The organism is Cupriavidus sp. CER-90, from assembly GCF_057652055.1.
The window spans coordinates 1,475,971-1,533,641 of the sequence record NZ_JBYGYM010000001.1; the positions used below are offsets into that span (position 1 = coordinate 1,475,971).

Annotated in this window: 43 protein-coding genes (2 of these 43 only partly in view); 27 read left to right on the forward strand and 16 right to left on the reverse strand. The window is 64.9% G+C overall.

The genetic code is table 11. The features are described from left to right. The 4 genes from AC24R4_RS06675 to AC24R4_RS06690 all read right to left on the reverse strand — a co-directional run. Positions 1-232: the beginning of a phosphatase PAP2 family protein gene (locus AC24R4_RS06675; protein ID WP_487522547.1), read on the reverse strand. The gene continues 428 nt to the left of window position 1, outside the view; only the first 232 of its 660 coding nucleotides appear in the window; its start codon is at positions 230-232; the stop codon falls past the left edge of the window. A 429-nt stretch (positions 233-661) separates the two neighbouring features. Further along, on the reverse strand, positions 662-925 hold the full coding sequence (locus AC24R4_RS06680) for a hypothetical protein (RefSeq protein ID WP_153948710.1): 264 nt from the start codon (positions 923-925) through the stop codon (positions 662-664). A 95-nt stretch (positions 926-1,020) separates the two neighbouring features. Further along, entirely contained in the window at positions 1,021-1,569 is a 549-nt protein-coding gene (locus AC24R4_RS06685; protein WP_400396157.1) for a DNA-binding response regulator, read from the reverse strand. A 270-nt stretch (positions 1,570-1,839) separates the two neighbouring features. Then, on the reverse strand, positions 1,840-2,658 hold the full coding sequence (locus AC24R4_RS06690) for a helix-turn-helix transcriptional regulator (RefSeq protein WP_400396159.1): 819 nt from the start codon (positions 2,656-2,658) through the stop codon (positions 1,840-1,842). 509 nt (positions 2,659-3,167) lie between these two features. Between AC24R4_RS06690 and AC24R4_RS06695 the strand changes: the two genes are divergently transcribed. The 3 genes from AC24R4_RS06695 to AC24R4_RS06705 all read left to right on the forward strand — a co-directional run bounded on the left by AC24R4_RS06695 (position 3,168) and on the right by AC24R4_RS06705 (position 8,832). Continuing rightward, on the forward strand, positions 3,168-4,967 hold the full coding sequence (locus AC24R4_RS06695) for a methyl-accepting chemotaxis protein (protein WP_487522548.1): 1,800 nt from the start codon (positions 3,168-3,170) through the stop codon (positions 4,965-4,967). A gap of 408 nt (positions 4,968-5,375) precedes the next feature. After that, the gene (locus AC24R4_RS06700) at positions 5,376-6,074 is read left to right on the forward strand and encodes a hydrolase (protein WP_487522549.1); all 699 of its coding nucleotides are present in this window, start codon (positions 5,376-5,378) and stop codon (positions 6,072-6,074) included. A 1,120-nt stretch (positions 6,075-7,194) separates the two neighbouring features. After that, complete coding sequence (locus tag AC24R4_RS06705) at positions 7,195-8,832, forward strand: phage integrase family protein (RefSeq protein WP_487522550.1); 1,638 nt, start codon at positions 7,195-7,197, stop codon at positions 8,830-8,832. Here AC24R4_RS06705 and AC24R4_RS06710 read toward each other — a convergent pair. Next, the gene (locus AC24R4_RS06710; RefSeq protein WP_487522551.1) at positions 8,824-9,840 is read right to left on the reverse strand and encodes a ParB/RepB/Spo0J family partition protein; all 1,017 of its coding nucleotides are present in this window, start codon (positions 9,838-9,840) and stop codon (positions 8,824-8,826) included. The two genes, AC24R4_RS06705 and AC24R4_RS06710, sit on opposite strands and share 9 nt — an antisense overlap. A 5-nt stretch (positions 9,841-9,845) precedes the next feature. Further along, positions 9,846-10,502: an AAA family ATPase gene (locus AC24R4_RS06715; protein ID WP_066737651.1), complete on the reverse strand. Its 657-nt coding sequence runs from the start codon at positions 10,500-10,502 to the stop codon at positions 9,846-9,848. A 417-nt stretch (positions 10,503-10,919) separates the two neighbouring features. Between AC24R4_RS06715 and AC24R4_RS06720 the strand changes: the two genes are divergently transcribed. Continuing rightward, positions 10,920-11,123: a cold-shock protein gene (locus AC24R4_RS06720; protein ID WP_006159056.1), complete on the forward strand. Its 204-nt coding sequence runs from the start codon at positions 10,920-10,922 to the stop codon at positions 11,121-11,123. A gap of 142 nt (positions 11,124-11,265) precedes the next feature. Here AC24R4_RS06720 and AC24R4_RS06725 read toward each other — a convergent pair whose 3' ends face one another. Together AC24R4_RS06725 and AC24R4_RS06730 are read right to left on the reverse strand one after the other, a co-directional pair. Next, the gene (locus AC24R4_RS06725) at positions 11,266-12,360 is read right to left on the reverse strand and encodes a replication protein RepA (protein WP_400395360.1); all 1,095 of its coding nucleotides are present in this window, start codon (positions 12,358-12,360) and stop codon (positions 11,266-11,268) included. 1,595 nt (positions 12,361-13,955) lie between these two features. Then, entirely contained in the window at positions 13,956-14,159 is a 204-nt protein-coding gene (locus AC24R4_RS06730) for a cold-shock protein (protein WP_029051093.1), read from the reverse strand. A gap of 312 nt (positions 14,160-14,471) precedes the next feature. Here AC24R4_RS06730 and AC24R4_RS06735 point away from each other — a divergent pair, with 312 nt between their 5' ends. The 3 genes from AC24R4_RS06735 (at position 14,472) to AC24R4_RS06745 (ending at position 18,420) form a co-directional block, all read left to right on the forward strand. Beyond that, on the forward strand, positions 14,472-15,830 hold the full coding sequence (locus AC24R4_RS06735) for an NCS2 family permease (RefSeq protein ID WP_487522552.1): 1,359 nt from the start codon (positions 14,472-14,474) through the stop codon (positions 15,828-15,830). Positions 15,831-16,444: 614 nt separating this feature from the next. Further along, the gene (locus tag AC24R4_RS06740) at positions 16,445-16,918 is read left to right on the forward strand and encodes a hypothetical protein (RefSeq protein ID WP_400394998.1); all 474 of its coding nucleotides are present in this window, start codon (positions 16,445-16,447) and stop codon (positions 16,916-16,918) included. A 128-nt stretch (positions 16,919-17,046) separates the two neighbouring features. Then, a complete protein-coding gene (locus AC24R4_RS06745) occupies positions 17,047-18,420 on the forward strand; it encodes a sigma 54-interacting transcriptional regulator (RefSeq protein ID WP_400394996.1) in 1,374 nt (457 codons plus the stop codon). 162 nt (positions 18,421-18,582) lie between these two features. On the opposite strand, the gene AC24R4_RS06750 is transcribed toward AC24R4_RS06745, so the two are convergent. Beyond that, on the reverse strand, positions 18,583-18,918 hold the full coding sequence (locus tag AC24R4_RS06750) for a hypothetical protein (RefSeq protein ID WP_400394994.1): 336 nt from the start codon (positions 18,916-18,918) through the stop codon (positions 18,583-18,585). A gap of 932 nt (positions 18,919-19,850) precedes the next feature. Further along, the gene (locus tag AC24R4_RS06755) at positions 19,851-20,084 is read right to left on the reverse strand and encodes a hypothetical protein (RefSeq protein WP_487522553.1); all 234 of its coding nucleotides are present in this window, start codon (positions 20,082-20,084) and stop codon (positions 19,851-19,853) included. Positions 20,085-20,355: 271 nt separating this feature from the next. Here AC24R4_RS06755 and AC24R4_RS06760 point away from each other — a divergent pair, with 271 nt between their 5' ends. From AC24R4_RS06760 to AC24R4_RS06780, 5 genes are all read left to right on the forward strand, one after another. Then, positions 20,356-21,357: a YihY/virulence factor BrkB family protein gene (locus tag AC24R4_RS06760; protein WP_400393452.1), complete on the forward strand. Its 1,002-nt coding sequence runs from the start codon at positions 20,356-20,358 to the stop codon at positions 21,355-21,357. A gap of 133 nt (positions 21,358-21,490) precedes the next feature. Next, entirely contained in the window at positions 21,491-23,083 is a 1,593-nt protein-coding gene (locus tag AC24R4_RS06765; RefSeq protein WP_400393454.1) for a peptide chain release factor 3, read from the forward strand. A gap of 199 nt (positions 23,084-23,282) precedes the next feature. Then, on the forward strand, positions 23,283-24,578 hold the full coding sequence (locus AC24R4_RS06770; RefSeq protein WP_400393456.1) for an MFS transporter: 1,296 nt from the start codon (positions 23,283-23,285) through the stop codon (positions 24,576-24,578). A 134-nt stretch (positions 24,579-24,712) separates the two neighbouring features. Next, positions 24,713-25,609, forward strand: a complete 897-nt coding sequence (locus AC24R4_RS06775) for a helix-turn-helix domain-containing protein (protein WP_487522554.1) — start codon at positions 24,713-24,715, stop codon at positions 25,607-25,609. A 184-nt stretch (positions 25,610-25,793) separates the two neighbouring features. Further along, the gene (locus tag AC24R4_RS06780) at positions 25,794-26,741 is read left to right on the forward strand and encodes a mechanosensitive ion channel family protein (protein ID WP_400393599.1); all 948 of its coding nucleotides are present in this window, start codon (positions 25,794-25,796) and stop codon (positions 26,739-26,741) included. Positions 26,742-26,884: 143 nt separating this feature from the next. On the opposite strand, the gene edd is transcribed toward AC24R4_RS06780, so the two are convergent. Then, positions 26,885-28,711, reverse strand: coding sequence for a phosphogluconate dehydratase (edd, locus tag AC24R4_RS06785; protein ID WP_400393600.1), 1,827 nt, complete (start codon positions 28,709-28,711; stop codon positions 26,885-26,887). Between the two features lie 326 nt (positions 28,712-29,037). Between edd and zwf the strand changes: the two genes are divergently transcribed. Genes zwf through AC24R4_RS06810 form a run of 5 tightly spaced genes read left to right on the forward strand, consistent with a single transcriptional unit; the run spans position 29,038 to position 34,325 of the window. Further along, on the forward strand, positions 29,038-30,486 hold the full coding sequence (gene zwf / locus AC24R4_RS06790; protein ID WP_400393610.1) for a glucose-6-phosphate dehydrogenase: 1,449 nt from the start codon (positions 29,038-29,040) through the stop codon (positions 30,484-30,486). 53 nt (positions 30,487-30,539) lie between these two features. Beyond that, positions 30,540-31,229, forward strand: a complete 690-nt coding sequence (gene pgl, locus AC24R4_RS06795) for a 6-phosphogluconolactonase (protein ID WP_400393601.1) — start codon at positions 30,540-30,542, stop codon at positions 31,227-31,229. 28 nt (positions 31,230-31,257) lie between these two features. Further along, complete coding sequence (locus AC24R4_RS06800) at positions 31,258-32,247, forward strand: glucokinase (protein WP_400393603.1); 990 nt, start codon at positions 31,258-31,260, stop codon at positions 32,245-32,247. Positions 32,248-32,259: 12 nt separating this feature from the next. Continuing rightward, on the forward strand, positions 32,260-32,991 hold the full coding sequence (locus tag AC24R4_RS06805; RefSeq protein WP_400393605.1) for a response regulator transcription factor: 732 nt from the start codon (positions 32,260-32,262) through the stop codon (positions 32,989-32,991). Continuing rightward, entirely contained in the window at positions 32,991-34,325 is a 1,335-nt protein-coding gene (locus AC24R4_RS06810) for a sensor histidine kinase (RefSeq protein ID WP_400393606.1), read from the forward strand. The genes AC24R4_RS06805 and AC24R4_RS06810 overlap by 1 nt, the downstream gene beginning before the upstream one ends. Here the strand turns inward: AC24R4_RS06810 and AC24R4_RS06815 are convergent. Further along, entirely contained in the window at positions 34,322-35,257 is a 936-nt protein-coding gene (locus AC24R4_RS06815; RefSeq protein ID WP_400393608.1) for a 2-hydroxyacid dehydrogenase, read from the reverse strand. The genes AC24R4_RS06810 and AC24R4_RS06815 overlap by 4 nt on opposite strands. A 472-nt stretch (positions 35,258-35,729) precedes the next feature. On the opposite strand from AC24R4_RS06815, the gene AC24R4_RS06820 reads away from it, so the two are divergent. The 3 genes from AC24R4_RS06820 to AC24R4_RS06830 all read left to right on the forward strand — a co-directional run bounded on the left by AC24R4_RS06820 (position 35,730) and on the right by AC24R4_RS06830 (position 38,190). Next, positions 35,730-37,484, forward strand: coding sequence for an OPT/YSL family transporter (locus AC24R4_RS06820; RefSeq protein ID WP_487522555.1), 1,755 nt, complete (start codon positions 35,730-35,732; stop codon positions 37,482-37,484). A 222-nt stretch (positions 37,485-37,706) separates the two neighbouring features. Next, positions 37,707-37,856 carry a hypothetical protein gene (locus AC24R4_RS06825; protein ID WP_487522556.1) on the forward strand — a complete coding sequence of 50 codons (150 nt, stop codon included), beginning with the start codon at positions 37,707-37,709 and terminating at the stop codon, positions 37,854-37,856. A 58-nt stretch (positions 37,857-37,914) separates the two neighbouring features. Continuing rightward, positions 37,915-38,190, forward strand: coding sequence for a hypothetical protein (locus AC24R4_RS06830; protein WP_487522557.1), 276 nt, complete (start codon positions 37,915-37,917; stop codon positions 38,188-38,190). A gap of 27 nt (positions 38,191-38,217) precedes the next feature. On the opposite strand, the gene AC24R4_RS06835 is transcribed toward AC24R4_RS06830, so the two are convergent. Further along, the gene (locus AC24R4_RS06835; protein WP_400394890.1) at positions 38,218-39,606 is read right to left on the reverse strand and encodes an aminotransferase-like domain-containing protein; all 1,389 of its coding nucleotides are present in this window, start codon (positions 39,604-39,606) and stop codon (positions 38,218-38,220) included. 145 nt (positions 39,607-39,751) lie between these two features. Here AC24R4_RS06835 and cyoA point away from each other — a divergent pair, with 145 nt between their 5' ends. The 4 genes from cyoA to cyoD are packed head-to-tail and all read left to right on the forward strand — an operon-like array spanning position 39,752 to position 43,792. Beyond that, on the forward strand, positions 39,752-40,732 hold the full coding sequence (cyoA, locus tag AC24R4_RS06840; RefSeq protein WP_400394891.1) for a ubiquinol oxidase subunit II: 981 nt from the start codon (positions 39,752-39,754) through the stop codon (positions 40,730-40,732). Positions 40,733-40,737: 5 nt separating this feature from the next. After that, positions 40,738-42,738, forward strand: coding sequence for a cytochrome o ubiquinol oxidase subunit I (gene cyoB / locus AC24R4_RS06845; RefSeq protein ID WP_400394893.1), 2,001 nt, complete (start codon positions 40,738-40,740; stop codon positions 42,736-42,738). 2 nt (positions 42,739-42,740) lie between these two features. Then, on the forward strand, positions 42,741-43,430 hold the full coding sequence (gene cyoC, locus AC24R4_RS06850; RefSeq protein WP_400394894.1) for a cytochrome o ubiquinol oxidase subunit III: 690 nt from the start codon (positions 42,741-42,743) through the stop codon (positions 43,428-43,430). Then, a complete protein-coding gene (gene cyoD / locus AC24R4_RS06855) occupies positions 43,430-43,792 on the forward strand; it encodes a cytochrome o ubiquinol oxidase subunit IV (protein ID WP_400394896.1) in 363 nt (120 codons plus the stop codon). The genes cyoC and cyoD overlap by 1 nt, the downstream gene beginning before the upstream one ends. A gap of 117 nt (positions 43,793-43,909) precedes the next feature. Here the strand turns inward: cyoD and AC24R4_RS06860 are convergent, their stop codons facing one another. Beyond that, positions 43,910-44,104 carry a DUF1059 domain-containing protein gene (locus AC24R4_RS06860; protein ID WP_101683622.1) on the reverse strand — a complete coding sequence of 65 codons (195 nt, stop codon included), beginning with the start codon at positions 44,102-44,104 and terminating at the stop codon, positions 43,910-43,912. A gap of 146 nt (positions 44,105-44,250) precedes the next feature. Here AC24R4_RS06860 and AC24R4_RS06865 point away from each other — a divergent pair, with 146 nt between their 5' ends. Beyond that, positions 44,251-44,925, forward strand: a complete 675-nt coding sequence (locus AC24R4_RS06865; protein ID WP_400396692.1) for a DsbA family oxidoreductase — start codon at positions 44,251-44,253, stop codon at positions 44,923-44,925. Between the two features lie 9 nt (positions 44,926-44,934). Here the strand turns inward: AC24R4_RS06865 and AC24R4_RS06870 are convergent, their stop codons facing one another. Next, entirely contained in the window at positions 44,935-46,011 is a 1,077-nt protein-coding gene (locus AC24R4_RS06870) for a porin (RefSeq protein WP_400396694.1), read from the reverse strand. 627 nt (positions 46,012-46,638) lie between these two features. Beyond that, positions 46,639-47,286 carry a response regulator gene (locus AC24R4_RS06875; protein WP_487522558.1) on the reverse strand — a complete coding sequence of 216 codons (648 nt, stop codon included), beginning with the start codon at positions 47,284-47,286 and terminating at the stop codon, positions 46,639-46,641. A 732-nt stretch (positions 47,287-48,018) separates the two neighbouring features. On the opposite strand from AC24R4_RS06875, the gene AC24R4_RS06880 reads away from it, so the two are divergent. Both AC24R4_RS06880 and AC24R4_RS06885 read left to right on the forward strand, forming a co-directional pair. After that, complete coding sequence (locus tag AC24R4_RS06880) at positions 48,019-57,102, forward strand: ESPR-type extended signal peptide-containing protein (RefSeq protein ID WP_487522559.1); 9,084 nt, start codon at positions 48,019-48,021, stop codon at positions 57,100-57,102. After that, on the forward strand, positions 57,086-57,671 hold the 5' portion of the coding sequence (locus tag AC24R4_RS06885) for a beta strand repeat-containing protein (protein ID WP_487522560.1). It continues 3,479 nt past the right edge of the window; only the first 586 of its 4,065 coding nucleotides appear in the window; its start codon is at positions 57,086-57,088; its stop codon lies beyond the right edge, outside the window. Before AC24R4_RS06880 ends, AC24R4_RS06885 begins: the two co-directional genes overlap by 17 nt.

Here is a 57,671-nt window from a genome sequence, read left to right on the forward strand (position 1 = left end):
TCATCGCGTGGCCGGAGAACCCCGTGAAGTTGAGCGATGCACTGCCGATGCCCCAGCCCATGAAAGCGAGCTTGGAAGCCAGCACCACGAGCGCCGTGGCGGTGAACGCGAGCATCCATTGCCGCGCCACGCCGGTGGCGCCGTGCCAGCGCATCCACGCGTAGAGAAAGCACGCGCAGGGCAGCAGGAAGGCGGATTCGCCAAAGTGGGTGATCAGTTGCCAGCGGTTCATCGGGTCTGCGGCGGTGCCGCGAAATTGCGGTGGAAAGGTGCGTGGCGGCAGCGTAGCACCCCTGCGGCCGGTGCGTACGCCAAATCATTTGATGGATCATCCCCCGCTGTCCATCCCGAAGCATGAGGGCCGCACGCGGGTACCGGACGCCCCGCGCCGACGGCCGGGGTCCGCACTGGCGCGCCAGCACTGGAGCCGCCGTCGCGTGCCGCCCGCAAACCCAGGGATGAGATGCCGGGTTGCCATGCGTCTTCTGGTTGATACTGTCCCGCACGACGATTCGATATGTTCCATGCAATGGTCGCGCACCACGTGTGCGGCCATTTCAAAGCCCGCATGGTCCCCCGGTCGGCGGGCTTCTTTTTTGGAGCCGTCGGATCGACAGGACGCGCATCGCACAGGGTCGCTGTCACGGGGCGGGGACGGGTGTCAGGTGGGCGGCGGCGTGCGTGTCAGCGCGACGAACAGCGCGCGGGCGGTGTCCAGGTGACGGCTTGCTTCGCGCTCGCCGATTTCACGCGCGGCGACGATGGCGGCATCCTCGGTGGCAAAGCATCGGCCATGCAGTTCGCCCCGATACAACAACGGCCCGCCAATGATGGCGAGCCGTATCTCATAGCAGCATGCCCACTTGCCCCGGCCTTCGCGCACGGCGAACCCGCGGACAATCAGGATATCCAGACTGTGTTCCATACGACCCCCTGCTCCCCGCGGCGGCCGGCCTCTCCGAGGCGCCGGCTTCTGGCCGTGGGCAAATCCAGCATAGTCGTATCAACGCGCGGACGCCCTCATCCGATGGCAGTAGTCCCATCGGGACTTACCCGCGCCGCAGGGATGAAGCGAGTGGCCGGCGTGGACGCTGCCTGCGTGCCGTGCGGCGGCAGCGATCTCAGCAGCGTCAGCGCGCTGCGCGGAAAACACTGTCCGCCTGCCCACACCAGCGTGGCGGCAGCACACACCAGTTCCACCGGCGCCGGCACCGCCAGGCATCCGTTGGCACCAAGCAGCGCGGCATGCGCCATCAGCCTGGCATCCAGCGCATCGGACAGCACCAGCCAGCGCCGGGGCGCGAGCCGGTCGCGCACACGGTCCAGCAGCGCGCGCGGGTCGCCCGGCACGCCGCTGCAGTCCACGAGCGCCATTTCCACGGGCTCGTCCGGCAGCGGTTCGGAGGCATCGGGATTGTCGATCGACGGCATGCGCATCGTGACGGGATCGTCGTCGAGCAGCCATTCGGGGCCGTGCCAGCGCACCGGTGTCGGAATATCCTGGCCCTCCATCCGGCGCGCGAGGATACGGCACATCATTTCGTTGCTGGCGATGAGATAGGTCGTCATCTATTTGCCATCCGCGCATTGTTGCGCGCGTGTATCCGCGGGGTGTGGTGCCCCCGCGGGACGCCCTGGAGGGACGCATCGTATTCTTGTGGAATGATGGCGAAGAGGAGTGCGTGCCGGAGATTTCGATGATCTCCGCGGCAGCCCCCGGCGCCGCGCCTGCTTACAACCTAGCAATCGCGGCAGCCCGCCGCCTCATGCTTTTGGATGAGGGGCGGGCCGGCGAATGGTGGAAGCGTGCCGTTGGCCGGCAACGCGCAGTGACTTCCCTTATGCGGCCTCACAGGCCTCCCGTGCGCTCAATGATGACATCGGGATATGCGTGGGCCTGGCCGGCGTCGGGCCGGGCCAGTTCAGGGTGGCCCCGCGTTGCAGCGCCACGTACACCGCCTCGCCCTTGTTGCGCACATGCAGGCGCTGGTAGAGCGTGCAGGCGTGGGTCTTGGCGGTGGCCACCGAAATGTTCAGCAGCCGGCTGACCGTCTTGACCGGATAGCCGCGCGCCAGCAGGGCCAGCACTTCGTACTGGCGTTCGGTGATATTGAGCAGATGCGCGCCGGCGGCTGGCGTTTCCAGCGGCACCGGCTGAGCATGCGCGGTGGCATCGCCCAGGTGAGCCGGCACACCATGCAACGGCACCACGATCGGCGCGGCATCATGGCGCGCTTCGGCGGCGCCGGGTTCGGCGTGACGCGTCGGGGGCAACTGGGACGGAAAGCACTCGCCACCGGCCAGCACCAGCCGGATGGCGGCTTCCAGCGCATCGGCCGAACAGGTCTTGGCCAGCAGACCGCGCACGGCCTCGGGCATGCCGGCCTCGGGCAGTGGCACCGGGAGCTGGTCGGCCAGCACCAGCACGCGCAACGGGGTCAGGCGTCGGCACAGTTCGGCCAGCGTGTGCCAGCCCTGTTCCGCATCGGCCGGCAGGCCAAAGACGAGCAGATCGGCGTGGTGGATCCACGGATCGGGGTCGTGCAGGACGGCGGGATCGAGATCGACGAGATCGCCCGGAACATGCGCCTGCGCCAAAAGGTGGCGCAAACCGAGACGCAACAATGGATGTGGCTCGAGCAAAAGAATGGTGGCCATGGCCGCTCACTTCTTATTGGCGCGTCGCTGCGTGGTTGGCTGTCCGCATGGCGCGCTGTTGGAGGCGCTCCGCTTATTGGCGCGGTTGCACTTCCATACGGTCTGCATCACCTCCTGAGCCTTCGCAGCGTTTCCCGTCCTGGCTTGCTGCCGACTGCTTCGGGCCCTCCCTCGGAGGATGTCAGACCGCCCCGTTTGCGTATGTAACGCGTTAGATGCTTCTCAACTCAGATACAAATTAAATCTAATTCTGGTGTTCAGCATAGGCAGCACGCCCTGCGATTGCAAGCCGATGCTGCAGTGCAACGGGTTTTCCCTCGGTTGTATGCCAGGTGTCTGGTATCGATATGGCAAGCGCCCCACAGGCCTCGAACGATCGTTCGGGGGCCCGGAAAGTGACGCCGGAACCGCTATGTTGCGCCGCACTAAAGTCGGCCCCGCGCGCGCCGTCAATGCGATGGCAATGCAATCGCCCGGACCCGGGCCAACCTGAGAGAAGAGTCCATCACATGCTTTCCTCGCTTCGCGCGCGAATCGTGGCCCTATCGGTGGCCATCGTCATCGTGGCGCTGGCAGCCAATGCCATCGTCAACCAGTTTGTCGCCCGTGCCTATAACAACGAGGCCATCGACAACAACCTAGCCGCCGTGCAAACCGGCCACGTGGACGCCATTGCGGAATGGGTGTCCAGTCACACGCAGATGATCGCGTCGCTGCAGGATGCCGCGCTGCAGGACGATCCCATTCCCGCACTGCGGCTGGTTTCAGGCGCTGGCGGCTTTATCAAGACCTACGTCGGCTATCCCGACAAGAGCCACCGCTTTTCTGACGCGGCCGGCCTGAAGCCCGACTACGACCCCACCGCGCGGCCCTGGTACAAGCAGGCCGTGGCGGCGGGCAAGCCCATCGTCACGCCGCCCTACATCGCGGCCAGCAGCGGCAAGCTGGTGGTGACGTTTGCCGTGCCGGTGATCCGCGACGGCGGCGTCAAGGCCGTGATTGGCGGCGACGTGGCCATGGATGCCGTGGTGGCCAACGTCCGGTCGATCCATCCCACCCCCGCCAGCTTTGGCATCCTGGTGGCGCGCGACGGCAAGATCGTCGCGCATCAGGACGACAAGCTGACGCTGAAGCCGATTGCCGATCTGATACCGGCGCTGGACGGTGACAAGCTTGGCGCGCTGGTATCGGCCACCGTGCCGCTGGACGTGAGCGTGAACGGCACCAGCAAACTGCTGCGCGGCCGCGAGATCGCCGGCACTGACTGGGTGGCCGTGATCGCGCTGGACAAGGCCGAGGCCACGGCCGGCATGCGGTCAGTGCTGATCGCATCGCTCATCTCGCTGGTCATCGTGGCCTGCGCGGCCGCGCTGATCGTGGCAGGCGTGACAGCGGTCTCGTTCCGGCGGCTGTCCGGGATTCGCGATGCCATGGTGGCGATCGGTTCCGGCGATGGCGATCTCACGCGCCGTTTGCCCGCCGACGGTACCGACGAGGTGGCGCAGATCGCGCGGGCCTTCAATGCGTTTGCCGACAAGCTCGTGCACGTGATGCGCCAGATCCGGGACGCGAGCGAATCGGTACACGTCGCCGCCAACGAGATTGCGGAAGGCAATGCCGATCTGTCGCGCCGTACCGAATCGGCCGCCGCCAGCCTGGAACAGACCGCGGCGTCGATGGAGGAAATCACCGCGACGGTCGGCCAGTCGGAAAGCGCGGCCCGCCAGGCCGACGATACGGCCACGCAGGCGCAGCAGGTGGCCACCCAGGGCGGCAGCGCCATCGCCGGGGCCATCGACACGATGGGCGACATCGAGCGCGCGGCCGTGAAGGTTTCGGACATCATCGGCGTGATCGAGGGCATCGCGTTCCAGACCAATATCCTGGCGCTGAACGCTGCCGTGGAAGCGGCCCGCGCCGGCGAGCAGGGCCGCGGCTTTGCCGTGGTGGCGGGAGAGGTGCGCGCGCTGGCCCAGCGCAGTTCGCAGGCCGCCAAGGAAATCAAGACGCTGATCGAATCGACGGTGGGCAGCGTCAATGCCGGTTCCGGCCAGGTGCGGCTGAGCGGCGAAACGATGCACGAGATCGTCGGCAACGTGGGCCGCGTCACGCAGATCATTTCCGAGATCACCAGCGCCGCGCGCGAACAGACGCGCGGCATTCAGGAAGTGAACGTGGCGGTCAGCCAGCTCGACCAGATGGTGCAGCAGAACGCCGCTCTGGTGGAACAGTCCACCGCCGCCGCTGCGGCGCTCCAGGGCCAGGCGGCCACGCTTGCGGACGTCGTGCGGACCTTCCGCCTGGACTGACGGCCGCCAACGCAGCCCGGCTCACGGCCGGGCCCCCCATCCTCGCGCGGCCCGATGCGTCCCTGCCTTGGGGCGCGCCATCGGGTTCCTCCGCGTGACGCCTGGCACCTCGCGCGCCAGAGTGATCTCCCCTCGGTACTGAACGCCCGGACTTGCGGCCTGCCACGGCGCGCAAGCGGGAGGCGGTCGGCCGCTGCAAAGGTGGTTTTCAGGTATGGAGAGGCGACGACTGTTCGATTCAATAATTTTGAATAACTATGGCGACGATAGCCCACTTTCGCGGCGGGGGCGGTCGCTATAGTTCTGCACATGGACAGCGCAGCCACACAGCGAACCCCGCCAAGCGAAGCCAGCGCCGCCCGATCACCTCTAAAACTCGTTGAATCATTTTTAATACCGGAGCCCATCATGTCGAACGCCAAACTGCAAGTCCTGACCCCGCGCAACAGCCAGCTGATCATCATCGACCATCAGCCCCAGATGGCCTTTGGCGTGCAGTCGATGGACCGCCAGACCATGAAGAACAACGTCGTCGGCCTGGCCAAGGCCGCCAGGATCTTCGACGTGCCGACCACCATCACCACCGTCGAGAGCGAATCGTTCTCCGGCTACACCTACCCCGAACTGCTCGACGTCTTCCCGGGCAAGGAAACGCTCGAACGCACCTCGATGAACTCGTGGGACGACCAGAAGGTGCGCGATTCGCTGGCCGCCAACGGCCGCAAGAAGATCGTCGTGGCGGGCCTGTGGACCGAAGTCTGCAACACGACCTTCGCGCTGAGCGCCATGCTCGAAGGGGATTACGAGATCTACATGGTGGCCGACGCCTCGGGTGGCACCACCAAGGAAGCGCACGACTACGCCATGCAGCGCATGATCCAGGCCGGCGTGGTGCCGGTGACGTGGCAGCAGGTCCTGCTGGAATGGCAGCGTGACTGGAAGAACAAGGAAACGTACGACGCGGTGACGGGCCTGGCGAAGGAACACTCGGGCGCCTACGGCATGGGCATCGACTACGCCTACACGATGGTGCACAAGGCCGCCCAGCGCACGCAGAGCGCCCATCCGTCGATCGCCCCGGTGCATGCCCCGGTGATCGCGTACTGATAGAAGACGGCCAACACCTCCCCCAAAACGCGGGCACGCGAGCGCCATCACCCACGCGGTGGCGCTTCGCGTGCCCGTGTTCGTTCGGCGCAATTTATTCGGTGGATTAGTGATGTGGCGGATCTTGAGCCGGTGAAAAATCATTCGAACGAATGATGCGTATTTTGCGGTTTTTTCCGCTGGGTGCATCGTCGCGGAACCAGGACGCAAGCCGGTAGCGGAATGCGTATACGCGTATACGTATACGCCCGTTGCGTTGCGAGAGACGCGCGCACCCTGCACTTCCATGCGTCGATCAACACGTCGCCGGACACAAAGCGTACTCACTGCTGCGTATGAAATTCCTTTTAAATCAACGCTGCGGAATGACACGTGCAACGACGCGTTTTTCTCGCTGGAGGGCACTGCGGCCACCCGTGATCCACGACCGAAAAGCGGCGGCTGCGCACTCCCCGTTGCCGCAACGACGCGTTGGCCCGCTGTCGGCGACGCGCTTGGAGCGGCGCATGTCTTGCCCCGGTCCTCGCCACGTTCGCAGGCGGCACGAATGACGGGCGCCGCTGAAAGCGGGCTCACATTCGTTAGCTGGATTTGAGGTGCACGTCCGGCATGCAGAGAATGTCGCGCCGGGGCAGTGGGCATGCCGCAGGCATCTTTCCCGGCATGCTGCTTGGCCGACCCATGAAGATGTTGGCTTGTTTTCGCGGCGGCGATCGGCCTCCTTGGCGCTCTCGCGCCCAACGCAGCTGCTAAGGCGCCATGAGGCCGCCTGGCTTCTGGTATCGTCCACCAGGCTGGGTCTTTGGCCATATGAGCCCCTCAGACCTTTCAAAATCCGCCGCCGTGCTGCTGTCACCGTGTCTCCGCTGAAATTTCCCCATGTGCGTCAGCTTGCATTAAAATAATTTGCATTGCACTTTGATGTGCAGAATGGGCCGGTCGGGATTGGGGATGAAAACTTTTGGTTGCAAATCAGTCACTTACGTCACGTGGCCCATATGCGGCGGGTTCAGCGCTCCGCAGCGCCACGGGGCGGCTTCGGAAGCCGTTGGAAGTCGACAACAGCCAGCTTTTTCACGCTTCAATGTGCCCCTGACAACACAACAGCTGGAGCCCGAGCGTGTCCGCTGATCACGACACTCTGGCGGCGACAAAGCTGACCCGCACCGAATTCGCGGTGGTGCGTGCGTATGCGCAGGGCATGCGCCCGATCGATATCGCCAACCGCTATCTGCTGGACCCCGATGACGATGATGACCTGACCGAGCATCAGGCGATCCAACGCATTCTGTCGCTGCGCGATCGGTTGGTGCAGTTTGCCCTCCAGCACGACCGCCCGGATATCGCCGAGATGTTCGAGGCGCTGCGCGGCCGGTCGGACACGGGGATGTCCCGCCGGGTCGAGGCGCTGTCGTCGATCGAACAGCTAGGCCAAGGGCGTCCCCTGCCGTCCCACCGCGTAACGCTGTGGTTCGGGCCTAGCCTGGCCCGGCGGCTGATGGCCGCGGACATCCATACCATCGCCGACCTCGTGGCCTTGGCCAATCGGCGCGGTAGTAGTTGGTGGCGGCACGTCCCCCGGATCGGTAGGAGATCCTGCGAAACGGTGGTGCGCTGGCTGGCCGGTCAGCAGGTGACGTCCGATATCAAGCTGCGGGATTTTGTGCTCCTCCCCGATGATTTTGTGGCGCGAAAGGCTCTTTTGCCCGCCCCGTTATCTCCGACCATGCGCGTGCCCATCCCCTTGGAATGGATGCGCATGGACGGCGGACGCACTGCCGTGGAAAGGGAACTGGCCGAAGATCTGCGCTTGGTACGGCATTGGCTGAAGGCAAAGGAATCATCGCCGAACACCTGGAAGAGCTATCGTCGCGAGGCCGAACGCTTGCTGCTATGGGCCGCGCGACAGGGCCGTTCACTGCGCGCGCTATCCGCCGCAGACCTGGCGGCGTACCAGTCGTTTCTCGCCGACCCCCAGCCGGCTGACTTCTGGTGCGGCCCCGCCAGCGCACGCGACAAGGTGCATTGGCGGCCATTCGAAGGGCCCTTGCGTACCAGTTCCTGCGAAGCTGCCCTGCGGGTAGTCCGGTCGCTACTTGGCGCACTTCACAACGAAGTGCCGCGCAAACGCGGCCGGCAGGCGCGCGAGTCAGTTCCTTTGCAGCGGTACGATGCGCGCATCCCGCCGCACTCCCGGTCGGCAGACTCGTCGTTGGTGAAGGTGCCGCCGACTTCGCCCGACACGCCGCGCGCGGTGTCGACGATTCCGGTCGATCGCTTTCTGGACTGGCTGGCCAACGACATGCCGTCGCCGCAGCAGCGCGCAGCGCGGGCCGCCGCCTTGCTGATCGCACGGCACGGACTGCGCGTGATCGAACTGTCGGCGCTTCGCATCGCGCATTTGGCGCCCGGTGTCGCCGGCGCCCATCTGGCATTGGAGGCAAAGAGTGCCTCAAGGGCGGGAGATATCTCGCTGGACGCCGACGTGTGGCACGCGCTGCGGATGCACTGGGGCGATCGCGAGCTGGAATGGGACGGCAGTTTTTCGGGCGAGCGTCCCGATACCGCGTTGCTCGCACCGGTTGATTTTCCCGACACCGAACGGGGCCGCGCGAAGCGGTCGCAGACGGCGGCGGGCTATTCTTCCAGCGGGCTGGAGCGGCTGTTGCGCGTCAGCTGGCGGCGCTTCGCCGCCGCGCATGACGATGTGCCGGCGGCGTTCACACCCCGCCAGCTCAGGCTCCCGAGATCAGAGTAGCGTCTTGTCCAGGCCGAAGCGGGCCTTCAGGACTTCCAGCAGATCTTCCCGGGCATTGCGATCGGTCAGCTGGACATCGAGCATGATGCGTCCGGAATCCCATTCCTTGATCGTCCCCAGCAATTGACCCGCCTCGGTGCGAATCTTGTACTGGCGGCTGATTTCCTTGACCTTGCGAGACTTGCCTTCCTGCGCGTGTTTCCGGATCGATTCCACTTCGCGGCTCGACAGCCCGTCGTTCATGATCCGCGTGGCCAGCTCGCGCGTGCGATCCTCGCCAGCGATCTTGCAATAGAGGGTCAACTCGTAGCCGGCCGAAATGCCGATGGCGCTGGGCCGCTCGCGCATGACAGCGAGCACCGATTCAGGCAACTTCAGTAGCGCCAGCGTCTTGTTGACCGTGCCGGCGGACATCCCGGTCAGTTCACAGATCTCTTCTTCCTTCTGAACCTTGCCTTCGTCCAGCAACTGGCGCCACGCAATGGCGTTGTCCAGCGCAGACTGGTCCGATCGCTGCTCGTTAAGCAGGAACGAGAGCCGGTAGAAATCGAGGTCGCTGAGATCGTCCTCGATAAAGCATTCCATCTCCAGCTTGCCGGCCGATGCCAGGGCGCGCTTTCGATAGTGACCGTCGATCAGGATGTATTGCCCCGGCCGCGCGGGATCGGGGGCAGCCAGACCCGGCGTCTTCTGGCCATGCGTGGCGATCGACGCCGCGCGCTCCTGCACCACGGCAGGATCGTAAATGCGTCGCGCGTTGAAGGGGTTGTCGTGCAGGTTCGCGATGGGCACGCGAATCAGCAGGCGCCCTTCCGCATTGGCGACCGCACTTTCAGCGCTGAAAGTCGCCGACGCCTGCGGGGGGCGCTGGTTCTGCAACAGGCCGTTCGGATGCTCGGACAGCGCGGCTTCCGCACGTGCGAACCGGTCGATCGCATCGCTGCGGGTCTTTTCCGCGGCCATGCCGGCGAGCATGCCGGCCTTCAGGCTTTTCAATTTCGTTGCCATTCGTATTACTCAATCAAGGACAGGATCTCGTCCACCATCATGTCGACTTCCTGGATCGCCTCCCGCGCACCCGGCACGCCATGGACCGTGCAGCCGATCGCCTGGCACTCGCGAAACGCCGAGCGCGAGCCGATCATTGAATTCAGCAGGGGCACGTCGCCGTCGTCGCCAAGAATTTCGATCGCTTGCCGCGCGATGGAAACGCGCCGTTGGACCATGTTCGCCATGACGCGAATTTGCAGGGTCTCGTTCTGTACCTGCGCATGCTGCGCCAGGGTCTTGGCCGCGACGGCGGCCCACAAATCGGGCGGCGACGGGACCACGGGAATAATGGCCAGGTCGGAAATCAGCAGCGCGCTGGACGGCGCCGCCGAATGTACCGCCGGCGGGCAGTCCACAAGAATGTAGTCGTAGTCATGCACAAACTTGCGCACTTCCCGGTGCATGGCGCCGCCCGACGGCGCGAGCCCGATGACAGACGCCGGGAAGGGCCGTTCATCGCTGGCCTGCGCTGCCCATCTGGTGGCGGTGCCCTGCTCGTCCATGTCGACGAGCATCGAGCGCGCGCCACGGAGTCCCAATGTGCCAGCGAGATGCATGCTGACGGTGGTCTTGCCGCAGCCGCCCTTCTGGTTAAAAACGGTGATGATCTTTGCTGCCACTTGGGGCCTCACTTTCAGCGCTGAAAGCGCGAATGATGGGTGTTCAATCAAGGCGAAACTTTAGCTAATCCCACAGTGCGCTACAACCCATTTTCGAAAATTTAAATAAATTGGAAGTGTTCGGAAAAGCGGCAGCGGGGCCGCGTCAGCGCGCCGGCAGGGCCCGGGTGGGCGAAAACCGCCTATATCAACTTTGGGGATTCTTCTTCTTGAAAAGCGGTACAGAATCCGCCTAAAGTAAAGGTAGTGCGCATTACCGCGCACATGACACCGCAACACAATGTGGTTATGATGCCCGTTACAGTCGAGTCAAGTCGTGTCAACTCGTTGACTTCCGTTCGGTATCTACGAGACCCCAGCGTGCTTGAACGGTTGTTTGCGTTGTGTAAAACGAACTTGCTTCGAAAGGACTTTCTTATGGCAACCGGTACGGTCAAGTGGTTCAACGAGACCAAGGGTTTCGGCTTCATTACTCCCGACGATGGCGGCGCAGACCTGTTTGCCCACTTCTCGGAGATTCAGGGCTCGGGTTTCAAGACCCTGAAGGATGGTCAGCGCGTGACGTTTGAAGTCAAGCAAGGTCCGAAGGGCCTGCAGGCTTCTGCGATCAAGCCGGCCTGAAGCGAACCACTGCAGTTTCCCGGCGGTCGTCGAGATGACTGACCGGTAAGCAAGAAGGGCAAGCGCATGCTTGCCCTTCTTGCATTTCAGCCGGCCGGACCCGCCTGGGCGCCACCGCCGCGCTGGCCCCTGCTGCAAGCCCTTATCCGAGCTTGCGCACGCTCGTACGCGACGGCTGGAGGATCAGCGCCTTGGACGAGTCCGCATCAACCTTCGCGCCGGGATAGACAACGAGCACGTCCTTGAGCGCCTTGCGGAACAGCGCCCGGAACTTGCGTTCGCTCTCCGTTTCAGTCCCGAACTGCATCTGCAACGCTTCCCACGGGATTTCCGTCCGGCGCTGGATCGTGAAGAACCGATAGGTAAGCCAGGAATACACGTCGAGCGCGAACGGCGACTGCTTCAGCGCCTTGAGGGCCCGCATGTCGACCGGAACAGGCCGGTTGACCAGTTCATTGAAGAACGGCTCCGACAGCACGACAAAGCTCTCGAACATCGAGCCCTGCCCAGGCTGCATCGGATCCCACCAGGTCGACAGCTGATCGGCCAGCAAATAACCGACCCGATCGATCGACAGTGGCTCATGATTCGGTGCCTGATTCGGCACTGGTACCGACTTGTTCTGGACGATGGCGATCGTGGCCGAAAACAGCCGGATCATCTGCTGGCGAACCAGCGTCATCGTGCCGCGCTTGCCCCCCGTGGCCATCGGAATGCCAAGGTTGTACATGAACTCCGACAGCGAGTTGCCAAGCGAAATACGACGGTCTTCCACCGTACCGGTGAATTCGCCGCGCTTCTTCTTGGCCATGATCTCCTTGCCGATCCAGGCAAGCATCAGGCGCGGGTAGGAGCCGTACGGATAGCCCAGCGACACGGTTTCGGAGACGAGCTTCTGCCGGCCATTCGACGCGCGCTCGGAGCGTTGCTGCGTGAAGTAGCCAGGCTGGATCATCAGCGAGATATTGCCGCTGGTGCGTGTCCAGACGGGCGGCGCGCCCTTCGGTGCTCGATACGGCAGGGTGACCTGCACGCTTGCACGGCTCAGGAAGCCTACTTCGCCACTTTGCCACGCGTCTTCGCGCTCCATGGCCTGGGCTTCGTCGAAAAGACGCTGGAATTTCTCGGACGGCGCGAGGGCGTTCTCGTTCCCGGGAGTGATGATGCGGGACGGTTCCGCGTCCGCTTCCAGGACGGCACGTTCTCCCTCGGAGGCCATAGAGCGTTTGATCGACATATTGATGGGCTTCGGATTACCCGCCTTTTTACGCGATCACGTATACGTTGTCACGCAGAAACGGGTACGTATACGTGTTTATCTGGCGAGGATGCCGTTTGCCCTCTCCAGCGCGTCGGACGGGACGTCGGTCGGGCAACGCAAGGCCTGTCCTGCAAGCTGTTTGTGTTGACTGGCCAGGTATCTGGCGATTGGTGAGATGGCGGCCGCACGGTGGGCAACCCGGCAGGGTTGTCCACGGTTGGCTGCTCATCCACTACAAGTAAACGATACCGATACGGGTTAACTACTTGTAAACCGTATACGGAGCGCCAAGCCCATTGATTGCAAAGCGTTTTTCGAGCCCCTCTGTACCCGTTTCTGCGGCCATCCGTACTCGTTTCTGCGTAGCCCCGAACCCGAATCTGCGGCCAGGCGAACCCGTTTCAGCGAAATCGGCGAACCGAAATCTGCGGGGATAAGTCACTGATCCCACAGGCTTTTCCACAGAACACCGGGCACAAAGCGTACCCGTTTCTGCGCGGCATGGGCCGAACCGCCAGTCACCGCGGCTTGCCCGGGGTGATTGAGGGCCTTATCCCCGCAGAATCAGGTACGCCTTGGCGGCCTCGCGCCGCGTTCTGGGTGCCTTGCGTACCCGTTTCTGCGTCTGGATGGCCGGAAAACGAACCCGATTCTGCGTATACAGGGTTGGAGGCCTCCAAGATGCCCTCTCGAACCTGTTTCTGCGGCGTACCCAAATCTGCGGACGCGAGCTTCCAGGCGCCCCATCCACCAAGGCGTACCCGTTTCTGCGTCCTGAAAAGCGGACCGTGTCTTGCCGGCGTACCCATTTCTGCGGGCTGCCCGGGCGGTGATACGCCGACCGCGGGTATACGCCGCTGCTGTATCAACGCGTATACGCGGAGCCAGTCCACACTTAGCACACCGCGAATCCAGCATCCTCAGGCAGTCTGCGTACCTGTTTCTGCGTAGCTGGCGGCCATCGAGGGAACGCGGACGGGCAGTCGGCAGTGCCTGCAAATCCGGTGCGTACCCATTTCTGCGGCCGCCGGTGGCCGTAAACCGTACCCGTTTCTGCGCAGCGCCTGCGTCGCAGCCCTGTATACATGGGCGTCCGATCATGCGAACCCGATTCTGCGGGGAAAACTGCCTTGCCTAAACATTAGGCGGGATAACTGCCCGCGCAAGGTGCTGCAAAAGCCATACGAAGCGAAAAAGCGTACCTGTTTCTGCGTTGCACAAACCTGTTGTAATCCCGTCACAAGGAAGTCGCGGCGGTGCGGTCCGTACCCATGTCTGCGCAGACGCCGACGACGGGCGTACCCGTTTCTGCGGCGATAGCCAGGCGGCCTTTGGGGTGCGTACCCGTTTCTGCGAGGTGCAGCCGACGGTAGCGTGCAAGGAAAGGGGGATGAGCGGAGACGGACGGTGAAGCCGGCGTTCTAGGCGAGAAGGCGATAGCGGCCGCGTGTCGCGAATACGCCGCATCGGCAACAGCTGCCTGAGCTGTCCGCCGAGGATGGACGAAAAAAAACCCGCCAATGGCGGGCTTTTGGACGCGACGCACGCCGAAGCGTGCGTGCAGCCTGGACTTACATCGGGGTGATGTTAGCCGCTTGCAGGCCCTTCGGGCCGTTCTTGACTTCGAACGACACGCGTTGGTTTTCTTGCAGCGACTTGAAGCCCTCGGCGCGAACTTCCGAGAAGTGCGCGAACAGATCGTCACCGCCGGCGTCCGGCTTGATGAAACCGAAGCCCTTGGCGTCGTTGAACCACTTTACGATACCGGTTTGCATGGTATTGCTTTCCAAAAAAAATAAAAAAGAAACCGATGGTGCGCACACCACCGTATTGCCAACTCAAGGAAAGGACACCATGGACAACCGAAGTACCAAGACGTTGGCTAACGAATGAACTGTTGCCTCGTCGCTTGAATCTGGCGGAGATTTATACGGGGGATTGCCGGTCTCGTCAAGGCAGGGATTCCCCGGCCGGGGCTGGAAGCCCCCGGCGGCTTGTGGGATGATCCGGCCTTTTCCGCATTGTCGAGTCAACACGGCACCCGGCGACGCGTGTCGCACGCGCCGCCCGAGCACCCCGGAGACACCATGTCCACCCCTGAACAGGCCCCCCGGCCAAGCCATCCATCCGCCGCATCCGCCGCATCGAGCCTGGTGGAGCGCCTCTTCAAGCTGCGCGAACACAACACCGACGTGCGCACCGAAGTGCTGGCCGGCGTCACAACGTTCCTGACGATGGCCTACATCATCTTCGTGAACCCGAGCATCCTGGGCGATGCCGGCGTGCCGAAGGATGCCGTCTTCGTGGCCACGTGCCTGGCTGCCGCCATCGGCACGCTGATCATGGGCTTCTATGCCAATTACCCGATTGCCATGGCGCCTGGCATGGGGCTGAACGCCTACTTTGCCTATACCGTGGTCAAAGGCATGGGCCTGCCGTGGCAGGCTGCGCTGGGGGCCGTGTTCATCTCGGGCTGCCTGTTCCTCGTGGTGACGCTGTTCCGCGTACGCGAAGCCATCGTCAAGGGCATTCCCGTCGCGATTCGCGGCGCCATCACCGCCGGTATCGGTCTGTTCCTTGCCATCATCGCGTTGCACAGTGCGGGCATCATTACCGGCAATCCCGCCACGCTGGTCACCATCGGCGACCTCCACCAGCCGCAGGCCGTGCTGGCCATCATTGGCTTCCTGGCGATCGTGGCGCTGGACCGGCTCAAGGTGAAAGGCGCCATCCTGATCGGCATTCTGCTGACGACGGTGCTCAGCTTCATTTTCGCGGGCAACCAGTTCCACGGCGTGGTGTCGGCGCCGCCGTCGATCTCGCCCACGCTGTTCAAGCTCGATATCTCCGGCGCGCTGTCGATCGGCATCGTCAACGTGGTGCTGGTGTTCTTCCTGGTGGAGCTGTTTGACGCCACGGGCACGCTGATGGGGGTGGCCAACCGCGCGGGGCTGCTCAAGGCCGGCAAGATGGACCGCCTGAACAAGGCCCTTATGGCTGACAGCACCGCGATCATGGCCGGTTCGCTGCTCGGTACGTCTTCCACCACTGCCTATATCGAAAGCGCGTCGGGCGTGCAGGCGGGCGGCCGCACGGGCCTGACCGCCGTCACTGTGGCCGTGCTGTTCCTGGCCTGCCTGTTTATCGCGCCGCTGGCCGGCACGGTCCCGGCCTATGCCACCGCGCCGGCGTTGCTGTATGTGTCGTGCCTGATGTTGCGCGAGCTCGTCGACATCGACTGGAGCGATGTCACCGAAGTGGTGCCCGCCGTCCTGACCGCGCTGGCCATGCCGTTCACCTACTCGGTGGCCAATGGCGTGGCCTTCGGCTTTATCTCGTATGCCGCGCTGAAGCTGCTGACGGGCCGCGCCAGGGACGTGCCCGTGATGGCATGGATCATCGCCGCGGTGTTCCTGTTCAAGTTCTACTACTTGCCTGGGCATTGACCGGCGCGCAGCACGCGAAGGTTTCATGAAACAAGTGGGGATGGCCGAAACGCCATCCCCTTTGCATTGGCGGGTGCGGTTTGACACATTCAAAATGACAACGATGACATCCGGCACGGCCGCTGCATGTACGCGTACCTATTTCTGCGTATCAAACGGATGTGCGGCAGCGCGACGGCGTACCCGTTTCTGCGACGAATGTAAGTGCTCATTAACCTAGCAAGCGCAGTCGAAAGCCGCTTCCAAGTCTCATACAAAAGTATGAGACTTGGCTGACAGCCAACATTCCCGGCTGGACAAAAGGGGGGAAATGCACTGAACTAGAGGCGTGGCAAAAATTTGAGGGCGCGCAAGAGCGCCCTTTGTTGACTCCGGGATCCGGGCGCCGTCGACGTGCATCGACCGCACTCGACAGCCAATTGGCGAGGCCCGCCGGTAGGACCAGAACGGGGCCAGCCGATCATGAGACCGTCCTCGCAGGACGGCTTCGCCACCACGAAAGAAAGAGTGCGCGGCATCCATGCGCACCGGACAAAGACAGCTCAAATCCAGAACAGAAAGTGGTAAACGCGAACGTGTAGTGCCGGGGGATGTTGTTCAACGGGGAACAGATCATGACCGCAGGAGAAATCCGGCGTCCCGCCATCGGGCCCATCAGCCAGCCTGGCAGCCAGCCGGCGCAGGGCCAATGGAAAGCCCTGGGAGAAGCCTCCGCAGACATCGCGCTGCATGAAGGGAGCGATGCAGGGCACGAGGACTACGCCATTACCGACGTTGCCGCCGTGCTTGCCGAAGACCACGAACTCTCGCCGCGCACGCGCGCCGCAGTCGAGGGCCTGTTGCAGCGCCATCGCCTGCTGGCCAACGAACTGTGCCGCCAGCGCCTGCTGCTGCAGGAATGGATCCTGAGCCAGCTGACGTACAAGGCGCTGTACTACCAGTATTCGGGCCAGAAACCGGAGTCGCCCAGCATCGAGCTCATGCGCGAGAAAGACATGGTGCGCCGACGTATCCGCGACGAACTGTGCGCGGCCGGCGATCGTGCCAGCGTGCTCGAAGACCCATCACGCAGTTTGTCCACGCCGTGATCCCCCAGACGTTGCGCGCGGGCCAGCCCGCGCAGCCGGCGGAACCGGGCCGGGCCGAATGGCCCTCGGCCGCGCGTGCCGCCGGTTCCGTTGCGACCAACAAGAAGCCCAACGTCAGGGAGAACGTCATGGACCGACTGTGCAAGGCGCCCGCACGCACCGCACAGATCGTGCTCGTGTCGCGCTATGAGGATTTTGGTTTCAGTGCATCCCAGTTCGGATCGGGCTGGGAAATCCGGCGTGTGCAACAGGTGCGAGACCTGGAGCGCACGGTGCGCGGCAGCGCGCCGATGGCCGGCATCATTGACCTGCAGGCGCCGTACACCGACGCCGAGCTGACCCAGCTCGAGCAGGGGCTGCAGCATCTGCATGTCATGTGGGTGGCCATCACGTCGACGGCCATGCTCGAGGACGAACGCGTACGCCGGCTGATCCGCGACTATTGCGTGGATTACGTGCGCACGCCGTTCTCGTTCGACGAACTGCTCTACACGCTCAAGCACGCCCACGGCATGGCCAGCCTGCACGGCGCGCGCATTCCCGAGCAGAACACGCGCGGACCCATGATCGGCGAATGCCAGCCGATGCGTGCCATGTTCCGGTCGCTGGCCAAGGTGGCGCACAACGATGCCCCGGTGTTTATCTCCGGCGAATCGGGCACCGGCAAGGAACTGGCCGCTCAGGCCATCCACGAAGCGTCGAGCCGGCGCAAGGGGCCGTTCGTGGCCATCAACTGCGGCGCCATTCCGTCGCACCTGGTGCAGTCCGAACTGTTCGGCTACGAGAAGGGCGCTTTCACCGGCGCCAACCAGCGCAAGATCGGCTGGATCGAGCAGGCGCAGGGCGGCACGCTGTTTCTGGACGAAATTGGCGACCTGCCGCTGGAAAGCCAGGTGGCGCTGCTGCGGTTCCTGCAGCAGGGCACCATCACGCGCCTGGGCGGCCACCAGTCGATTCCGCTGGACCTGCGCATCATCTCGGCCACGCACGTGGACCTGGTGGCGGCGCAGGGCGACGGCCGCTTCCGTTCCGACCTGTTCCACCGGCTCTGCGTGCTGACGCTCACCATTCCGCCGCTGCGCGAGCGCGGCGAAGACATCCTGCTGCTGGCCAACGCCGTGCTGGCCGAACATGGGCACGAGGCGCATCGCCGCATCCGCGGGTTCTCCACGTGTGCGACGCAGGCCATGATGCAATACAGCTGGCCCGGCAATGTGCGCGAACTGATCAACCGCGTGCGGCGTGCGATCGTGATGACCGACAACCGCAAAATCACGGCCGAGGACCTGCAACTGCATGGCGGGGTGGAAGTCCCGCGCAAGACGCTCGACGCCATTCGCGAAGAAGCCGAGCGCGAAGCCATCCGCACGGTGATGGCCAGCCATGGCTTCCACGTGGTGCCGGCGGCGCGCGAACTGAACGTGTCGCGCGTGACGCTTTATCGGCTGATGCACAAGCACAATATCCGCGTGGATCTGCAGCCAGGCGCGTCGGGAGACTAGCGGGAAGGTCGCCGAAGACCGGCAAGGGAAACGCGCCACGAACTGGGTGGCGCCAAGGGGGATCCGGCGACGTCCGCTCGCCGGATCCCCTTCGTCCTTTCGCCCGGACAGCGGCGGAAGGCTGGCGCGGCTTGGCCCGCGCAAACTGGCCGGCCAGCGGCCCTAGCTCATGCTGACCTTGCCACGGCGCCCGCGAGGCGGCGCGCTGTCGTCATGCTGCAGGCGTCCCGGCGACACGTCGTGGGGATCGGTGATGTAGTCGCGCGCCTGCCGTTCGGCCGGTTGCGCGGCGTGTGCCGGCGTCTGATCGGGCTTGAAGCGCACGTCGCCCCAGGCCCAGCCGAATGCCCGCACGTAGATATCGTTGCTGACTGCCGCGTGACTGTTCAGGTCTGCATCCTCCGGCCGGTCGAAATAGGCGTAGTTGCCCGCCAGTGCGGGCGCGGCCGCGGTCGAGAGCAATGCCACTGCGATGGTGGCTAACACTCTGGCGTACATGGGTGGCTCCCTCCCTTCCTGGAAAAAGGTGCCCGCCGGGGGACGGAGCACGTAAACCTGTTTAGGTGCAGGCGCGCCAAAAAGCAACGGGCGCGTGCCCGAAAGCCTGTTTCACGTCATCTGCCAGGCCAAATGCATCGGTCAGGCGCCTGTCAGCAGCCAGGATGCCCGTTGCGCAGCCGGCTGGCGGGCGCGGCCGAACTGCGCTGGGCGGTGGCGCAAAACGACGTGACCGGCCGCGTGGCTTGCCGTGGAGACGGAAGCAGGGGCGGCGAGAGCAATTCCCTGACGGACGGGGGCGGGCCTGCAAGCCGATAGGCGCGGCGGCGCGCCGTCATTCGGGCGGGTGGATGACGCATGGCAGTGTCTTCTCCTGCGTTCTGACGTTCTTTGTTATTTGACTCGGACTTCTCCCATGCGTAACAGAGCGACAAGCGTGCCAATCGGGTGCAAACGCTTGTTTTACAAGGCTTGCCGGCAGGCGCCGCGCTGGATGTCGCGCGCCATGACGCCGCCGCGGCGGCAATCGGTTACGCCGGTGTTACGACAAGCGGACGCCAGGTCGCGTGGACCCGTCACGCGTGACACGCGGCTTGCCGGATGCAAGGCGCCGGCCGCGAACGCGGCAGCGAACGCGCGGGTGCCAAGGGGGCGCGGACGGGTGCCAAGGTGGGACAGAGGCAACCTGGCAGCCGCCAAACCTGCCGGCGTGTCTGCTTTTCGGGGCAGAACTGCCGCACGCCGATAGAAATGCCGCAGGTCCGGTCGCGCCGGAAATTGGGCGCGGGCGAGGCGTGCATCCGGTTGCATCCCTGATACCGGCGAGGGTCCGCAGAAATGGGTACGGAAATGGGTACGCAGGGGGCGCGGCGGATACGCAACGGCAGCCCGCCGCCGGGGTGCCGCAGTGCACGCCGGCAGCGGTGGGCGCGTCAGCGCGGCGCGGCCGGCGCGCCCGAGGCGCCGTTCGTGGCGGGCGCGGGGGGCGCGGAGGGCGTTGTCGCGGCGCTGCCCGATATCGGCTTGGGGCCCGGCCCCGGCGGCTGGTTGCGTTCGCAGCCCGACAACATCGCGAGGCAAAGCATCAGGCACGGCACCAGCCGGGACGGAACGCGGCCCGCGTGAGCGGTGACGGGCTGGGGCTGGCCGTTCTTGGTCAAGATCACGTATGGCTCCTGTTCTGGCCGCACTCGCGGCGTGCCCGGCGGATATACCGGGCGCGGGCGGTACGGCATGTGTGCCTTGATCAACTGTAGCAGGCAGACGTGTCGGCCGCGGCCCGAGCGCACTATGATGAACGCACGCATCAGACTTCGGCTGACAGACAGGATGCGTCACAGGGGCGATGGTTGGGGCCAGGGTCCAGGGCGCCAGGCCCGCCCCGTTTCCGGTCGGCCCGAACCTGCCCGACGCCAGCCCACTCCAGGACACCCAGGCATGCCTTCAGAACACGTGCCCGAGAAGCCCGACCGCTCGCCGCCCAGCCCCCGGCGCGGCCGCTGGCTGCCCGACCGCCATACCGGCAGCCGCACCGTGCGCGTGGTATCGGCCGCCATCATGGCGTGGTTCGATCACCGCGCGGCCAGCAAGGGCGCGGCGCTGTCGTTCTATATGCTGTTCTCGATGGCGCCGATCCTGGTGCTGGTCATCTCCATTGCCGGCCTGTTCTTCGGGGCCGAAGCCGCGCGCGGCGAAATCTTCTCGCAGCTCAATGGACTGGTGGGCGAACAGGGCGCGGCCGCCATCCAGAGCATCCTGGCGGCGACGCACCGCGCTGGCGGCAGCGGCATCGCGGCGACGATCGCGTTCGGCATCCTGATCGTCGGCGCCACGAGCGCGTTCGCGGAGCTCAAGAGCAGCCTCGACGATATCTGGCAGGCACCCCCGCCCCTCGGCGCTGGATGGAAAAAGCTGCTGCGCGCACGGATGCTGTCGTTCAGCATCGTGCTGGCGCTGGCGTTCATGCTGCTGGTGTCGCTGGTGATCAACGCGGCCCTGGCCGTGGTCAACCGATTCTGGGGCCAGCTCTGGACGGCCTCGTGGTTCGCGCCCGTGGCCGACGCGATTTCCACCGCCTTCTCGTTCGCCGTGGTCACCGCGCTGTTCGCCACGATTTTCAAGATGCTGCCAAACGTGCGGATCGCGTGGCGGGACGTGCTGATGGGCGCCATCATCACCGCGCTGCTGTTCTCGGTGGGCAAGCGGCTGATCGGGCTGTATCTGGGCAACAGCGCCGTGGCGTCTTCGTATGGCGCGGCGGGATCGGTCGTGGCGCTGATGCTGTGGGTGTATTATTCGGCACAAATTTTCTTCTTCGGCGCCGAACTGACGCGGCAGTACGCGTTGCAGTTTGGCAGCCTGCGTGGGCATGATCCAGCGCGCGAAAACCGCCCGCCGGCAACGCACGCCCCCGGCCGGCACCGCGAACCGGTAAAATAGCGCCCCAATCCGATCCCCGGGACACGTCCCGGGTGCTCCCAGGCCGCTGGCGCCCGCCCGAACGCACGCCAGCGGCGCCAGCGCCCAGCCCGGGCGCCTTTCGACCATCGCCCCTTACCCGATTCCTGAAGCCGTGAGTTCGCTCGTTTCCGAAATTGCGCGTCGCCGCACGTTTGCCATCATTTCCCACCCGGATGCGGGTAAGACCACGCTGACCGAGAAGCTGCTCTGGTTCGGCGGCGCCATCCAGGTGGCCGGCGAAGTGCGCGCGCGCAAGGCCGACCGTCACGCCACGTCCGACTGGATGGAGCTGGAAAAGCAGCGCGGCATCTCGGTGACGTCGTCGGTGATGCAGTTCCCGTACCAGTCGCGCCCGGACGCCCCGGAGAACATCGTGAACCTGCTCGACACGCCGGGCCACGAGGATTTTTCCGAAGACACGTACCGGACGCTGACGGCCGTGGACTCGGCCGTGATGGTGATCGACTCCGTCAACGGCGTGGAAGCCCAGACCATCAAGCTGCTGAACGTCTGCCGCCTGCGCGACACCCCGATCCTCACGTTCATCAACAAGCTCGACCGCGAAGGCCGTTCGCCGATCGAGCTGCTCGACGAAATCGAGGACGTGCTCAAGATCCAGTGCGCGCCGATGACCTGGCCGATCGGCATGGGCAAGGCCTTCCGCGGCGTGTATCACATGATCGACGACAAGGTGCAGCTGTTCGATCCGAAGGGCGAAAAGGGGACCGCCGCCATGCTCGACGGGCTGGACAACCCCGAACTCGACCGCATCCTCGGTTCGCAGGCCGACGAACTGCGCATGGAGATCGAACTGGTGCGCGGCGCGTCGCACACGTTCGACCGCGAGGCCTTCCTGGCCGGCAGGCAGACGCCCGTGTACTTCGGTTCGGCGATCAACAACTTCGGCGTGCAGTCGCTGCTGGACGCCTTGTGCGAACTGTCGCCGCCGCCGCTGGCGCGTGCGACCGAATCGCGTACGGTCGAACCGCAGGAAGGCAAGTTCAGCGGCTTCGTGTTCAAGATCCAGGCCAACATGGACCCGCGCCACCGCGACCGCATCGCGTTCGTGCGCGTGTGCTCGGGGCGCTTTGACCGCGGCATGAAGCTGCTGCACGTGGCGCAGGGCAAGACCGTGGCCATCAACAACGCCATCACGTTCATGGCGCAGGACCGCAACACGACCGAGGAAGCCTACGCCGGCGACATCATCGGCGTGCCGAACCACGGCACCATCCGCCTGGGCGACGTGTTCACGGAAGGCGAGCCGCTGCGCTTCACGGGTATCCCGTCGTTCGCGCCCGAATTCTTCCGCCGCGCGCGCCTGAACAACCCGCTCAAGGTCAAGCAGTTGCAGAAGGGCCTGCAGCAGCTGGCCGAAGAGGGCGCCACGCAGATGTTCCGCCCGCTGATGTCGAACGAGCTGGTGCTGGGCGCCGTCGGCATGCTGCAGTTCGACGTCGTGGCGCACCGCCTGGAGCACGAATATGGCGTCGATGCGATCTTCGAGTCGCATGAATGCGCCACGGCGCGCTGGCTCAAGGGCGATCCGGCAGAGATCGAGAAACTGATCGACAAGAACGGCCACAACGTGGCCATCGACGGTGCCGGCGATCACGTCTACCTGGCACCGAGCATGGTCAACCTGCGCCTGACGCAGGAGCGTTTCCCGAATATCCGCTTCCTGGAAACGCGCGAAATCGCCTGATCCGGCTACGGCTGGCTCATGGCGGGCCCGATTCCGCGAGGGCGTCGGGCCCGTCTTGGTGTGCTGTGCTGATCACTTTGTGTCGGCAACGATACAACACCGGCGCGGCGCAATGCCGGCGTCTGGGCTAGAATCCTGAGCTTTGTACGCGACTGCGTACATTGCCTGCCTCCTGCGCCCTCAGGGCGCTTCCAGCCCCATGTCCAACGCCTCCGCGCTGCCGGCCGACGAGCCGGATTCCGTCTTTCATGACCCCGCCTTCCGGCATTTCTGGTTTGCCCGGCTCTGCACCACCATCGGTTATCAGATCTTCACGGTCGCCGTGGGCTGGCAGATGTACGACCTGACGCGCGATCCGTTCATGCTCGGCATGGTGGGGCTGGTGCAGTTCCTGCCATCGATCGCGCTGATCTTGATGTCCGGCCATGTGGCCGACCGTTTCGACCGCCGCATCATCGTGCGGACCTGCCAGATGCTCGAAGCGGTGATCGCGGCGTCGATGGCCGTGGCCAGCTTCTCGGGCTGGGTCACCAGCGAGCACATCTTCTTCTTCGTGGCGGCCATTGGCGGCTGCCGGGCCTTCGAGACCCCCACGCTGCAGGCGCTGCTGCCCAGCGTGGTCACGCCCCGCCAGTTGCCGCGCGCCGTGGCGCTGGCCAGCTCGGCTGCGCAGACCGCCATCATCATCGGCCCCGCGCTGGGCGGGTTTGCCTATGTGGCGGGCGCGGGGGTGGTCTACACGATCAGCGCCATGCTGTTCGCCATCGCCGCGGGGCTGGTGTTCACGCTGAAGCTGCGCCAGGCCGCGCAGCGCCTGACCGCGCCGGTCAGCATCAAGACGCTGTTCGCCGGCTTTGCCTATATCCGCAGCCACCAGGTGCTGCTGGGCGCGGTGTCGCTGGACCTGTTCGCGGTGCTGCTGGGCGGCGCCACGGCGCTGTTGCCGATCTATGCGCGCGACATCCTGCATACCGGCCCGTGGGGCCTGGGCCTGCTGCGGTCGTCGCCAGCCATCGGGGCGCTGGCGACGGCGCTGTGGCTGGCCCGGCATCCGCTGAACCGCCGCGTGGGCCGCGTGATGTTTGGCGCAGTGGCTATTTTTGGCGTGGCGACGATGGTGTTCGGCGTGTCGACGTGGCTGCCGCTGTCGATGGCCGCACTGGTGGTGCTGGGCGCGTCGGACATGATCAGCGTGGTGGTGCGCCAGACGCTGGTGCAGCTCGATACCCCCGACGACATGCGCGGCCGCGTGGGCGCGGTCAACTCGGTGTTCATCGGCGCATCGAACCAGCTTGGCGAGTTCGAGTCGGGCGTGACGGCGGCGCTGCTCGGGCCGGTGGGCGCGGTGCTGCTGGGCGGCGCCGGCACGATCCTGGTGGTGGCGGCATGGATGAAGCTGTTCCCGATGCTGACCCACCGCGACCGCCTGCACGACCATCCGACCGGCCCGCAGGGTGCGGACGCGTCCGGCAACAAGGCGGCGCCGGCACGCTGATGCGGCCCGGCGCGAGCCTTCGAAAGGGTGGCCTGGCCACCCTTTTTCCATGTCGGCGCGCACGCACAGGCGTACCCGTTTCTGCGTGGCCGCGATCCGTCCGCAGGCCAGCCGGATTGGATTAGAGTCACGCCATGGCAGACACCTCCCGGCCCCTCACCGACAACGCCGTGTTTTCCGCGCTCACGCAATCGCGTGCGTCGCTGGAGCGCGCCTGCGTGCTGGGCGATGGCCTGGGGCTGGCGCTCTGGCGCAACCGCCACGACGACACCGCCTACGCCCGGCCTGGGCACCACACGATGTCGATGTACCTGGAAGGCGGCTATTCGACCTATCGCCGGGATGCCCCCGACCGCAAGGGCGGCCCGGACCGCCTTTGCCTGCTGCCGGCCGGACACGAATCGGCCTGGCATGTGGGCGGCACGCAGCGATTCCTGCATCTCTACTTCCAGCCGGAACACCTGGCCTGGCACTGTGTGCGCGTGCTCGACACCGAGCCTCGCGCGCTGCAGCTGCAGGACCGGCTGTTCGTCGAGGATGCCGGGCTGGCGGCGCTGTCGCGCCAACTGGTGGCGCTGGACTGGCAGGACCCTGACAGCCGCATGGTCGGCAACGCCATGGCGCACCGGGCCGTGACCCATCTGCTGCTGTCCCATGGCGCGCGCCAGCCTGCGGCCAACTGGCGCGGCGGGCTGTCGGCGCAGGCCAGACGCCGCGTGGCCGACTGGATCCACGCCCATCCCGCCGAAAATCCGACCCTAGGCGAGCTTGCCGCACTGGCCGGCCTGTCGGAATTCCACTTCGCGCGCATGTTCCGGGTGTCGTTCGGCATGGCGCCGCACGCCTGGGTCATGCGGGCGCGGCTCGACCGCGCGCGTGCGCTGCTGGACGACGGGCGGCTGTCCCTGCAGCAGGTGGCCAGCCGCGCCGGCTTTGCCTCGGCCAGCCACTTCAACAACCGTTTTCGCGCGGCCTACGGCGTCACGCCGGGCCAATGGCGCACGGCGGCAGGAATTTCAGGCGAGTTGTAAATCCTGCACATGGACGGCCCCGGGCGGGACCGTTGTGATGTCGGAGGCCCGCCCGGAGCCGCACGTCGGCAGCCATTGCGCCGTCGGGGATCACGCAGAAACGGGTACGCTTTTGCCGCCGGCTGTGGTGCGGCTGGCACGTCCTTCGCAAGTCTGGCGGGGTTTGACACCCGGAGCCTGACGCATGGACCTGAACCTCATCGATCACGCCAAGCTGGAAGCCACCTGGGCCTACCTGACCCAGTTCGCCGTCAGCCAGGGCCTGAATTGCCTGGCCGCCCTGACCATCCTGATCATCGGATGGTGGCTATCCGCGCGGGCCGCCCGGGCGTTGCGGCAGACCCTGCAGCACACGCATGTGGACGATACGCTGCGGCCGATGCTGGCCAGCATCGTGCAATGGGTGATCCGCGTGCTGACCGTGGTGCTGGTGCTGTCGCAGTTCGGCGTGCAGACGGCCAGCATCATCGCCATGCTCGGCGCGGCCGGGCTGGCCATCGGCCTGGCACTGCAGGGCACGCTGCAAAACATCGCCGCGGGCATCATGCTGGTGCTGCTGCGGCCGTTTCGCGTGGGCCAGTACATCGACGCGCAGGGCGTGGCCGGCACGGTCCGCGAAACAGGGCTCTTCATGACCGAACTGCAGACGTTCGACGGCGTCTGCCTGCGCGTGCCCAACGGCAAGATCTGGGGCAGTCCGATCATGAACTACAGCGAGAACCCCACGCGCCGGATGGACATGGAGGTCACGGTGACCTTCGACAGCCCGATCCAGGCCGGACTGGACGCACTGGCGGCCATGCTCGACAGCGAAAAGCGCCTGCTGCCCCAGCCGAAGCGCGAAGTCATGGTGGTGCGCTACACCGAGCGTGGCGTCACGCTGAATGCGCGCTACTGGACGTCGAACGACGATTTCTGGAGCGTGCAGTTCGCGTTGTACGCGAAGCTGAAGGCCACGGTGGAGGCGGCCGGCTGCCGCATTGCCGTGCCCGTGCAGGAGGTGCGCGTGCCGGCCGCCGACGAGGCGGAGGCGGCTGAAGCGGGGCGAGGCGATGGGCGTGGCGACGGGCGTGGCGACGGGCGTGGCGACGCCTATCGGGCCCCGCTGACCCGTTCAGGCAAGCCGAACTAGCGCCTGCGAGGGGTACGCAGAAACGGGTACGCTTTTTGATGGATCCCGGTGGGTGTCTCCCCTTTCCCACCTGCAGAAGCGGGGAGCCACCACCCCGGCGGAACCGGCAAGGCCCTCCGCCCCCATTCCTCAGCCCTCATCCCTCAGCCCTCGTCCGCGAACAACGAACAGGCCCCGGTTTCGGCCGTCCCCACATGCTTGCGGAAGCCGGCGAACAGGTCGCGGCCCACACCATGGCGGTTGGCGGTCAGGTCGGGCACTTCGTGCGGGCGGGCCGCCCAATCGGCATCGCTGACCTTCACGGTGAGCACGCCGGCCGGCGCATCCACCCGCACGATGTCGCCGGTGCGGACCCTGCCAATGGCACCGCCCGACAGCGCCTCGGGGCACACGTGGATGGCGGCGGGCACCTTGCCCGAAGCGCCGGACATGCGTCCGTCGGTGACCAGCGCCACATGGAACCCGCGATCCTGCAGCAGCGTCAGCGTGGGCGTGAGCTTGTGCAGTTCGGGCATGCCGCAGGCGGCGGGCCCCTGCCACGGCAGCACGGCCACGAAGTCGCGTTCCAGTTCGCCGCGCTTGAAGGCCTCCAGCACGTCGTCCTGATGATGGAACACGATGGCCGGCGCCTCCACCACCTGGTGCTCGGGCTGGACGGCGGACGTCTTGATCACGCACCGGCCCAGCTTTCCGTCCAGCAGCTTGATGCCGCCATCGGGCGCGAACGGCGCATCGGCGGTGCGCACGATGGTGTCGTCGAGCGATGCTTCGGGGCCGTCGACCCATGTCAGCTTGCCATCGCGCAGGGCGGGCTCCCGCATGTAGTGGGCCAGCCCGGGGCCGGCCACCGTGTTCACGTCGTCATGCAGCAACCCCAGCGACAGCAGGCCGCGGATCACCAGCGACAGACCGCCGGCGGCCTGGAACTGGTTCACGTCGGCCTTGCCGTTCGGGTACACGCGCGCCAGCAGCGGCACGGTGGCCGACAGCTCGTGGAAGTCGTCCCACGTTAGCTGGATGCCGGCCACGCGGGCCATCGCGATCAGGTGCAGGGTATGGTTGGTGGACCCGCCCGTGGCCACCAGCCCGACGATGCCGTTCACGAACGCGCGTTCGTCCAGCACCTCGGCAATCGGCGTGTAGCGTTCGCCGCCATGCACCAGGCGCAGCGCCTGGCGGGCCGATTCGCGCGTCAGCGCCTCGCGCAGCGGCGTGTTCGGATTGATGAATGCCGTGCCGGGCAGGTGCAGGCCCATGATTTCCATGAGCATCTGGTTCGAGTTGGCCGTGCCGTAGAAGGTGCACGTGCCGGGGCCGTGATAGGACCGGGTCTCGGCTTCCAGCAGCCCCGCGCGGTCGATCTTGCCTTCGGCATAAAGTTGGCGGATATGGGCTTTCTCGTCGTTGCTCAGGCCCGTGGTCATCGGGCCACCGGGTACGAACACGGCGGGCAGGTGCCCGAACGACAGCGCGCCCATCACCAGGCCGGGCACGATCTTGTCGCAGACGCCCAGGCACAGCACGCCGTCGAACATCTGGTGCGACAGCGCCACGGCGGTGGCCATGGCGATCACGTCGCGCGAGAACAGCGACAGGTCCATGCCGTCCTGGCCCTGCGTCACCCCGTCGCACATGGCGGGCGTGCCGCCCGCGAACTGCGCGGTGCCGCCCGCTTCCAGGGCGGCTTCCTTGAGCCACTGCGGATAGGCCTGCAGCGGCTGGTGGGCCGACAGCATGTCGTTGTAGGCCGAGACGATGGCCAGGTTGGGCCGCTCCTGCGCCTTGAGCCGGATCTTGGCTTCGTCGGGCATGGCGGCCACGCCGTGCGCCAGGTTGGTACACGAAATGTTGGCGCGCTCGACCCGCTGGCCGGCCATGGCACGCGTGCGGTCCAGATAGGCCTGGCGGGTGGGGGCGCTGCGGGCCACGATGCGGGCCGTGACTTTCTCCAGTACGGGGTGGCGGGGCATGGGGATATCTCCTGTAGGGCGCTTTTCAGCGTAGCCGAAAAATCCGGACGCCACCGTCATTGCGGTGTCATCGCCGTGGGCTATCAGCAGATGGGATCGATGATCGGCCAGGATGTTCCGCATCGGCTTTCCGTCACACCGGCGGCACGCAGAAACGGGTACGCCCGTGCTGCCTGGCGGCGCCCCCGCCTGTCCAAGCGGCCATGAGTGACGTAACATCACTGGAACCAATGCGCCGCCCGGCGGCACTCAGTAGATGCCGGGGCGCATTGCCCCACGCATTCCGCACGCAATCCGCGATACCCCGCAAGGAGCCCAGGGTGAGCATGCCCGATTTCGACATGGTGCTGTTTGGAGGCACCGGCGACCTGGCGCGGCGCAAGCTGCTGCCGTCCCTTTTTGACGCCCATCGCTGTGGCGTGCTGCATCCGTCGGCGCGCATCCTGGCCACCGGCAGCCATCCGCAGACCACCGAGCAGTACAAGGCCATGCTGGAAGACACCGTGCGCCCCGGCCTGGAACACGCGCCGCCCGAGGCCTGGGCATCGTTCCTGGACCGCATCTGCTACGTGCAGGCCGACGCGCGCCAGCCGGCCCACTTCGACGCGCTGGCCGAGAAAGTGCTGGCCCGCAAGCCCGAAGTGGTGGTCTGCTACCTGGCCACCGCGCCGCACATCTTCGTCCCCATCTGCGAGCAACTGGCCCGTACCGGGCTGAACACGCCCAACGTGCGCGTGGTGCTGGAGAAGCCGCTCGGCCATGACCTGGAGTCGTCCGAGGCGATCAACGCGGCCGTGGCGCAGTACTTTGCCGAGGACCAGATCTACCGGATCGATCACTACCTGGGCAAGGAATCGGTCCAGAACCTGATGGCCATCCGTTTCGGCAACGCGCTGTTCGAGCCGCTGTGGCGCCGCGAATGGGTGCAGGACGTGCAGATCACCATCGCCGAGGAACTGGGCGTGGAAACGCGCGGCGACTTCTACGACCGCACCGGCGCGCTGCGCGACATGGTGCAGAACCACCTGCTGCAGCTGCTGTGCATGGTGGCGATGGAGCCGCCGGCCAGCCTCAGCGAGGACGCCATCCGCGACGAGAAGATCAAGATCCTGAAGGCGCTCAAGCCGATCCAGCCGGCCGACGTGGCCGAGAAGACCGTGCGCGGCCAGTACCGCTCGGGCGCCATCGCCGGCAAGCCGGTGGTGGGCTATCTGGAAGAGCAGGGCATTGCCCCGGACAGCCACACCGAGACCTTCGTCGCCATCAAGGCCGAGATCGCCAACTGGCGCTGGGAAGGGGTGCCGTTCTACCTGCGCACGGGCAAGCGCATGCAGTCGCGCGTGGCCGAGATCGTGGTGCACTTCCGCGACGTGCCGCACGCCATCTTCCCCAAGCCGCTGGGTTTGTCGCCGCAGAACCGGCTGGTGATCCGGCTGCAGCCCGAGGAAAGCATCCGCCTGTATTTCCTGGTCAAGCAGGCCGGCGACACGCTGGAACTGACGCCTACCTCGCTCGATCTGGACTTTGCCAATTCGTTCAAGGCGCGCCGCGCGGGCGCCTACGAGCGCCTGCTGCTAGACGTGATCCGCGGCCGGCTGGGTTTGTTCGTGCGGCGCGACGAGCAGGTGCAGGCGTGGCGCTGGGTCGAGCCGATCATCGATACCTGGGAAGCCAGCACCGTGCCGCCCAAGCAGTACACGGCCGGCACCTGGGGCCCGGCGGCGTCCACCGCGCTGATGTCGCGCGACGGCGCGCTTTGGCACGAGGAAGTCTGACGCCCGCCCGGCCCAGGCCCGATCCACCCGTTGACCGACAAGGAGCCCGCGCCATGCGCCAGTTCGAACATGCCACGCTGATGGACCAGGCCGAGTCGCTGGCGATCTCGGTCAGCCATGCACTGGACCTCGTCATCAAGGCCCGGGGCTGGGCCGTGCTGGCGGTGTCGGGCGGAACATCGCCGGTGCCGATGTTCGAACGGCTGCGCTATCGCCCGATCCGCTGGGAAGCCGTGACGGTCACGCTGGTGGACGAACGCGCGGTGCCGCCCGACCATCCCGACAGCAACGGCGCGCTGGTGCGCCGCCACCTGCTGCGCGAAGGGGCGGGCGTGGCGGGCTGGGTGCCGCTGATCCGCGACGAGGCGGAGGCTGCCGCGCCGCTGCAGGCGGTGCAGCGGCTCAATGCATCGTTCCAGCAGCCCGATGTGGTGGTGCTGGGCATGGGCGAGGACGGCCATACCGCGTCGCTGTTCCCCGACGCGCCCGAGCTGCAGACCGCGCTGTCGGCGCCCGATCCGCGTTACCTGGTCACGCATCCGACGATGGCACCCCACGCGCGCGTGACGCTGAACCTGGCCGCGCTGCTGGCGGCCGAGCGCACGTTCCTGGCCATCACCGGCGAAAAGAAGAACGCCGTGCTGGAGCGCGCGTTGCAGGCCCCTACGCCGGCGCTGCCGGTCAGCGTGGTGCTGGCGCGCTACCGGCGCGGTGTCGATATCTTCCGAACCGAGGCGCAATGACGCGCCATCCCGCAACCCTGTCTCTTCCATGACCTATCCGCGCCTGCTTGCCGACGTCGGTGGCACCAATGTCCGCTTTGCCCTGGAATCCGCGCCGATGCGCATCGGCGAGGTCACGGCCTACAAGGTGGCCGACCACGCATCGCTGGAAGCGGCAATGCGCCTGTACCTGTCGACGCTGGCGCACGGCGAGCGGCCCGGCCACGCGGCCATCGGCCTGGCCAACCCGGTGACCGGCGACCACGTCAAGCTGACCAATCACAACTGGGCGTTCTCGATCGAGGCCATGCGCCAGGCGCTGGGCCTGGACACGCTGGTGGCCATCAACGACTTCACCGCGCTGGCGCTGGCGCTGCCGTACCTGCCTGCGGCCGATCTGGTGCAGGTGCGCCCGGGCAGCGCCGTGGCCACTGCGCCGCGCGCGCTGCTTGGGCCGGGTACCGGGCTGGGGGTGTCCGGGCTGGTGCCGGCACCGGGCGGCGGTGCCGTGGCGCTGGCCGGCGAGGGCGGCCATATCGAAGTGATGCCCGCCACCGGTGACGAATGGATCGCCTGGCGCGCGGCGCATGACCAGCTTGGCCGGGTGTCGGCCGAGCGGCTGTTGTCGGGCATGGGCCTGTCGCACATCCACGCCGCGTTGTCCGCAGAAATGGGTACGCTTCTGGCCGAACCGCTGACGCCGGCGCAGGTCACGGAGGGCGCCCTGAAGCAGAACGACCCGCTATGCCGCCGCGCGTTCGATGCCTTCTGCGGCCTGCTGGGCTCGGTGGCCGGCGACGTCGCGCTGGTGCTGGGGGCGCGTGGCGGCGTGTATATCGGCGGCGGCATCGTGCCGCGCTTTGTCGATGCCTTCCACGCGTCGCCGTTCAACGCGCGCTTTGTCGACAAGGGCCGCATGGGCCAGTACCTGGCCGATATCCCGGTCTACGTGATCGCGGCCGAATTCCCGGCGCTGCCCGGGCTGGCCCGGGCCCTGGCCGACCGGCTCGAAGGTGATATGCGCCACGCCCAATCCTGAATCCCGACGAACATGCGTGTATTGCTGGTGGAAGACGACGCCATGATTGGCGAGAGCGTGAAGGTGGCGCTGCGCCAGGAGGGCTTCACGGTGGACTGGGTGACCGATGGCGACGCGGGGCTCGACGCCGCGTCCGACCAGCACGGCCCGCGCGCCGATGGCGGCTACGACCTGGTGCTGCTGGACCTGGGCCTGCCGCGCCGTTCTGGGCTCGACGTCCTGAAGACGCTGCGGGCGCGCAATGTCCGCACGCCGGTGCTGATCGTCACAGCGCGCGACGCCGTGGCCGACCGCGTGGCGGGCCTGAACGCCGGGGCCGACGACTATGTGATCAAGCCGTTCGACCTGCAGGAACTGGTGGCGCGCATGCATGCGATGGCGCGCCGCGCGGAGGGGCGGGCCGAACCGGTGCTGCGCTATGGCGACATCGTGCTGAACCCGGCCACGCGCGAAGCCACGCAGGCTGGCACGCCGGTGCGGCTGTCGGCGCGCGAGTACGCGCTGCTGTCGGCGCTGATGGCCCGGCCAGGCAAGGTCTGGTCGGTGCCGCAACTGCAGGAACGGCTCTACGGCTGGGATGACGAGGTGGGCAGCAACACGGTGGAGGTCTATATCCACGCGCTGCGGCGCAAGTTCGGCGCGGCATTGATCCGCAACATCCGCGGCGTGGGCTACCTGATGCCGCAACTGGACGGCCGGGACGGCGCGGAAGGCGCCCCCCGCGCGGAAGGAACGCCGGACTGATGCGATCGATTCAACGTACGCTGCTGTGGTGGCTGGCGGCCGGCCTGGCGGCCGGCATCGCCGTGGCCACGGGGCTCATTTACGGCCAGGCCCGGCAGGAAGCCAATGCGCTGTTCGACTACCAGATGAAGCAGTTGGCCGCCGCGCTGCCGAGCCAGTTCAGTGCGCCGGTGGCGCCGCCGTTCGCGCCCGACAGCGCCACCGGGGCCGACCTGCTGCACGCCGACGAGGACGTGGTGATCCATATCTGGGATGGCTCCGGGCGCAGCCTCTACCTGTCGCATTCGCACCCGGCGTTGCCCCAGCGCGCGGAGCTGGGCTTTACCGATGCCCGTACGGAATCGGGCGAATGGCGGATCTACAGCGTGCAGCTGGGGCCGGCGGTGGTGCAGATTGCGCAGCCGCTCAGCGCGCGGCGCACGCTGGCCGCGCATATGGCGCTGCGCACCGTGGCGCCGCTGCTGCTGCTGTTGCCGCTGCTGGCGTGGCTGGTGTGGATGGCCGTGGGACGCGGATTGCGGCCGCTGCGCGAGATTGCCACCGAAGTGCGGGCGCGCGATGCCAACACGCTGGCGCCGCTGGCCGTGCGCGACATGCCCGATGAAATCGCCCCCCTGTCCGATGCGCTGAACCAGCTGCTGGCGCGGCTGGCCCACGCCATCGACACCCAGCGCGCGTTTGTGGCCGATGCCGCGCATGCGCTGCGCACGCCGCTGACGGCGCTGCAGCTGCAGGCCCAGCTGGTGGAGCGCGCGCCCAGCGCCGAGGCCCGACAGGCGGCGATGGGGCAGTTGCGCCAGGGGCTGGAGCGGCTGACGCACCTGGTGGCCCAGTTGCTGACGCTGGCCCGGCAGGAACCGGGCGCCGCGCCGCCGCCGCATGAGCCCGTGGACCTGCGCGCGCTGGCGGGCGATGTGGTGGCCGAGATGTCGCAGGCGGCCATCGATCGCGATATCGACCTGGGGCTGGAGGCCGGCAGCGCCAGCGGGCCCGTCATGATCCGGGGCGATGCCGATGCGCTGCGCATCCTGCTGACCAATCTGGTGGACAACGCGCTGCACTACATCCCGCGTGGCGGCCGCATCGACGTGGACGTCGCCCACACCGGGCACGGCGTAGAGCTGGTGGTGACCGACAATGGCCCGGGGATCGCGGCCGACGAGCGCGCCCGCGTGTTCGACCGTTTCTATCGCGTACCCGATGCGCCGACCGGCGGCAGCGGGCTGGGACTGGCCATCGTTGACGAGGTGGCGCAATCCCATGGCGCGCGCGTGGCGCTGGAAGACGCGGCGCCGGGCTTGCGCGTGCGCGTGGTCTTCCCGGCCGTGGGCTAGTTCACGGGCGCCACCAGCGGCTCGCCGGCAAAGTGCCGGCGGGCGTTCTCGATGAACTGGGTCACCGACGCCAGCACGGCCTCGGGCGACCAGCCGCCCACGTGCGGCGTCAGCACGACGTTCGGGCAATCGAACAGTTCGACCGGCGGCTTCGGCTCGCTTTCATAGACATCCAGGCCCGCGCCGCCGACTTCGCCGGCGCGCAGCGCATCGGCCAGCGCCGCCGTGTTCACCACGCTGCCGCGGGCAATGTTGACCAGGTAGCCCGACGGACCCAGCGCGCGCAGCACCGGGGTATCGACCAGATGGCGCGTCTCGGCGCCGCCGGGCGTGGCGATGACCAGATAGTCGGCCCACTCGGCCAGCGCCATCACATCGGCAAAGTACCGGAACGGCGCGTCGGCGCGCGGACGGCGGTTGTGATAGCCGATTTCCAGGTCGAAGCCCTGGCCACGCTGCGCAATGCGGCGGCCGATGGTGCCCAGGCCCACGATGCCCAGCCGCTTGCCCGACAGGTTCGGCGGCAGCGGAATCGCGTTGCGCCAGACGCCGTCGCGCGTGGCGCGGTCCAGTGCCGGCACGCGGCGCACGGTAGCCAGCAGCAGCGCCATGGCGTGATCGGCCACGCAACTGTCGTTGGTGCCCGCGCCATTGCCCACGGCAATGCCACGTGCGCGGCAGGCGGCGATGTCGATGTTCTCGTAGCCGGCGCCCAGCGCGCAGACCAGTTCGAGCCCGGGCATCGCGTCGATCTCGGCGGCCGTGATGCCGGTGGTGCCGTTGCTGAGCACGGCGCGGAACGTGCCGCCGGCACTGGCGACGGCCTCGGCGCGCTGGGCCGCGCTGGGTGCGTAGACAACGTCGTATTGCTGGGAAACAAGGGCGAGATGGTCCGGTTCGAGCTGGACCAGGACGAGCAGGGCGGGCTTCATGCGTGACAGCGAGACGAGGAGGTGTTGTTGTTGGAGGTCGGCCAGGCCGACGCCACATTCTATGCCCGCGTGGGCCGGCGTGCTCGGGACCGCCTGGCGGTTCTGGGCGATTATCAGAGGCCAGCCCACCGTGTGGCGGCGTACGCAGAAACGGGTACGCTCCACGATGTTTCGCTGGGGCAATCACGCAGAAATGGGTACGCTTTGGGCGTGTGGGTGATTGACCGGCCCGCCCTCTCCCCCTACCCCTCTTCCGCGTGGCGGGAGAGGGGAGCAAACCGTGGGAGATTGCGATGCCCGCGGTGTTCTCCGGGGGAGAGGGCAGCCGCAGCCACCACCCACACGCCAATTTTCCACCCCCAATGCCGTCGGAGACCGTGATGCCTGCGGTGTCTCCCCTCTCCCGCGTGCGGGAGAGGGGCCGGGGGAGAGGGCAAACGCACCCGCACCACTACGCCGACCTTCCACACGCATGCGACTGCCCATTCCCAACACCTGGCCATACCACGCGCTGCTCGGCGCCGCCGGCATGCTCGTGCTCGGGCCGCTGGGCGGCATCGCGGCGGCCTATATGAACCTGTCGCTCGGTTTCTTCGTGGGCGGTCAGGTGCTGGCGGGCATCCTCGGGTCGGCAGTCACGGCCGGGTACGGCGCAGCGGGCCGGCACGGTGCCAACTACATCCAGACAGCAGCGGCTTCAGTGGCCGGCATGGGCGGCATGGTGGTGGTGATCCAGGCGATGGGCTGGATGGGGATGACGCAGCCGCCGTGGTGGCAGCTGATCGGCTACATGCTCTGCATCGGCATGTATGGCGTGGGTGTGGGCATGCTCTACACGCCGTTGCTGGTCGATCGGATGCAGCTCACGTTCCCGTCGGGCCTGGCGGTGGCCAATATCCTGCGCGCGTTGACCGACCCCGTGCTGCTCCGCCGGTCGATCGCGCGGCTGGCCGGCGGGATGGGGCTGGGGGTGCTGGCCAGCGTGGGCGCCGCGCGCCTCGCATGGCTCGGTGCCATCGACCTGTCCGCGTCAACGTTCGGCGCGGGCATGATCGTTGGCGCGCGTATCGGCATCGCCGCGCTGGTCGGTGGCGTGGCCGGGTGGGCACTGACGCCGTATTTCGTGTCGATCGGCTGGCTGGCGCCCGGTGATCCCTATCGCAAGATCACGTTCCTGATTGCGCTGGGCATGATCATGGGCGCGGCGGCGGTCGATGTGCTGCGGTTGCTGGGGACGGCGTGGCAGCGGACCCGGCAGCCGGCGAGAAGGGCGCCGGACGCCCCGGGCCATGCGCCGGCGCTGCCGCAACGCTGGATCGGGGCGTGGGTCATGGCCAGGGGGCTGGCGGTCGTGGCGGCGGGCGCCGCGTGGTTCGGCCAACCGGTGGGCTACCAGCTGATGGCCGTGCTGCTGGTGCTGATCTTCGCGCTGGTCAACGGCATCTCGGTCGGCATGGTCGATCAGAATCCGATCTCGTCGGCGTTTGTGCTGACGGTGATCCTGATGGCGGCCGCGGGCCTGCGCCAGCCGCATATCGGCCTGATCGCGGCCACGGTGCTGCTGGTGTCCACGGCGCAAGCGTGCGACATGCAGCAGGACCGGTCCACGGGCTGGCGCCTGGGCACCGATCGCATGGTGCAGTTCGGCTATCAGGTGGCCGGCGTCGTGGCCGGGGCGATCCTGGCGGTGTTGCTGGCGCGGCTGTTCATGGACGCCTATCCGGTACTGCGGCTCGACCAGACCGTGTTGCCGGCCGATCAGCAGCCCGCCCGGTGGACATCGGCAATGACCTACAAGATCGTCGGCGCGCTGCGCAGCATGACCGACGACCGGCCCTACCAGCGGCTGGCCGTATGGATCGGCCTGGGCATCGGGCTGGTCACCGAGCTTTTGCGCAAGACCATCTTCGCGTCGGCGCGCTACCGGCGCTTTGCCGATCGGAGCCGCACGGGCCGCGCGTGCGATGCCGTGCTCGATGCGGTGATCCTGCCGTCGCCCTACGCATCGTCGTTCGGCGGTTTCGTCAACCTGCCGGCCGCCGCCTGGATGGCCGCCGGGGGCGTGGTCTCCAGCCTGGTGGCAAGCCGCGAACGCCCGGTATCCGGGGACGCCGCCATGCCCGACGACATGAGCACCACGTCGCTGATCGGCGGCGGCCTCATCGCCGGCGACGCGCTGGCCGCGCTCGGGTTCGGCGTTGCGGGGTTGCTGGCGGTGGTGGCGTAGGTGGCGTAGGCGTGCCTCGGGATCATGGGGCCGATTTGATCGACCTCATGAAGTATATTTTTAGGCACATACGGGTTGGCGTCACTGGCACGCAATCCGAAGATAAGGGCAACATAGATTGATAAGATCAATTTAGTTTTCCCTAAAAATCGTTCCCCATGGACCCGGCTTTTCGACTATCCCGCAATAGGCCCGTTGTGCGCCGAAGCAGCACGGAGTGCTGTGCGCCAGCCCGTCATTGGCGAGCGGGCCGATATCGAAGCGGAAGCACTCGAACAGATCGTTCAGGTCACCCAAGGCTACCCATATTTTCTCCAGGAGTGGGGCAAGCACTCCTGGAACAACGCGCCAGCCGTCGCCGATTTCGCCTAAGGACGTCGAATCCGCGCATGTCACCGCTACCGCTGCGCTCGACAAGAACTTCTTCCGCGTGCGTTTTGATCGGCTGACGCCGCGAGAGCAGGACTACCTGCGCGCCATGGCGGAGCTTGGGGAAGGGCCGCATCGCTCCGGCGCCATTGCAGATGCGCTGGGCACGACGGTCGAAAAAGTGGGGCCTCTGAGAAGCGGCTTGATCAAGAAAGGAATGATCTATAGCCCCGCGCATGGAGACACCGCCTTTACTGTTCCCATGTTCGACCAATTCATGCGGCGTGCCATGCCAGAGTGGGCCGGGCCAACGAAGAACAAGGCAAAGAAAAAGTAGTCGCGCCCACTACGAGGGCCCGCACGCTCAAATCACCGCCATCGACGCATTGGGCGGCTTGCGCGCCAGCAGGCCGGACAGCTTCTTCAGGGCCATCGACAATTGCGTGCGTTCGGCCACGCCGCCCAGCGAGATGCGGATGGCGTTGGGCGGGGTGGCGCCATCGTAGAACACGTCCGATGCGGTGACGCGCAGCGATTCGTCCTGCGCCGCGCGGCTGAAGCCGGCCGATGACCAGTAGCTGGGCAAGGGATGCCAGACGTGGATGCCGGATGGCGCGTACGGGCCGCTGGCCGCCAGCCATTGCCGGGCGATCTGCTGCCGCGCGGCGGCTTCGGTGCGGATGCCGGCCAGCAGGTCGGCCGCCGAGCCGTCGCGAATCCATTGCGTGGCCAGGGCCGTGGCAACGGGCGATGCCATCAGCGTGATCGCGCGCAGCGCGGCCAGGATCGACTCCTGCAGATCGCGGTCGGGTGCCACTACGTAGGCGGTGCGCAGGCCTGGGCTCAGGCACTTGGCCAGCGTGGCGATGTAGACCGTCTGCGCCGGGGCGATGGCCGCCAGCGGCGGTGGGGCGTCGGGCGTCAGCAGCCAGTAGGGGTCGTCCTCGACGATCAGCACGCCGTGCTGCCGGGCCACGCGCGCAATCTCGTGGCGGCGTGCCGCGGGCATGGTGTGCGTGGTGGGGTTCTGCAGCGTCGGATTCAGGTAGATCAGCTGCACATTGCCGGTGCTGCACGCGGCGTCCAGCGCGTCGGGGCGCATGCCGTCGTCGTCGGTGGCGATGGGGACCACGTGGCGCCCCAGTTCGGCGGCCGCGCCGCGTACACCCGGATAGATCAGCGGCTCGGCGGCAATCGCCGCGCCCGGCGTGGTCCGGCACAGCATCAGCGCCGCCAGTGCCGACTGCGCGCCCGGACTGGCGATCACGCGATCGGGCGGGACATCGCCCAGCATCGGCGCCAGCCACTGGGCGCCGGCCACGCGGTCGGGCAGCGTGCCGCCGCCAAGCTGGTAGGTCATCAGCAGGTTCGCATCGGCGCGCAGCGTGACCTGCGCCAGCCCCCGCCGGAGCATGTCGGCGAAATCGATGCCTTCCGGCGGCGGGGGCACGTTCATGCTCAGGTCCACGGCCTGAGCCAGTTCAAACGCGGGCGCCGCAATAAAAGTGCCGAGCGATCCACGCGGCTCCACCAGCCCGCGCCGTCGGGCCTCGGCCAGTGCGCGGGTCACCGTGGTCAGATCCACCTCAAGGAGTGCCGCCAGTTCGCGCTGCGGCGGCAGGCGGTCGCCGGGGGCCAGCACGCCGTCGGCCATTGCGCGCTCCAGGAACCCGGCGATCTGGACGTAACGCGGGCCGCCGGCAGCGGCGAAGGCGCCGATCCAGCCGGGTTTGTCTTCCGGGGTCGAAGGCATCGACGGATTCGTTGTACGCAAGACAAGCCTCATCTTGTATGGGTGTTGTCTTACCTTAGCATGCCGCGCAACTCAGGCAAATCCATACAAATACCGGGATGTTGTCTGGGCCACCCCGCCTGTGCCCCTGTAAGAAGGTGTTGAAATGCGTGAACAACCGGCCGACCCCAGACCCCCGCGTCGGCGCCCCCCGTCCCTGCGTGCCCCCCGTGCGTGGCTCTATGCCATCACGCCGCTGATCCTGACCGGCTGTTCGTGGGACCTGCTGAACCCCAGCGGGTCGATCGGCGTGCAGACGCGCAACCTGATCGTGCTGGCCACGGCGCTGATGCTGCTGGTGGTGATCCCCGTGATCATCCTGACGCTGGTCTTTGCCTGGCGCTATCGCGAGACGAACACCCAGGCCGAGTACGCGCCGCGCTGGTCGCATTCCACCAAGATCGAAGTGGTCGTCTGGGGCATCCCGTGCGTGATCGTGGCGCTGCTGGGCGTCATCATCTGGGACACCACCCACAAGCTCGATCCGTTCCGGCCGCTGGAATCGAAGGTGACGCCGGTGGAAGTGGATGTCGTCGCGCTCGACTGGAAATGGCTGTTTATCTATCCGCAGTACGGCGTGGCGTCGCTGAACGAGCTGCCCATCCCGGTGGGTACGCCCATCAATTTCCGCATCACGGCCGAGTCCACGATGAACGCGCTGTTCATCCCGCGCCTGGGCAGCATGGTCTATGCGATGGCCGGCATGCAGACGAAGCTGCATCTGATCGCCGACGAAACCGGCGTGTTCGATGGCCGGTCGGCCGCCTATAGCGGGTCGGGCTTCTCCGACATGCACTTCCGCACCGTGGCCACCTCGCGCGCCGACTTCGACGCGTGGATCGAACGCGCCCGCGCCTCGGGCAACACGCTCGACGCGGCCGCCTACCGCAAGCTGGAACAGCCCAGCAGCAAGGACGCCGTCACGGTGTACGCCAAGGTCGAGCCGCGCCTGTTCCAGGGCGTGGTGGACCAGTACATGGCCAGCAACGGCGACATCTGCCGCGCCGACAGCCCGGTGACCCTCGGCGCCATTGCCGGCGCCAGCATGCCGCCGCTCCCGGCGCAGCAGACGACCCTGGAGCGCTAATCATCATGTTCGGAAAACTCTCTCTCGACGCCATCCCCCTGCACGAGCCCATCATCATGGGCACGCTGGTCGTGGTGATGCTTGGCGGCGCGGCGCTGCTGGGCGCCATCACCTACTACAACAAGTGGAACTATCTCTGGCGCGAGTGGATCTGCTCGGTCGATCACAAGCGCATTGGCGTGATGTACATCATCCTGGCGCTGGTCATGCTGCTACGCGGCTTTGCCGACGCCATCATGATGCGCACCCAGCAGGCCATTGCCGTGGGCGAGGCGGTCGGCTACCTGCCGCCGCACCACTACGACCAGATCTTCACCGCGCACGGCGTGATCATGATCTTCTTCGTGGCCACGCCGTTCATCCTGGGCCTGATGAACGTGATCGTGCCGCTGCAGATCGGCGCGCGCGACGTGGCCTACCCGTTCGTCAATTCGCTGAGCTTCTGGATGTCGGCGATGGGCGCGGTGCTGGTCATGATGTCGATGTTCGTCGGCGACTTCGCCGCCACGGGCTGGGTCGCGTATCCGCCGCTGAGCGGACTCGGGTATAGCCCGACGGTCGGGGTGGACTACTACATCTGGTCATTGCAGATATCGGGGCTGGGCACCACGCTGACCGGCATCAACTTCATCGTGACCATCCTGCGCATGCGCGCGCCGGGCCTGAACCTGATGAAAATGCCCGTGTTCACGTGGACGGCGCTGATCACCAATATCCTGATCGTCGCCATCTTCCCGGTGCTGACCGCCACGCTGGCGCTGCTGGCCGCCGACCGCTACCTGGACATGCATGTCTTCACCAGCGAGCTGGGCGGCAACGCCATGATGTACGTGAACCTGATCTGGATCTGGGGCCATCCCGAGGTCTACGTGCTGATCCTGCCTTGCTTCGGCGCGTTCTCGGAGATCATCTCCACGTTCTCGCGCAAGCCGCTGTTCGGGTACACGTCGATGGTCTACGCCACGTCGTCGATCGGCGTGCTGTCGTTCTTCGTCTGGCTGCACCACTTCTTCACGATGGGCTCCGGCGCCAGCGTCAACGCGTTCTTCGGCATCATGACGTCGATCATCTCGATTCCCACCGGCGTGAAGCTGTTCAACTGGCTGTTCACGATGTACCGGGGCCGCATCCGCTTCCACTCGTCCACGCTGTGGACCATCGGCTTCATGGTGACGTTTGCCGTGGGCGGCATGACCGGCGTGCTGCTGGCCGTGCCCGGCGCCGACTTCGTGCTGCACAACAGCCTGTTCTTGATTGCCCACTTCCACAACGTGATCATCGGCGGCGTGGTGTTCGGCTGCCTGGCCGCGATGACGTTCTGGTTCCCGAAGGTGTTCGGCTTCACGCTGAACGAGTTCTGGGGCAAGGTCGCGTTCTGGTGCTGGCTGATCGGCTTCTACCTGGCCTTCATGCCGCTGTACGCGCTGGGCCTGCAGGGCATGACGCGCCGCATGAACCACTACAACAACCCCGACTGGCAGCCGTACCTGATCGTGGCGCTGGTAGGCGCCGTGGTCATCGGCTGCGGCATCCTGGCGATCCTGTGGCAGCTGTTCGTCAGCGTGCGCGACCGCAAGCAGAACATGGACGTGACCGGCGACCCCTGGGACGGCCGCAGCCTGGAATGGGCCACCGCTTCCCCGGCGCCGTTCTACAACTTCGCGCACGTGCCGCGGATCACGTCGCTGGAGCAGCACTGGGACAACAAGGAAGCCGGCACGGCCTATGTGCCGCCGGGGCAGTACGAGGACATCCACATGCCGCGCAACACGTCCGCCGGCTTCCTGGTGTCGGTGTTCGGGCTGGTGCTGTGCTTCGCGCTGGTCTGGCACATCTGGTGGCTGGCCGGCTTCGGCCTGGCCGCGATGATCTTCACGTTCATCGCTCGCGCCTATGACCGCGACGTGGACTACTACGTGCCGGCCGCCGAAGTGGAGCGCATCGAGCGCGCCCGCTTTGCGCGGATGGGTACGCAACCTGCCGCGAACCTGACAGGGGCCAACTGATCATGACCACCACCACCCTGAAACTGCGGGGCGACGCCGCCGCGCTGCCGCCCGGCGCCGCGCCGGACGCCCACGCGCACGACGCCGCCCACGACCACGACCACGCGGATCACGCCCACCAGACGGAATCCACCCTCAAGCTCGGGTTCTGGATCTACCTCATGAGCGATTGCCTGATCTTCGCGTCGCTGTTTGCCACGTTCGGCGTGCTGCTCAACGGCACGGCGGGCGGCCCCACGGGCCGCGAACTGTTCGACCTGCGCTTCGTGCTGGGCGAGACCATGCTGCTGCTGACCAGCAGCCTGACCTTCGGCGTGGCGATGCTGAAGCTGCACGAGGGCCGCGACGGCCAGGGCAACCCGCAGGCGGTGATCCGCTGGCTGGTACTGACCTTCGCGCTGGGCGCGGCCTTCGTCTGCATGGAGGTCTACGAGTTCCGCGAACTGCTGCACGAAGGCGCGGGCCCGAACCGCAGCGCCTATCTGTCGGCGTTCTTTATGCTGGTGGGCACGCACGGCCTGCACGTCAGCGCCGGCCTGCTGTGGATCATCGTGATGGTCAACCAGGTGCAGGTGTTCGGGCTCGACGCCGTGGTGCGCCGCCGCCTGGCCTGCCTGAGCCTGTTCTGGCATTTCCTGGACCTGGTGTGGATCTTCGTGTTCACGGTCGTCTATCTGCGGGAGTTCCTCTGATGTCCCATCCACAACACGCACACGCCGGCGCGCACGGCAGCCTGCGCAGCCATCTCATCGGCTATGCGCTGTCGCTGGTGCTGACCTTCCTGTCGTTCGGTGCGGTGATGGGCCGGGTGCTGACGCCGCGCGCGGGTCTGGCGCTGATCGTGGCGCTTTGCGTCGCCCAGTTGCTGGTGCAGCTGGTGTTCTTCCTGCACCTGGGGCCGCGCAAGGGCCAGCGCGGCAACACGGCGATCTTCGCGTGCACGGTGTTCCTGATCGCCATTGTCGTGTCGGGATCGCTGTGGGTCATGCACAACGCCAACCTGAACATGATGCCGATGCAGTCCGTGCCAGCCGGGGCCGGCGCGGGCCGCTGAGGCATCTGTAGCCGGACTCGGGCTGGGGCCGGTTTCTTGACAGGACAGACGTGCCCTGCGCACGGTCTGTCCTTTTTTGCGTGCCGCGCCAGCCGGCGCAGCGGCGCATCGGCCGGATCAGGCCGGCGGGGCGCCTTCCTTGAACAGGGTCTTGAGCTGCGAGCGCAGTTCGGGGGTGTCCTGGTGCTGATGCACCTGGACGGCGTGCTGCACCGCGGCTTCCAGCAGTTCGTCCTCGGTGTCGGCGCTCAGTGCGACCGTACAGTGGGTATCACTGGGGTAGTCGCGGCAATCGATGTATTTGCGTCCCATGGCAGGCCTCCTGGCGCGCATGGAGGGCGCGCCTGATCCAGTATAGGGCGCGGGGTGATTGCGCGGACGCCTGCAGCCATCGGCAAATCGGGCTACCCTGTCGGCCTTCAGCTGTTTGTCCCCTACCCGCCCACTGGAAGAAAGCCATGACTCAATCACTCCGGATCGACTTTGTCTCGGATATCGCCTGCCCGTGGTGCGCCATCGGGCTGTCGTCGCTGATGCAGGCCGTCGAGCGCACGCGCGACGTGGTGGATGCCGAGGTCGTCATGCACCCGTTCGAGCTCAATCCGCAGATGGGGCCGGAAGGCGAGCCGGTGCTCGACTACATCGCCCGCAAGTACGGCCGTACGCCGGAACAGATCGCCGAGACCCAGAAGATGATCCGCGAGCGCGGCGCCAGCGTGGGCTTCACGTTCGGTCCGCGCAACTTCATCTACAACACGTTCGATGCCCACCGCCTGCTGCAGTGGGCGGCCACGCAGGGCAAGCAGCTGGCGCTGAAGCAGGCGCTGCTGCAGGCCTATCACGGCGACAGCAAGGACCCGAGCAACCACGACGTGCTGATCGAGGCCGTGCAGTCGGTGGGCCTGGACGCCGCCGAGGCCCGCAAGGTGCTGGACAGCGACGCCTATGCCGATGAAGTCCGTGACGAGGAACGCGAATACCAGGGCATGGGCATCCAGTCGGTGCCGTCGGTGATCTTCAACAACCGTTACCTGGTGACGGGCGGCCAGCCCGTCGAGGCGTTCGAGCAGGCCATCCGCGAGATCGCCAAGGAAACCAGCGAGAAGGGCGCCCAGGGCACCCAGGGCGCCTGAGCCCGATCCTCAGAAGTGGTGGCGCATGCCGATCATCGCGCCCACCCGCGTGCTGCGGCTGACCTCGGTCACCGGGGTGCCGGCCCAGTATTCGGTCTCGCGCCCCACGGTGCCGCCGCGCGCATGCACGACATCGGTCTCCAGGTACACGCTGGTGCGCTTGGAGAACGCATAATCGGCCACGAAGGCCACGCTGTCGGCATTGCCGCCACCCAGGTGCACCGGCGTGTCCTGGAACTGCGTGGTCACGTCGCCGGACTGCTGGTAGCGGTAGTAGGCGCCCGACAGATGCAGCGCTTGCGTCGCCTGGTATCCCAGCCCGACGAACGAGATGTTGTAGCGCGCACCGCTGGCCGACTCGCGCCGGCCCATGTGGCCGACGTAGCCCGTGGCCTTGCCGATCGTGTAAGAGCCGCCCACCGAATAGTTGCGCACCGTGTTGCTGCCGTCGTCGCTGCGGCGCTGGTCATAGGCCACGCCCAGCGCCAGCGGCCCCTGGCTGTACTTCACGCCGCCACCGAGCGTGGTGCCATGGCTCATGCTGCCCGGCTGCTCGCCGGCGCCGTAGTCCAGCTGCACCGAAAACGGCCCCACCGTACGCTGGTAGACCACGCTGTTGTTGATGCGGTAGTCCTGGAAGAAAATGTCGCCGCCGATGTAGAGCGGATCGGACCAGAAATTGCCCCAGCCCTGGTCCAGCGGATCGAAGGCCCAGCCGATGTTGTTCAGCGCGTTGTACTGCCGGCCGAACGTGAGGCTGCCCCAGTCGCCGCTCAGGCCCACCCAGGCCTGGCGGCCGAAGAAGCTGTTGTAGGCCGCCTGGCCGGTATCGCTGCCGAAGCCCGATTCGAGCTGGAAGATTGCACGATTGCCGCCGCCAAGGTCTTCGGACCCCTTCAGGCCGAAACGGCTGCCCACCATGCCACCCGATACCAGCGCCAGCTGATCGTGATGGCGGGCGTCGATATTCGACGTATAGCGCACCGCCGAGCTGACGACGCCATACAGGGTCACGCCGGGGTCGGCGTATGCAACACAAGGCAACAGCCCGGCCGCTAGCAGCCAAAGGCTGGCTGGTTTGTTCACGAATTGTCCTCCGGAATACGGATCCGCCCGGCGCGCGCAAGCGTCGGGAAGGGTCGGTTCAGGCAACTACCTGAGGGGGTCCAGTCCCGCGCGGCAGCCCTTCTGGCGAAGGCGCACGGGGCGTTATCCGGGTTGCGGCCGCCAGATGCAGCCAGCGGCGCAGGGCCCGGATCGAGGGTCGAAGTCAGAAGGCGAATGCTGCGGGCAAGGCGCAGGCAAGCCAGGGGCGGGCGCAAGGCCCTAAGAAATATCTGATTTCCGCCGCACCACTTCGACAACGGCGATGGCCAGAGTGCCTGAAAGGCATCAAACGGCCGAGCCTGTAGCGACGGAAGGGCCGTAGTTTACAGCATGGCGCGTTGACGGCTCAAATGCAGCGTTCGCGGCACGTCATCGATCGGGGCCCGGCGGGGCAGCATCGCGCGGGCATGCCGAAGATCCATCGCGGATTTTCGAAATCCTTCCATGTCGGATCAGCCGCCGCCCCGGTAGCCTTGGCGTCGAAGGCCCCTTCGGCCTTTGGCATCGCGGTCTGACCCCTCGATCGCGTATCCCGTTCCCACCCCCAGGCCGGTCCGTCGCGGCTCGGGGGTTTTTTTCGAGGGGCCGCTTCTTTTAAGGAATCGGCTATCCCTTGAGCCCATGCTCGATCGCGTAGTCGAACAACTCCGCATCGTTCTTCAAGCCAATCTTGCGCATGGCACTGTGTTTCTGCGTGCTGACGGTGTTGATGCTGCGGTTCAGGTGGCGCGCAATGTCCGAAGTGGTCATGCCGCCGACGTAGAGCCGCAGCACCTCGATCTCGCGCGGACTGAGCCGGCCGATGGCAAGGGCTTCCGGGCTTGCCGTGCCGAGCTTGGCCAGTGCCTGCCTGACCGATGGACTCAAATGCTCGCGACCCTGGAACGCGGCAATGACGGCATTGGACAGCTCCTGCATGCCGTCGCGCTTGTTCAGCAACGACAGCGCCCCGGCCTTGCGCATGCAGCCAAGCAGGGCGGGATTCTCCAGCATGGTCAGCACCACGATCCGCACCTTCGGAAATCGCGTGCGGATGGAATGCAGCAGTGCAAGTCCGTCCGGCGCATTTTCACAGGGCATCGAGAAATCGGTTATCAGCACATCGCATTCGATGCGTGCCAGCTTTTCCAGCAGCATTTGCGGATTGGCCGCTTCGGCCACCACACGGAAGCCAAGCCGTTTGCCCAGCATTTCGCGCAGGCCGAACACAATGAACGGATGATCGTCAGCCAGCATGACGCGAATGGTGGTCATAGTGCGATTCCCCGGAATGTCCCGGTGTGATTTGGCCTGGCGACAACGCGCCATCCGCCAATTGCATGGAGTGGCCGGCTACTGCAAGCGCCGATATATCGCCGAAAGTATTCGATCGCTCAGATCGCGACTTTCAGATCTCGGCGTGCGAGGCCACTGCCCAGACAGCGCAAATAAGAGCGTAGATTTTCCGGCATCCCGTGCAGGATGGAAAAACTTCCATTTCCATTTGCCGCTGAATCGGATCGCCCGACCCGTGCGCCATATCCAGAAATGGCTGACTGCGAAAAGGCAATCTGACGAGTCTGCTGAATAGACCGATATCCGCCTATGGAACTAACTCGAATTTGGCGTAGTGCAGTGGCATTGGGCCGAATTTCGTTGAATTGCTATTCACGTTTTGCGGCTTGTCCTTTGTGCAAGGTCCGCACGACTGCATTGTTTTCCGCGCAATACCGAACTTTAGGAAATCTGCGATTACGCAGTGAGGGCGTCTTCCATACGATCCGAAGCGAGGAATCGCAAAAAGGCGTTCTGGCGAATACGCCAGAAGGTCACGGACGCGGCAACCACCACACCAGTGCGCCCGCGGTCCCGAATCCCGGAAACGAGACATCGCAGGGCTTGCCTGCCGGGCGTCGCCATGGCGATGCCGACCGCAATACCTGCGCTCTCATCCGTCGCCGCGCCATGCGGACCGGATGCCGTGCAATCAAATTTTAGGATCAGTCCATGAACAAGAATCGGTATCGTCGCGTATTCAGCAAGCGTCTCGGCATGCTGGTGGCCGTTGCGGAGAACGTGAAGAGCCAGGGCAAGCGCCCGGGCGAGGGGGGCGGCGACGCGAATGGTGCCCAGTTCGGCGTGGTATCCGCGATGACCTCCATCGCGCTGGCCATGCTGATTCTGGAGTCCGGCCCGGCCTTCGCACAGGCCCTGCCGACCAATGGCAACGTGGTGGCCGGCCAGGCCACGATTTCCCAGCCGAACGGCAACACCATGCACATCGATCAGGGTAGCCAGCGCACCGTGATCGACTGGAACACCTTCAACATCGGCAAGGGCAACACCGTCCAGTTCAACCAGCCCAACGCGCAGGCGCAGGCGCTGAACCGTGTGACGGGCGGCGTGCCGTCCAACATCCAGGGCTCGCTGCTGGCCAACGGCCAGGTGCTGATCCAGAACGCCAACGGCGTGCTGTTCGGCCGGGGCGCCGTGGTCAATGTGGGCTCGCTGCTGGCCACCACCAAATCGATCGATGCCAACGCCTTCATGGCGGGCAACCCGCTGGCGCTGAGCGCAACGGGCAAGCAGGCCGGTGTCATCAACGAGGGCGACATCAACGCCGCCGGCTTTGTCACGCTGGTCGGCGACCAGGTTCGCAATAGTGGTTCGATCAATGCTGGCGCTGGCGGCCAAGTCGTGCTGGCGGCTGGCGACAGCGCCACGTTCGCGCTGAACAACGGCCAGGGCATTTCGGTAACGCTGACCAACGCCACGGCCAATGCGCTGGTGGAAAACAGCGGCAACATCCGCGCCCAGGATGGCACGGTGCTGCTGACCGCGCGCGGCAAGGACACGCTGCTCAAGACGGTGGTGAACCTGAGCGGCGTGGTGCGCGCCGGCACCGTGGTGGCGGACGCCGGCAAGACTGGCGATGTGACGATGACCGGCGCCATCGATGCGTCCGGCACGGCGGCGGGCGGCAAGGGCGGCACGGTGGTGCTGTCGGGCGACCGCGTGGGGCTGTTCGGCAATGCATCGATCGATGTGAAGGGCGACGCAGCGGGCGGCAAGGTGGTGCTGGGCGGCGACAGCCTCGGCAAGCTGGCTGGCACGGACGCGGCGAAGCTGCTGCAGGACGGCGTGGCGTTTGCCAACTTCACGCAGGTGGACAGCGGCGCGCACATCGATGCGGGCGCGCTCAATGGCGATGGCGGCTTCGTGGAGACGTCCGGCCACAACCTCAACGTGCAGGGCACGGTGACTGCCGCGGCCCCGAACGGCAAGTCCGGCCACTGGCTCATCGATCCCACGGATATCACGATCGGCACGGGCGCCGACACTGGCTATAACGGCAACCTGTCCGGCGGCTTCGATGCCGGTACCAACAACACGGCCACGGTCCGCAACACCTCGATCAACAACGCGCTCAACAACGGTACGGACGTCACCATTACCACCGTCAGTTCGGGTACGGCTTCCGGACACATCACGCAGAACGCTGGTGCGGATATCAGCAAGACGGCTGGCGGCGCAGCCAACCTGACCCTGGTCGCCAACCGCACCATCACGCTTAACGGCAATATCACCTCGACGTCGAATCAGTTGAATCTGAATCTGACGGCAGGGATGGGGACCGACAGCGGATGGGTTCGGCAGAACGGCGGTACCACCATCGATCTGAATGGTGGCGATATCCGGGTGTCGGGTAACACGACAGGTGGAAACGCCGCCGTATATTTTGGTGGCAATCTGTCGGTGGGCAGCGGTGAAATCACCGGAAACGCAACGTCTTTCCGAGGTGTCGTTTTCTGGACGTCGTCGAATGTGACAAAGACCGGGGCGGGCACCCTGAATATTACCGGCACGTCAAACAATGACGATGCGGTGTTGATCGGAACCGCGGGCCAAGGGAATGCGGCCAAGTTCTCCGCGCTCGGCGGGACGGTAAATATCCGCGGAACATCCAGAAACGGCTACGGCATCGATCATACGGTGGCGATGACCATTGACGGCGCCGACGTCTCGTTTGAAGGTCGCTCCACCAATCGCGCAGGCATTTCATCCGGCTACGACCGCGAGACCAGCACGGCCTCCCGGGACGGTCAGGCATTTCAAGTCACCAACGGCGGTTCACTGAGTCTGAACGGCAGTTCCGTCAATGGCCCCGGCGTCTACGCTTACGCGACGGATTTCAATGTGTCGGGCGGGGCGAGGCTGAATATCCAGGGTGCGACGCAGGGCCAAGGTCTTGGTGTCCACCTGGAGCGGTCCGCTGACGACGTCGATACGGGATTTCTCCGAAGCACGGGCAATGCATCGATCAATATCGACGGAAGAAGTGTCAACGGTAGCGGCGTCTTTGTTGGACGGGCAGATTTGTCCGGCAACAACGTCGGGTTGAACATTACCGGAACCAGCGATCTTGGTAGTGGTGTTGTGGTGCGAAACGTCAACGCCACAGGGAATACTGCGCTGAACGTCAACGCGACGAGCGCGGGTGTCACGAGCGCAGACGTCGCCAATATCAACGCCGCGGGAAATGCTGCAATTAATATTAGCGGTACGAGCATCCGTGCGTTGGGAACACTCGTAAACAACATTAACGGTACTGAAAACGCAAGGGTGAACATCAGCGGCACGAGCACGAATGGTCGTGGCGTGGAAATGCAGGGCACCAACGTCTTCTCGGACAACAGCAGTTTGAATGTCGCCGGAACGTCGACGTGTTCTTCCGGCATTTTTTTAGTTGGGGACGTGGTTGTTTCCGGCAATGGCGCAGTGGCCTTCAGCGGTAACTCCACCAATTCCTACGGCGTGCAACTGCAGGGATCCCCCTATCTGACTGGTAATAGCACACTAAATGTAACGGGGACCTCGACCAATGGTCCGGGGATTTTTTCATCTGGCTATTTTTGGGCGTCTGATCGCGCGGCAGTCACCATGGTCGGAACTTCCCAGACTAACAGAGCCGTAGACCTTTCCGGAAGTAAGAATTTCAGCGGTAACGCAACGCTGAGTGCCACAGGATCCTCGGTAGGCGACGCCGGGGTGTTCGTCGGAGGGAGCTTGAGTATTTCAGGGCAGGCTGGGGCAGCTCTGGTCGGATCCTCGGCAAACGGCACGGGGGTTTATACAGACGGCACTTTTCAGGCATCAGGCAACGGCGCAATGGATATCGCCGGAACATCGGTGAATGGCCGCGGCGTCATTATGCCGGCATCGGGCGCTTTGAGTGGAAACGCGGCGTTGAATATCACCGGTACTTCGACGCGCGAGATCGGCGTATTTCTCGCCGGTGCGCTGAATATGAGCGATGGAGCCACATCAACGGTCTCCGGGAACTCCACCAATGGAGTGGGAACACTAGTAAGTGACAATGGCAGGCAAGACTTGTCGGGAAATGCCGCGCTAAACCTGCGGGGTGCGTCGACGAATAGCACTGGCGTTTTCGCACCTGGCAGCATGAATATCTCCGGAAACGCGGGGGTGGATATCAATGGAAGATCCGAAAACGCTAGAGGCGTCGACCTGGCGGGAACCAAAAATCTGAGCGGGAATTCGGCGTTGAATGTCACGGGTGCGTCGACGAATGGTGACGGCGTATTTTCGTCGGCCACGCTGAATGCCAACGATGACGCTGGACTGGCCGTCTCCGGAAATTCCACTAATGGAAGAGGTATCCACTCCCAGGGGGCTAACAACCTGTCGGGCAACGCTGGGCTGAGCTTGACGGGTGCGTCGACAAATGCCACCGGTGCTTTCTTGTCTGGCGTGACGAACATTTCCGGAAATGCCGGAATGGATATCGCCGGGACCGCTGTGAATGCCAGGGGCGCCGATGTGGCAGGAACGCAAAATCTGGGTGGAAATGCGGCATTGAATGTTTCAGGTAATTCGACGCACTACGCCGGCATTTACAACACTGGTTCGCTGAATATGAGCGATGGAGCCAGATCGAATTTTTCCGGAAGCTCCAACGGTTCAGTCGGAGTCCAGCTTGCTGGGCAGCAAAATTTGTCCGGAAACGCGGCGCTGAGCCTCGTTGGCAACGCTGGGAGTGGCAGAGCCGTTGACCAGACTGGAACGACAAGTCTCACCGATAACGCACGCTTGAATGCCACGGGCACAGCGGTAGACGGCGTCGGGGTATTCGTCACGAACCTGAATATTTCGGGACAAGCTGGTGCAAATCTCGGCGGCGTAGCAACCGGCAATGGCTCGGGCGTAGTTTCCATAGGCACGGTCAACGTATCAGGAAACGGTTCGCTCGGCGTCACCGGCACCGCGAACAATGGCACAGGTGTATTTTTCAACGGTTTTAACAATGGAACGCTCAGTACAACCGGGAATGGCTCGACCAACATAACGGGATCGTCCACCAACGGCAGGGGCGTACTGGTGACTGCCAATGTCAGCTCGGATGGCAATGGTGCAACAAATATTGTCGGTAATTCCATAAATGGTACAGCAGTAGACCTTCGTGGAGACAAGAATTTCGCCGGCAACGCGAGTTTGAATGTCACAGGATCATCGATAAACGAGCGAGGGGTATATTCCAACGGGAGCTTGAATGCTTCCGGTAATGCTGCTGTGACCTTCTCGGGCAACTCCACCAACGCCGGCGGCGTGAGTCTGCAGGGGTCCAATAATCTAACTGGCAATAGCACACTCAATGCAACGGGAAGCTCGACCAATGGGGCGGGGATCTTTGTAGGCGAAGTCCTTAATGCGTCCGATGGCGCAAGAGTGAATCTGGTCGGAAATTCCACGAATAACAGAGCTGTGGACATTGCTGGAACCACAGATCTCACCGGTAACGCGAGCTTGAATGCCACAGGAACCTCGGTGGACGGCATTGGGGTGTTCGTCTCGGGAACCTTGAATATTTCAGGGCAGGGCGGTGCGAATCTGGACGGGCAGGCGACTGGTAACGGTACTGGCGTGTGGCTTAGACCCGTTGCGGAAGTATCCGGCAATGGATCCCTTAATGTCACAGGTAATGCAAATAGCGGCACCGGTGTGGCGATGAGCCCAACGGGCAATTCTAGCATCAACACGACTGGGAACGGATCGACGAATATTTCAGGAACCTCCGTAGATGGGTCTGGTGTGCATATTCAAGGCAACATCAGCACCGACGGCTGTGGTTCGACGAACATTTCAGGAAATTCGACGAACGGTACGGGTGTTATCAACGGCATCGGGGTATGGGGTGATGCTGGTAACGGTACGATAAATACTAATGGAAATGGCAGCACAAATATCACGGGGAATTCGACGAATGGCGACGGCGTTGATAACTCGAACGGTTTCATCGGGACTGGCGGGAATGGCTCGACCAATATTTTGGGCAGCACTACGAATGGTACGGGTGTAGACAACAGCAACGGCACCATCAATACGACTGACAACGGTACGACCAATGTGACCGGCACCTCCGTGAACGGCGTTGGTGTCAAGAACGGCAACGGTGCGGTCAACACCGACGGCAACGGCTCGACCAATGTCACGGGCGGCTCGACAAATGGTTCGGGCGTAGACAATGGCGGCGGCATCAACACCGACGGCAACGGTTCGACCAATGTCACGGGCGGCTCGACCAACGGCACCGGCGTCAATAACGGCAACGGCACGATCGACACCCAGGGTAATGGCTCGACCAATATCTCGGGCAATTCGACCAATGGCGCGGGCGTCGGTAACGGCAACGGCTCGATCAACACCGGCGGTAACGGTTCGACCAATGTCACCGGCAACTCGACAAATGGTTCGGGCGTAGACAATGGCGGCGGCATCAACACCGACGGCAATGGCTCGACCAACGTTACGGGCGGCTCGACCAACGGCACGGGCGTCAATAACGGCAATGGCACCATCGACACCCAGGGTAATGGCTCGACCAATATCTCGGGCAATTCGACCAATGGCGCGGGCGTCGGTAACGGCAACGGCTCGATCAACACGGGCGGTAACGGTTCGACCAACGTCACCGGCAACTCGACCAACGGCTCGGGCGTAGACAACGGTGGCGGCATCAACACCGACGGCAATGGCTCGACCAACGTTACGGGCGGCTCGACCAATGGCACGGGCGTCGGTAATGGCAACGGCACGATCAACACGGGCGGTAATGGCTCGACCAATATCTCGGGCAATACCACCAACGGTACCGGCGTCGATAACGGTAACGGGTCGATTCACACCGATGGCAATGGCTCGACCAACATCTCCGGTAACACCACGGACGGTACTGGCGTAGATAACGGTAATGGGACGATCGATACGACCGACAACGGCACGACCAACGTGTCGGGCAACTCGACGAACGGTACTGGCGTCCATAACGGCAACGGCTCGATCAACACCGGCGGCAATGGCTCGACCAATGTCACCGGCAACTCGACCAATGGTTCGGGCGTAGACAACGGTGGCGGCATCAACACCGACGGCAATGGCTCGACCAATGTCACGGGCGGCTCGACCAATGGCACTGGGGTCAATAACGGTAATGGCACGATTGACACCCAGGGCAATGGTTCGACCAATGTCTCGGGTAACTCGACCGGCGGCCCGGGCGTAGATAACGGCAATGGCACCATCAACACCGGTGGCAACGGCTCGACCAATATCTCGGGTAATTCGACCGGCGGTACGGGGGTCAGCAACGGCAACGGCTCGATCAACACGGGCGGCAATGGCTCGACCAACGTCACCGGTAACTCGACCAATGGCTCGGGTGTCGACAATGGCGGCGGCATCAATACCGACGGCAACGGCTCAACCAATGTCACAGGCAACTCGACCAATGGCACCGGCGTCGATAACGGCAATGGCTCCATCAATACGGCCGGCAATGGCTCGACCAATGTCTCGGGTAACTCGACCAACGGCACTGGCGTAGACAACGGCAATGGTTCGATCAATACCGACGGCAACGGATCGGCCAATATCTCGGGTAACACGACGGACGGAACTGGCGTCAACAACGGCAACGGCACCATCAACACGGGTGGAAACGGCTCAACGAATATCTCGGGCAATACCACCAATGGCACCGGCGTTGATAACGGCAATGGGACGATTGACACACAAGGCAATGGTTCCACCAATGTCTCGGGGAATTCGACCAACGGCACGGGTGTCAACAACGGCAACGGTTCGATCAATACCGGCGGCAACGGCTCGACCAACGTTTCCGGCAATACGACGGACGGAACCGGCGTAGATAACGGTAACGGTACGATCAACACGGGCGGCAATGGCTCGGCCAATATCTCGGGCAATACCACCAATGGCACCGGTGTCGATAACGGCAACGGCTCGATCAACACGGACGGCAACGGGTCGACCAACGTCTCGGGCAACTCGACCAACGGCACCGGCGTCAATAACGGCAACGGTACGATCAACACGGGCGGCAACGGCTCGGCCAACATCTCCGGCAATACGACGGACGGTACTGGCGTCGATAACGGCAACGGCACCATCAATACGGGTGGCAATGGCTCGACGAATATCTCGGGCAACACCACCAATGGCACCGGCGTAGACAACGGTAATGGTTCGATCACTACCGACGGCAATGGCTCGACCAACGTCTCGGGCAACTCGACCAACGGCACCGGCGTCAATAACGGCAACGGCACCATCAATACCGGTGGTAATGGTTCGACCAACGTCACGGGCGATTCCGGTAACGGCACGGGTGTCGATAACGGCAATGGCACCATCAACACCGGTGGCAATGGCTCGACCAATATCTCGGGTAACTCGACCGGCGGCCCAGGCGTAGACAACGGCAACGGTACGATCAATACCGGTGGCAACGGGTCGACCAATGTCTCGGGCAATTCGACCGACGGCACCGGCGTTGATAACGGCAACGGTTCGATCAACACGGACGGTAACGGCTCGACCAACGTCTCGGGTAACTCGACCGACGGTACTGGCGTTGATAACGGCAACGGTTCGATCAACACGGACGGTAACGGCTCGACCAACGTTTCCGGCAACTCGACCAACGGCACGGGTGTCAACAACGGTAACGGTTCCATCAACACGGGCGGCAACGGCTCCACCAACGTCTCAGGCAATACGACGGACGGTACTGGCGTCGATAACGGCAACGGCACCATCAATACGGGCGGTAATGGCTCGACGAATATCTCGGGCAATACCACCAACGGTACCGGCGTCGATAACGGCAACGGCTCGATCAACACGGACGGCAACGGGTCTACCAACGTCTCGGGTAACTCGACGAACGGCACCGGCGTCAACAACGGCAACGGCACCATCAACACCGGTGGCAACGGCTCGGCCAACATCTCCGGCAATACGACGGACGGCACCGGCGTTGATAACGGCAACGGCACCATCAATACCGGTGGCAACGGCTCGACGAATATCTCGGGCAACACCACCAACGGTACCGGCGTTGACAATGGCAACGGCACCATCGACACCCAGGGCAATGGCTCGACCAATGTCTCGGGTAACTCGACCAATGGCACCGGCGTCAACAACGGTAACGGCACCATCAATACCGGTGGTAATGGTTCGACTAACGTCACGGGCGACTCCGGCAACGGCACGGGCGTAGACAACGGCAATGGCACCATCAACACCGGCGGTAACGGCTCGACCAATATCTCGGGTAACTCGACCGGCGGCCCAGGCGTAGACAACGGCAACGGTACGATCAATACCGGTGGCAATGGCTCGACCAATGTCTCGGGCAATTCGACGGACGGTACTGGCGTTGATAACGGCAACGGTTCGATCAACACGGACGGTAACGGCTCGACCAACGTCTCGGGTAACTCGACGAACGGTACTGGCGTCGATAACGGCAACGGCACGATCGACACCCAGGGTAATGGCTCGACCAACGTCTCGGGCAACTCGACGAACGGTACTGGCGTCAACAACGGTAACGGCTCGATCAACACGGGCGGCAACGGCTCGGCCAACATCTCCGGCAATACGACGGACGGTACGGGGGTCGATAACGGCAACGGCACCATCAATACTGGCGGTAATGGCTCGACGAATATCTCGGGCAACACCACCAATGGCACCGGCGTTTGACAATGGCAACGGCACCATCGACACCCAGGGCAATGGCTCGACCAATGTCTCGGGTAACTCGACCAATGGCACCGGCGTCAACAACGGTAACGGCACCATCAACACCGGTGGTAATGGTTCGACCAACGTCACGGGCGACTCCGGCAACGGCACGGGTGTCGATAACGGCAATGGCACCATCAACACCGGTGGCAATGGCTCGACCAATATCTCGGGTAACTCGACCGGCGGCCCAGGCGTAGACAACGGCAACGGTACGATCAATACCGGTGGTAACGGGTCGACCAATGTCTCGGGTAACTCGACCGACGGCACCGGCGTTGATAACGGCAACGGCTCGATCAATACGGACGGTAACGGCTCGACCAACGTCTCGGGCAACTCGACCAACGGCACTGGCGTCAACAACGGTAACGGTTCGATCAACACGGGCGGCAACGGCTCCACCAACGTCTCAGGCAATACGACGGACGGTACTGGCGTCGATAACGGCAACGGCACCATCAATACGGGTGGCAATGGCTCGACGAATATCTCGGGCAACACCACCAATGGCACCGGCGTTGACA

Excerpts from the sequence above, each read along its gene's own strand:
- AC24R4_RS06680 (WP_153948710.1), bottom strand. The coding sequence starts at position 925 with ATGGAACACAGTCTGGATATCCTGATTGTCCGCGGGTTCGCCGTGCGC.
- AC24R4_RS06685 (WP_400396157.1), bottom strand. The coding sequence starts at position 1,569 with ATGACGACCTATCTCATCGCCAGCAACGAAATGATGTGCCGTATCCTC.
- AC24R4_RS06690 (WP_400396159.1), bottom strand. The coding sequence starts at position 2,658 with ATGGCCACCATTCTTTTGCTCGAGCCACATCCATTGTTGCGTCTCGGT.
- AC24R4_RS06695 (WP_487522548.1), top strand. The coding sequence starts at position 3,168 with ATGCTTTCCTCGCTTCGCGCGCGAATCGTGGCCCTATCGGTGGCCATC.
- AC24R4_RS06700 (WP_487522549.1), top strand. The coding sequence starts at position 5,376 with ATGTCGAACGCCAAACTGCAAGTCCTGACCCCGCGCAACAGCCAGCTG.
- AC24R4_RS06710 (WP_487522551.1), bottom strand. The coding sequence starts at position 9,840 with ATGGCAACGAAATTGAAAAGCCTGAAGGCCGGCATGCTCGCCGGCATG.
- AC24R4_RS06720 (WP_006159056.1), top strand. The coding sequence starts at position 10,920 with ATGGCAACCGGTACGGTCAAGTGGTTCAACGAGACCAAGGGTTTCGGC.
- AC24R4_RS06725 (WP_400395360.1), bottom strand. The coding sequence starts at position 12,360 with ATGTCGATCAAACGCTCTATGGCCTCCGAGGGAGAACGTGCCGTCCTG.
- AC24R4_RS06730 (WP_029051093.1), bottom strand. The coding sequence starts at position 14,159 with ATGCAAACCGGTATCGTAAAGTGGTTCAACGACGCCAAGGGCTTCGGT.
- AC24R4_RS06735 (WP_487522552.1), top strand. The coding sequence starts at position 14,472 with ATGTCCACCCCTGAACAGGCCCCCCGGCCAAGCCATCCATCCGCCGCA.
- AC24R4_RS06740 (WP_400394998.1), top strand. The coding sequence starts at position 16,445 with ATGACCGCAGGAGAAATCCGGCGTCCCGCCATCGGGCCCATCAGCCAG.
- AC24R4_RS06745 (WP_400394996.1), top strand. The coding sequence starts at position 17,047 with ATGGACCGACTGTGCAAGGCGCCCGCACGCACCGCACAGATCGTGCTC.
- AC24R4_RS06750 (WP_400394994.1), bottom strand. The coding sequence starts at position 18,918 with ATGTACGCCAGAGTGTTAGCCACCATCGCAGTGGCATTGCTCTCGACC.
- AC24R4_RS06760 (WP_400393452.1), top strand. The coding sequence starts at position 20,356 with ATGCCTTCAGAACACGTGCCCGAGAAGCCCGACCGCTCGCCGCCCAGC.
- AC24R4_RS06770 (WP_400393456.1), top strand. The coding sequence starts at position 23,283 with ATGTCCAACGCCTCCGCGCTGCCGGCCGACGAGCCGGATTCCGTCTTT.
- AC24R4_RS06775 (WP_487522554.1), top strand. The coding sequence starts at position 24,713 with ATGGCAGACACCTCCCGGCCCCTCACCGACAACGCCGTGTTTTCCGCG.
- AC24R4_RS06780 (WP_400393599.1), top strand. The coding sequence starts at position 25,794 with ATGGACCTGAACCTCATCGATCACGCCAAGCTGGAAGCCACCTGGGCC.
- edd (WP_400393600.1), bottom strand. The coding sequence starts at position 28,711 with ATGCCCCGCCACCCCGTACTGGAGAAAGTCACGGCCCGCATCGTGGCC.
- zwf (WP_400393610.1), top strand. The coding sequence starts at position 29,038 with ATGCCCGATTTCGACATGGTGCTGTTTGGAGGCACCGGCGACCTGGCG.
- pgl (WP_400393601.1), top strand. The coding sequence starts at position 30,540 with ATGCGCCAGTTCGAACATGCCACGCTGATGGACCAGGCCGAGTCGCTG.
- AC24R4_RS06800 (WP_400393603.1), top strand. The coding sequence starts at position 31,258 with ATGACCTATCCGCGCCTGCTTGCCGACGTCGGTGGCACCAATGTCCGC.
- AC24R4_RS06805 (WP_400393605.1), top strand. The coding sequence starts at position 32,260 with ATGCGTGTATTGCTGGTGGAAGACGACGCCATGATTGGCGAGAGCGTG.
- AC24R4_RS06810 (WP_400393606.1), top strand. The coding sequence starts at position 32,991 with ATGCGATCGATTCAACGTACGCTGCTGTGGTGGCTGGCGGCCGGCCTG.
- AC24R4_RS06815 (WP_400393608.1), bottom strand. The coding sequence starts at position 35,257 with ATGAAGCCCGCCCTGCTCGTCCTGGTCCAGCTCGAACCGGACCATCTC.
- AC24R4_RS06820 (WP_487522555.1), top strand. The coding sequence starts at position 35,730 with ATGCGACTGCCCATTCCCAACACCTGGCCATACCACGCGCTGCTCGGC.
- AC24R4_RS06835 (WP_400394890.1), bottom strand. The coding sequence starts at position 39,606 with ATGCCTTCGACCCCGGAAGACAAACCCGGCTGGATCGGCGCCTTCGCC.
- cyoA (WP_400394891.1), top strand. The coding sequence starts at position 39,752 with ATGCGTGAACAACCGGCCGACCCCAGACCCCCGCGTCGGCGCCCCCCG.
- cyoB (WP_400394893.1), top strand. The coding sequence starts at position 40,738 with ATGTTCGGAAAACTCTCTCTCGACGCCATCCCCCTGCACGAGCCCATC.
- cyoC (WP_400394894.1), top strand. The coding sequence starts at position 42,741 with ATGACCACCACCACCCTGAAACTGCGGGGCGACGCCGCCGCGCTGCCG.
- cyoD (WP_400394896.1), top strand. The coding sequence starts at position 43,430 with ATGTCCCATCCACAACACGCACACGCCGGCGCGCACGGCAGCCTGCGC.
- AC24R4_RS06860 (WP_101683622.1), bottom strand. The coding sequence starts at position 44,104 with ATGGGACGCAAATACATCGATTGCCGCGACTACCCCAGTGATACCCAC.
- AC24R4_RS06865 (WP_400396692.1), top strand. The coding sequence starts at position 44,251 with ATGACTCAATCACTCCGGATCGACTTTGTCTCGGATATCGCCTGCCCG.
- AC24R4_RS06875 (WP_487522558.1), bottom strand. The coding sequence starts at position 47,286 with ATGACCACCATTCGCGTCATGCTGGCTGACGATCATCCGTTCATTGTG.
- AC24R4_RS06880 (WP_487522559.1), top strand. The coding sequence starts at position 48,019 with ATGAACAAGAATCGGTATCGTCGCGTATTCAGCAAGCGTCTCGGCATG.